This window comes from Marinobacter sp. (assembly GCF_033722735.1).
In the GTDB taxonomy this organism is placed as follows: domain Bacteria; phylum Pseudomonadota; class Gammaproteobacteria; order Pseudomonadales; family Oleiphilaceae; genus Marinobacter.
The window spans coordinates 115,343-169,867 of the sequence record NZ_JAWVYN010000005.1; the positions used below are offsets into that span (position 1 = coordinate 115,343).

42 protein-coding genes and 2 tRNA genes (1 of these 44 running past the window's edge) are annotated in these 54,525 nt (G+C 59.7%); 16 read left to right on the forward strand and 28 right to left on the reverse strand.

Annotated elements, in window-relative coordinates:
* A protein-coding gene (gene mnmC / locus R3175_RS05960; protein ID WP_318942958.1) for a bifunctional tRNA (5-methylaminomethyl-2-thiouridine)(34)-methyltransferase MnmD/FAD-dependent 5-carboxymethylaminomethyl-2-thiouridine(34) oxidoreductase MnmC crosses the window boundary here: on the forward strand, nucleotides 1–510 show its 3' end. 1,404 nt of this gene lie to the left of the window's left edge; 510 of the gene's 1,914 nt are visible here — the last part of the coding sequence; its start codon lies off the left edge, out of view; the stop codon is at nucleotides 508–510.
* Nucleotides 511–586: 76 nt separating this feature from the next.
* Complete coding sequence (locus R3175_RS05965) at nucleotides 587–1,219, forward strand: HPP family protein (protein ID WP_318942959.1); 633 nt, start codon at nucleotides 587–589, stop codon at nucleotides 1,217–1,219.
* 7 nt (nucleotides 1,220–1,226) lie between these two features.
* Here the strand turns inward: R3175_RS05965 and R3175_RS05970 are convergent, their stop codons facing one another.
* The 5 genes from R3175_RS05970 to R3175_RS05990 all read right to left on the reverse strand — a co-directional run bounded on the left by R3175_RS05970 (nucleotide 1,227) and on the right by R3175_RS05990 (nucleotide 11,716).
* Complete coding sequence (locus R3175_RS05970; RefSeq protein WP_318942960.1) at nucleotides 1,227–3,974, reverse strand: Calx-beta domain-containing protein; 2,748 nt, start codon at nucleotides 3,972–3,974, stop codon at nucleotides 1,227–1,229.
* Nucleotides 3,975–4,162: 188 nt separating this feature from the next.
* Nucleotides 4,163–6,202, reverse strand: coding sequence for an NAD-dependent DNA ligase LigA (gene ligA / locus R3175_RS05975; RefSeq protein WP_318942961.1), 2,040 nt, complete (start codon nucleotides 6,200–6,202; stop codon nucleotides 4,163–4,165).
* A 103-nt stretch (nucleotides 6,203–6,305) separates the two neighbouring features.
* A complete protein-coding gene (gene zipA, locus R3175_RS05980; protein ID WP_318942962.1) occupies nucleotides 6,306–7,391 on the reverse strand; it encodes a cell division protein ZipA in 1,086 nt (361 codons plus the stop codon).
* 112 nt (nucleotides 7,392–7,503) lie between these two features.
* A complete protein-coding gene (gene smc / locus R3175_RS05985; protein WP_318942963.1) occupies nucleotides 7,504–11,001 on the reverse strand; it encodes a chromosome segregation protein SMC in 3,498 nt (1,165 codons plus the stop codon).
* A 55-nt stretch (nucleotides 11,002–11,056) separates the two neighbouring features.
* Entirely contained in the window at nucleotides 11,057–11,716 is a 660-nt protein-coding gene (locus tag R3175_RS05990; RefSeq protein WP_318942964.1) for a GntR family transcriptional regulator, read from the reverse strand.
* 338 nt (nucleotides 11,717–12,054) lie between these two features.
* On the opposite strand from R3175_RS05990, the gene R3175_RS05995 reads away from it, so the two are divergent.
* Nucleotides 12,055–12,984: a GGDEF domain-containing protein gene (locus R3175_RS05995; RefSeq protein WP_318942965.1), complete on the forward strand. Its 930-nt coding sequence runs from the start codon at nucleotides 12,055–12,057 to the stop codon at nucleotides 12,982–12,984.
* A 5-nt stretch (nucleotides 12,985–12,989) separates the two neighbouring features.
* Here the strand turns inward: R3175_RS05995 and rluB are convergent, their stop codons facing one another.
* The 13 genes from rluB to sdhC all read right to left on the reverse strand — a co-directional run bounded on the left by rluB (nucleotide 12,990) and on the right by sdhC (nucleotide 28,337).
* Nucleotides 12,990–13,940, reverse strand: a complete 951-nt coding sequence (gene rluB, locus R3175_RS06000; protein WP_318942966.1) for a 23S rRNA pseudouridine(2605) synthase RluB — start codon at nucleotides 13,938–13,940, stop codon at nucleotides 12,990–12,992.
* Nucleotides 13,941–13,975: 35 nt separating this feature from the next.
* A complete protein-coding gene (gene scpB, locus R3175_RS06005; protein WP_318942967.1) occupies nucleotides 13,976–14,647 on the reverse strand; it encodes an SMC-Scp complex subunit ScpB in 672 nt (223 codons plus the stop codon).
* A gap of 51 nt (nucleotides 14,648–14,698) precedes the next feature.
* Nucleotides 14,699–15,538, reverse strand: coding sequence for a ScpA family protein (locus R3175_RS06010; RefSeq protein ID WP_318942968.1), 840 nt, complete (start codon nucleotides 15,536–15,538; stop codon nucleotides 14,699–14,701).
* Nucleotides 15,539–15,556: 18 nt separating this feature from the next.
* On the reverse strand, nucleotides 15,557–16,771 hold the full coding sequence (locus R3175_RS06015; RefSeq protein WP_318942969.1) for a tryptophan--tRNA ligase: 1,215 nt from the start codon (nucleotides 16,769–16,771) through the stop codon (nucleotides 15,557–15,559).
* A gap of 238 nt (nucleotides 16,772–17,009) precedes the next feature.
* Nucleotides 17,010–17,882, reverse strand: coding sequence for a succinate--CoA ligase subunit alpha (sucD, locus tag R3175_RS06020; protein ID WP_318942970.1), 873 nt, complete (start codon nucleotides 17,880–17,882; stop codon nucleotides 17,010–17,012).
* Nucleotides 17,882–19,048 (reverse strand): ADP-forming succinate--CoA ligase subunit beta, encoded by a 1,167-nt coding sequence (sucC, locus tag R3175_RS06025; protein WP_318942971.1) that lies wholly within the window; start codon nucleotides 19,046–19,048, stop codon nucleotides 17,882–17,884. The genes sucD and sucC overlap by 1 nt, the downstream gene beginning before the upstream one ends.
* 218 nt (nucleotides 19,049–19,266) lie before the next feature.
* On the reverse strand, nucleotides 19,267–20,706 hold the full coding sequence (gene lpdA / locus R3175_RS06030; RefSeq protein WP_318942972.1) for a dihydrolipoyl dehydrogenase: 1,440 nt from the start codon (nucleotides 20,704–20,706) through the stop codon (nucleotides 19,267–19,269).
* Nucleotides 20,707–20,742: 36 nt separating this feature from the next.
* Nucleotides 20,743–21,954, reverse strand: coding sequence for a 2-oxoglutarate dehydrogenase complex dihydrolipoyllysine-residue succinyltransferase (gene odhB, locus R3175_RS06035; protein ID WP_318942973.1), 1,212 nt, complete (start codon nucleotides 21,952–21,954; stop codon nucleotides 20,743–20,745).
* Nucleotides 21,955–21,980: 26 nt separating this feature from the next.
* Nucleotides 21,981–24,815, reverse strand: a complete 2,835-nt coding sequence (locus R3175_RS06040; protein WP_318942974.1) for a 2-oxoglutarate dehydrogenase E1 component — start codon at nucleotides 24,813–24,815, stop codon at nucleotides 21,981–21,983.
* A gap of 314 nt (nucleotides 24,816–25,129) precedes the next feature.
* Nucleotides 25,130–25,834, reverse strand: coding sequence for a succinate dehydrogenase iron-sulfur subunit (locus tag R3175_RS06045; protein WP_318942975.1), 705 nt, complete (start codon nucleotides 25,832–25,834; stop codon nucleotides 25,130–25,132).
* Between the two features lie 14 nt (nucleotides 25,835–25,848).
* Nucleotides 25,849–27,621, reverse strand: a complete 1,773-nt coding sequence (gene sdhA / locus R3175_RS06050; protein ID WP_318942976.1) for a succinate dehydrogenase flavoprotein subunit — start codon at nucleotides 27,619–27,621, stop codon at nucleotides 25,849–25,851.
* A 3-nt stretch (nucleotides 27,622–27,624) separates the two neighbouring features.
* On the reverse strand, nucleotides 27,625–27,969 hold the full coding sequence (gene sdhD, locus R3175_RS06055; RefSeq protein WP_318942977.1) for a succinate dehydrogenase, hydrophobic membrane anchor protein: 345 nt from the start codon (nucleotides 27,967–27,969) through the stop codon (nucleotides 27,625–27,627).
* Nucleotides 27,963–28,337: a succinate dehydrogenase, cytochrome b556 subunit gene (gene sdhC, locus R3175_RS06060; RefSeq protein WP_318942978.1), complete on the reverse strand. Its 375-nt coding sequence runs from the start codon at nucleotides 28,335–28,337 to the stop codon at nucleotides 27,963–27,965. The genes sdhD and sdhC overlap by 7 nt, the downstream gene beginning before the upstream one ends.
* A 467-nt stretch (nucleotides 28,338–28,804) precedes the next feature.
* Here sdhC and gltA point away from each other — a divergent pair, with 467 nt between their 5' ends.
* The 6 genes from gltA to R3175_RS06090 all read left to right on the forward strand — a co-directional run bounded on the left by gltA (nucleotide 28,805) and on the right by R3175_RS06090 (nucleotide 35,754).
* Nucleotides 28,805–30,079 (forward strand): citrate synthase, encoded by a 1,275-nt coding sequence (gene gltA, locus R3175_RS06065; protein ID WP_318942979.1) that lies wholly within the window; start codon nucleotides 28,805–28,807, stop codon nucleotides 30,077–30,079.
* 121 nt (nucleotides 30,080–30,200) lie between these two features.
* Nucleotides 30,201–31,082, forward strand: coding sequence for an NAD(P)-dependent oxidoreductase (locus R3175_RS06070; protein WP_318942980.1), 882 nt, complete (start codon nucleotides 30,201–30,203; stop codon nucleotides 31,080–31,082).
* A 307-nt stretch (nucleotides 31,083–31,389) separates the two neighbouring features.
* Nucleotides 31,390–33,351 (forward strand): FAD-dependent oxidoreductase, encoded by a 1,962-nt coding sequence (locus R3175_RS06075; protein ID WP_318942981.1) that lies wholly within the window; start codon nucleotides 31,390–31,392, stop codon nucleotides 33,349–33,351.
* An 8-nt stretch (nucleotides 33,352–33,359) separates the two neighbouring features.
* On the forward strand, nucleotides 33,360–34,730 hold the full coding sequence (locus R3175_RS06080; protein WP_318942982.1) for a cytochrome c3 family protein: 1,371 nt from the start codon (nucleotides 33,360–33,362) through the stop codon (nucleotides 34,728–34,730).
* On the forward strand, nucleotides 34,727–35,311 hold the full coding sequence (locus R3175_RS06085) for a DUF3365 domain-containing protein (protein WP_318942983.1): 585 nt from the start codon (nucleotides 34,727–34,729) through the stop codon (nucleotides 35,309–35,311). The genes R3175_RS06080 and R3175_RS06085 overlap by 4 nt, the downstream gene beginning before the upstream one ends.
* A 29-nt stretch (nucleotides 35,312–35,340) precedes the next feature.
* The gene (locus tag R3175_RS06090; protein ID WP_318942984.1) at nucleotides 35,341–35,754 is read left to right on the forward strand and encodes a globin family protein; all 414 of its coding nucleotides are present in this window, start codon (nucleotides 35,341–35,343) and stop codon (nucleotides 35,752–35,754) included.
* A gap of 79 nt (nucleotides 35,755–35,833) precedes the next feature.
* Here R3175_RS06090 and topA read toward each other — a convergent pair whose 3' ends face one another.
* From topA to fadB, 3 genes are all read right to left on the reverse strand, one after another.
* The gene (gene topA / locus R3175_RS06095) at nucleotides 35,834–38,467 is read right to left on the reverse strand and encodes a type I DNA topoisomerase (protein WP_318942985.1); all 2,634 of its coding nucleotides are present in this window, start codon (nucleotides 38,465–38,467) and stop codon (nucleotides 35,834–35,836) included.
* A 262-nt stretch (nucleotides 38,468–38,729) separates the two neighbouring features.
* Nucleotides 38,730–39,905 (reverse strand): acetyl-CoA C-acyltransferase FadA, encoded by a 1,176-nt coding sequence (gene fadA, locus R3175_RS06100; RefSeq protein WP_318942986.1) that lies wholly within the window; start codon nucleotides 39,903–39,905, stop codon nucleotides 38,730–38,732.
* Between the two features lie 33 nt (nucleotides 39,906–39,938).
* The gene (gene fadB, locus R3175_RS06105; protein WP_318942987.1) at nucleotides 39,939–42,086 is read right to left on the reverse strand and encodes a fatty acid oxidation complex subunit alpha FadB; all 2,148 of its coding nucleotides are present in this window, start codon (nucleotides 42,084–42,086) and stop codon (nucleotides 39,939–39,941) included.
* Between the two features lie 498 nt (nucleotides 42,087–42,584).
* Here fadB and R3175_RS06110 point away from each other — a divergent pair, with 498 nt between their 5' ends.
* Nucleotides 42,585–43,400, forward strand: a complete 816-nt coding sequence (locus R3175_RS06110; protein ID WP_318942988.1) for a hypothetical protein — start codon at nucleotides 42,585–42,587, stop codon at nucleotides 43,398–43,400.
* Between the two features lie 147 nt (nucleotides 43,401–43,547).
* Nucleotides 43,548–43,979, forward strand: a complete 432-nt coding sequence (locus R3175_RS06115) for a universal stress protein (protein WP_318942989.1) — start codon at nucleotides 43,548–43,550, stop codon at nucleotides 43,977–43,979.
* Between the two features lie 56 nt (nucleotides 43,980–44,035).
* On the opposite strand, the gene R3175_RS06120 is transcribed toward R3175_RS06115, so the two are convergent.
* The 6 genes from R3175_RS06120 to R3175_RS06145 all read right to left on the reverse strand — a co-directional run bounded on the left by R3175_RS06120 (nucleotide 44,036) and on the right by R3175_RS06145 (nucleotide 49,334).
* Complete coding sequence (locus tag R3175_RS06120) at nucleotides 44,036–44,695, reverse strand: DUF6901 family protein (RefSeq protein ID WP_318942990.1); 660 nt, start codon at nucleotides 44,693–44,695, stop codon at nucleotides 44,036–44,038.
* Complete coding sequence (locus R3175_RS06125) at nucleotides 44,692–46,602, reverse strand: ATP-binding cassette domain-containing protein (protein ID WP_318942991.1); 1,911 nt, start codon at nucleotides 46,600–46,602, stop codon at nucleotides 44,692–44,694. The genes R3175_RS06120 and R3175_RS06125 overlap by 4 nt, the downstream gene beginning before the upstream one ends.
* A 7-nt stretch (nucleotides 46,603–46,609) precedes the next feature.
* Nucleotides 46,610–47,407: an MOSC domain-containing protein gene (locus R3175_RS06130; RefSeq protein ID WP_318942992.1), complete on the reverse strand. Its 798-nt coding sequence runs from the start codon at nucleotides 47,405–47,407 to the stop codon at nucleotides 46,610–46,612.
* Between the two features lie 256 nt (nucleotides 47,408–47,663).
* A tRNA-Gly gene (locus R3175_RS06135) sits at nucleotides 47,664–47,739 on the reverse strand.
* A 124-nt stretch (nucleotides 47,740–47,863) separates the two neighbouring features.
* Nucleotides 47,864–48,613 (reverse strand): TetR/AcrR family transcriptional regulator, encoded by a 750-nt coding sequence (locus R3175_RS06140; RefSeq protein WP_318942993.1) that lies wholly within the window; start codon nucleotides 48,611–48,613, stop codon nucleotides 47,864–47,866.
* 115 nt (nucleotides 48,614–48,728) lie between these two features.
* The gene (locus R3175_RS06145) at nucleotides 48,729–49,334 is read right to left on the reverse strand and encodes a DUF924 family protein (RefSeq protein ID WP_318942994.1); all 606 of its coding nucleotides are present in this window, start codon (nucleotides 49,332–49,334) and stop codon (nucleotides 48,729–48,731) included.
* A gap of 132 nt (nucleotides 49,335–49,466) precedes the next feature.
* Here R3175_RS06145 and R3175_RS06150 point away from each other — a divergent pair, with 132 nt between their 5' ends.
* The 4 genes from R3175_RS06150 to R3175_RS06165 all read left to right on the forward strand — a co-directional run bounded on the left by R3175_RS06150 (nucleotide 49,467) and on the right by R3175_RS06165 (nucleotide 51,555).
* The gene (locus R3175_RS06150; protein ID WP_318942995.1) at nucleotides 49,467–49,844 is read left to right on the forward strand and encodes a CbiX/SirB N-terminal domain-containing protein; all 378 of its coding nucleotides are present in this window, start codon (nucleotides 49,467–49,469) and stop codon (nucleotides 49,842–49,844) included.
* Nucleotides 49,837–50,742, forward strand: coding sequence for a TIGR01777 family oxidoreductase (locus R3175_RS06155; RefSeq protein ID WP_318942996.1), 906 nt, complete (start codon nucleotides 49,837–49,839; stop codon nucleotides 50,740–50,742). Before R3175_RS06150 ends, R3175_RS06155 begins: the two co-directional genes overlap by 8 nt.
* A 94-nt stretch (nucleotides 50,743–50,836) precedes the next feature.
* A complete protein-coding gene (locus R3175_RS06160; protein WP_318942997.1) occupies nucleotides 50,837–51,394 on the forward strand; it encodes a hypothetical protein in 558 nt (185 codons plus the stop codon).
* An 85-nt stretch (nucleotides 51,395–51,479) separates the two neighbouring features.
* Nucleotides 51,480–51,555: transfer RNA gene (locus tag R3175_RS06165), tRNA-Glu, on the forward strand.
* Between the two features lie 25 nt (nucleotides 51,556–51,580).
* On the opposite strand, the gene ccoM is transcribed toward R3175_RS06165, so the two are convergent.
* Entirely contained in the window at nucleotides 51,581–51,724 is a 144-nt protein-coding gene (gene ccoM, locus R3175_RS06170; RefSeq protein WP_318942998.1) for a cytochrome c oxidase subunit CcoM, read from the reverse strand.
* A 270-nt stretch (nucleotides 51,725–51,994) separates the two neighbouring features.
* On the opposite strand from ccoM, the gene R3175_RS06175 reads away from it, so the two are divergent.
* A complete protein-coding gene (locus R3175_RS06175) occupies nucleotides 51,995–54,412 on the forward strand; it encodes an EAL domain-containing protein (protein WP_318942999.1) in 2,418 nt (805 codons plus the stop codon).
* The last annotated feature ends 113 nt before the right edge of the window (nucleotides 54,413–54,525 follow it).

The window sequence follows — 54,525 nt, forward strand, 5'->3', positions numbered from 1 at the left end:
CGTTTCAAGCCCATTCGCGGTCAGGTCACCCTGTTGTCCAACGAGCAGGTCCAGGCCCCGAACTGTGTGGTTTGCGGTACGCGATATCTGAACCCGGCCCATGACCGGACGGCGCTGACCGGCGCCACCTTCGATCTTCACCAGCAATCCCCGGAAGTGACCTCGGAGAGTGAGCTGGAGAACCTGCAGGCGCTCGCAGACATGATCCCCGGCATCATTTCCGACACGGTGATCGAGCATTGCGCCCAGACCCAACCGAGTGCCCGGGGCCGCGTTGGCTTCCGTTGTACCACGCGGGATTATCAACCGGCGGTCGGACCCGTACCGCGCGCCGAGGGTCAAATGATGCCGGGTCTGTTCGTATTGACCGGCTTGGGAAGCAAGGGACTGAGCTATGCCCCCTTGCTTGCGGAGTACCTGACAGATCATATCCTGGGACAACCGGAGGCCCTTCCCCAGTCACTGCAAAAACGTATTAGACCAGCCAGGCTGATGGATTCTGCCGGTTAGGGTAAAGTTACACTCTATGATGCCGATATTTAACATAGACCCCCATAGAAGGGGGTGACGTTGAGAGGGAGCTGGCATGGCAATCTATGTGAGTGAGCCGGGACGGCCGCAGGGCACTCGGTTACCAGAGGTTTTCCGCGATCGGCCGGTGGATACCGTGACCGAAATGGTGGAGTACCATCCAATCAATCCTCAGCGGAATGACGCCACAGACCCTGAGGTGCTTAATGCCCAGTGGCCGGCACACCAACGTGCAGCTGCTGAGTACGGAGAGAATACCGGCGCTGAAGAGGAGAGCCAGCGCCCTTACCTTCCGGTATCCCGGCTGGCCACCTCCACCCTGCACACGCTGCCGACATCGGCCACCCTGGGCGAGGCCCTCGCAATAATGGATCAACACGCCTTCCGGCACCTGATTGTGGTCGCCGAGAACGAAGTGGCAGGCCTGGTGGACAAGACCTGGATCCTGGAATGGCTCCGTCAGAACGATGCCGACGCGGCTATCTACCGCTTCAGTCATGTGGAGCTCCCCGCGTTCCTGACAGCATCGCCGGAAACGGACGCGCACCAGTTGGCCCGACTGATGCTGGCCCACCGGCTCGATTCAGCCGTGGTGATCGATCACCGGAGCCTGGTGGTCGGCATCGTCACCAGCACGGATTACCTGCGCCTGTATGCCAGCCCCAGTCGGCAGGAGGGGAACGTCTGACCGGTAATCAGTTCAGCCGGCGACCGCTGCCGCTGTACAACACCAGCTGCCATTGCCGGCTACCGCTCTCTCCAACCTCCACCAGCGCAGCCAGCTCCTGATTCCGGTACTGCCCCAGACGAACCACCCTGGCATTGTCCAGATCGGCCTGTGCCCGCCAAATCACGGCGTCACCGGCCTCCACGCCGGTATCCGCATCCACCCGGGCCAGAATGGCCTGGGGCTGGTTGGAGCCGTTGCTCGCCTGGGCACCGAACAGGCCATTACTGCTACCGGCCACCACCAGATCATCATCGAACAGTGACAATACATTGACTTGCTCATCCGAGATATCGTCTACGTCGTTCAACATGACCACCCGGTTGAGCTGTCCCGACATGGCGTAACGGAGGAGAAATCCCGCCTCGCTGGCTGTCGCCTCCTGAGTGAGTTCCAGGGCACCCGGTACCGAGCTGTCCTCCACCGCCTGAGCGGAGTACTGGCTGAAGGCATGCCCGGCCAGCCACAGGCCGTTGTCGACGTACTGCGCCGCCGTCACCGTATCGTCGGCCTCGGTTCCCCGCTGGCGGATCGTCAGGCTCGCCGTGGGGGACGAGGCATCATAGAAGTAAAAGTCCCGGCCACCTAATTGGGGCTCCCCTGCCACAGCGCCTCGGCTGGTGCCCACGGCGACCGCGCCACTGGTGGCCAGGTCTCCGCCAATGACCGTTTCATCCAGCCCAGAGCCCGCTTGTCGGGTCCATGCCACTTTGGCCGTGGCGGAGCCGCCGTCCTGGTCCGTATCGATTCTCTGGACAAAGCTGTCCATTCCCCCGGCGCTGCCATCCGGGGACCAGGCACCGGAAGTCTGCCCGCTTATGAAGACACTGTAAGAGCTATCCAGCCCTACCCAGCGCGGCGAATCATTGCCAGCGCTGCCACTCTGATGCGCCCAGACCTGGACGTAGCCCGCCGGTTCCGCAGCGCTGTCGAACTGGTAGAGGGCGGTCACCAGGTCGGTTCCGCCGGCATTGGTGGCACCGGTAATGGCTCCGGCCGTGCTGTAACTGACCACCAGCCGGCGCTCGAAGCTGTCGTTAGACAGCTTCTTCTCAATGTAGTCGACGACCGGCACCCCAGATCCGGCGACAGGCGCGTCCGGCAGTTCCACAGGGGCCAGCGAATCGGCCCCCAGCCGATCCAGGATCCGGAGCTGAGGCAGATTTGTGCCTCCGTCATAGCCGACAATGAAGTGCCGGCCATCGTGTCCCAGAGCCATGTCCGTGGGTACGAAGGCGCCGTCATTGCCAACCAGCAGATCCCCGGTCAACTCATTCAGCCCAACCTGCAACGTTGATCCAGCGGCGCCGGCGAACCCTTCGCGTCCGGCCTGGTAGACTTCGTCCACGGACAACCTCACCTCCTTGTCACGGTCCAACGCATTGGCAAAGGTATCCAACACCCGAATCCGGAACCGGCCGGTGTCCGAGGTTGCCGGAATCTCCACAGATTTCCCGGTGCCCCATTCCCCCGACTCGTTCTGCACTTCGATTTCGAAATCGGTGCCGGGGACCGCCGAGGAATTGGCGGTACTGAGTCTGACGCGGTAGCCCCCCTTGCGCTCCCCGGTCAGGCGAACCAGGTACTCAGGGATGGGGTCAACGTCCGGATCCACGGCCATGGCGTTGATCGCGTCCTGCGCCAGGCCCAATGCTGTCTCAAGCATGGCCCGCGGCTCGTCATCGGCAATCTCGATACTCAGTTCCCCTTCGGAGGTGCCGTCGGAAATGCTCGCCAGCCCTTCCCGTACCTCCGTCAGCGCCAGGGTGAAGGATTCCGGGCTCTCGGCAATGGTGTCATTCACCACTTCCAGCCGGATATAACACTCGGTTATCCCGGGCTCAAACGTCAGCACGCCCCCTGAGAAGTAGCCGTCTTCATCCAGCTGGTACTGAAGGTAGTCCGGTACTGGTAGCGCTGACTCGCTGGCACTGCCCAAGGCCACCACATCGGGACCCACCGCCGCGTTGTCGCGGTTGTCGGCACTGTTGTCGCACTGCTGGTGGGGCGCGACCACCCCACTGTCACAGTCTTCCGGATTGTATTGGCTGGTGAGCTGGAAGGCGACGCTGACGGTGGTGACTGATGGCTGGTCCAGGGTGACGGTCACGACCATAGGATGGGTCTTGTCTGTACGGTCACCAGTACCCACCACGTTGCCGTCGTCGTCATAGAGGTTACGGGTGTAGGAGTGGATGCCGGTTTCCGCCATTTCCGGAGGCTCGCAGGCGGACTCCCCGCCGTCTTCCACTTCGGTGCCCGCTCCGGTGCCTTCGGTGACGTCGGAAGCAGAGAGGGACACCTCGTTCTCAACCACCTCGATATCAAACGGCTGCAGCCCCACCCGATCGCCGTCGGTGGTCAACAGGACGATGTCCAGGTTTTTACCCAGATCGTCTTCGCCCCGCTGGCCCCCGGTAATGCCGGGCACCCCACGCAGGATGATGCCCTGGCGGGCCTTGTTGGCGGTGTCCTCAAGTCCCAGCCAGGACGGTGCGTTGCTGAGGGAAAAATCGAGGATGTCCTCGCCGCCATAGGCGCCGAAGTTGTAGGAATACTCCACCCCCAGGTAGGCCTTGGAGGCGGGAATTCCCAGGATGGTGGGATCGTCTGCGTCTTTCTTGGTCTTGCACCCGGCAAGGCCCAACACCAGCACGGCGACCAGCCCCAGCGTGACCGGGCGTGAAAAGCAGGCAGGAATCGATACGACAGTCATGCAGAAATCCGTTATCAGGGCATTGTTATTATGGGACGGCAGGTTACATACCGTTACAGAACCCTCCCATGGTAATCAATTTGCCCTGGCGGCTATCTGCGCGAGTTCTCAGAAACGTACGGTTGAATCGCCCCTGATCCATGGTGCCCGCGCCTGCGCAGCCGGCTACGCGGGCTCACCGTCACAGGCTACTCCGGCACCACCACGCCATGGGACGTCAATAGGTCCGCAAACCCTTCCTCGTCCAGTACCCGGACCCCCAGAGACTGGGCCTTGGTGAGCTTGGACCCGGCGGACTCACCCGCAACCACGCAGGTGGTTTTGCCGGACACACTGCCGGAGACCTTGGCCCCCAGGTCTTCCAGGATCTGCTTGGCCTGATCGCGGGTCATGGCGGTCAGGGTCCCGGTGAGCACCCAGGTTTCACCGTTGAGGGGACGCCCCCCTGCCTCGACCGCCTCCTGCTGCCACTGCACTCCGTTCCGACGCAGCGCGTCGATGGTTTCCTGGTTGTGGGGCTGATCGAAGAAGCTGCGGACATGCCCGGCCACAATGGGCCCTACGTCCGGCACCTCCTGCAAGGACGTCTCGTCGGCCTGCATCAGGGCCTCCAGCGAGCCATAGTGCCGGGCCAGCCCCTTGGCCGTGGCTTCACCCACCTCGCGGATGCCCAGCGCGTAGATGAAGCGCCAGAGCTCGGGATGCTTGGCCGCCTCGATGGCGTTGACCAGGTTACTGGCGGACTTCTCCCCCATCCTCTCCAGCCCGAGGAGGTCAGCCTTTTTCAGCGCATAGAGATCGGCCACGGTCTGGACCAGTTCCCGATCCACCAGGAGATCGATCAGTTTCTCCCCCAGCCCCTCGATATCCAGCGCCTTGCGGGACGCATAGTGGCGGATGGCCTCCTTGCGCTGGGCCGGGCAGAACAGTCCCCCGGAGCAGCGGGCCACGGCCTCGCCTTCAATCTGCACGATATCCGAGTCACACACCGGGCACGCTTCGGGCAGCTGGATTGTCCGGGCGTTGTCCGGGCGTTTGTCCGGAACCACCTTGACCACCTGGGGGATCACATCGCCGGCACGGCGGACGAACACCGTATCGCCGATCCGCACATCCAGCCGCTGAATCTCATCCATGTTGTGAAGGGTGGCGTTGCTGACCGTCACCCCGCCCACAAACACCGGCTTGAGCCGCGCAACCGGGGTGACGGCACCGGTGCGGCCCACCTGGAAGTCCACCCCTTCCAACACGGTGAGCGCTTCTTCTGCCGGAAACTTATGGGCGATCGCCCAGCGCGGGGCCCGGGAAACGAATCCCAGCTTTGCCTGCAGGTCCAGCCGGTCGACCTTGAACACAATGCCGTCAATCTCGTACGGCAGCTCCGGCCGTTTGTCGAGCAACGAATGGTACGCCTCCAGACACTGCTCAACCCCCGCTGCCATACGCATTTCCGGGTTGATTCGGAAGCCCCAGTCGCGCACCCGCTGCAAACACTCCCATTGGGTGTCTGGCAATACGCCTTCATCGGGGACGGCGACGCTGTAGGCGCACATCTCCAGTGGCCGCCGGGCGGTCACTGCCGGGCTTTTCTGGCGCAGGCTACCAGCCGCCGCATTGCGCGGGTTAACGAAGGTTTTCTCGCCCTGATTCGCCAGGCTCCGATTAAGCGACTCAAAGCCCGCCCTGGGCATGTAGACCTCGCCCCTGACCTCCACCAGTTCGGGCACATCCTGGCCACGGAGTTTCAAGGGGACCGACGGAATTGTCCGGATATTGCCGGTAATGTCCTCGCCCACATAGCCATCCCCACGGGTCGCCGCCCGCACCAGGAGGCCCTGCTCGTAGTGCAGGCTTACGGCCAGGCCATCGAGCTTGGGTTCGCACACGTAGGTGATCGCTTCGGTGGTTTCAAGACGGTCACGAATGCGACGGTCGAAATCCCGAAGCTCTTCCTCGTCAAAGGCGTTGTCCAGGGACAGCATGGGGATACGATGGGTAACCGGCTCGAAGGTGGTCTCGCCAAGGGCCCCTACCCGCTGGGTCGGCGAATCGGGCGAGATCAACTCCGGATGTTCCGCTTCCAGCGTTTGCAACTCCCGGAACAGGCGATCGTACTCCACATCGGGGATCTGTGGATCGTCCAGGACGTAGTAACGATAGTTGTGGTCGTCAATCTGCTGCCGCAATTGCTGCAGCCTCTCCGAAACGGGAAGTTCACCGTGACTCATTGCGCAGGTTTCCTGATACCGAATGCAAAACGCCCGGGTATGACCGGGCGCTCGTTGAACTGGTTTTCCGGGCAATTATCTAGCCTTGCTCCGGGCAATGCCCCTAGGGCCGCCGTGAGTGACGCTTGCGCTCAAACTCACGAATGCGCTGACGGCAGTGCTCGATGGTCTGCCCGGTCATCACGCTGCGGCGTTCGTCCTTGAGTTCCCCGCCCAGGTTTCTCACCACACATTGGGCTGTCTCCAGCATGAAATCAAACGCCTGGAGGGCATTGGTCGGCCCCGGGAGACTCATGAAGAAGCTGATCCCCGGCGTGGATAGGGTCGCCATATCGATGGGCTTGAAGGTACCAGGCTCCACCGCATTGGCAACACTGAACTGGACCGGGCTGTGGGTATCGGACTGTTCGTGGCGATGATAGATATCCATATCCCCATGCTCCAACCCGCAGGCCTCAAACAGCTTCTTCAGGGCGGTGCCCTGGAATTCCCGGTCTGGCTTGGCCAGCACATTGATCACAATGACTTCCTGAGCTTCGGGGCGGTTCGCGCCGGCCAGGGGCTGATCATTTTCCGGTTCCGCATGGCTCCGGCTGGCGGTGTCCTGCTCCACCTCGGTGGTCTGGTCCGGCGCCAGTTCCGTCACCTGATCCGCTTCCTGGCTGACCTGCGTGCGGCTCTGGGTGTCTTCCGGCCTGACGGTACGGGCCTCACCAATGATCCCGTTCTCCGGTTCGTCTTCATCATCCAGCGCGCTCCAGCCGGCAGCGTCGGCAGCCATCGCATCTTCGCTGACGGTATCGGCCTCCGGCTCCTGCGCAGTCCAGGACTCCTCGGGCCACCCTTGTTCCCCATCACCAGACTGCGACTCGGACGCACTCACCGAATCTTTGGCGTCCACCACCGGTCGGGTGGGTTTGGGGTCTGGATTCGCGAACCGGGACTTGCCCGCCTTGCGGACGTAGCCCCGATCCTCCAAGGTTTGGCGGGACACGGTACGGGCGCCGCCATTGGGCAGTTCGGGGTTGTACTCGTCATCCAGCGGCGACTCCTGCAGGTCATCCGCCCCCATGCCGGAAGAGATCGCCATCGATTCCTTTTTGGCACGCCTCATCCGGCGCACCCCATCAATAACAATGCCGAGAATAACCAGGGTACCTATGGTGATTAACCATTCCCTAAGTGACATAGTGCTGCTGTCCTGTTTGCTAATCGCTTATCGTCGTTACTCTATGAAAAGCCCGCCATGAATACAACGCGCCAGCGGGCCACATGGCGGGATTGTCATTAATTTGTCGCGATCAGGCCTCTGCCAGGGCTGCCGCTTCCTCGACATCGACCGACACCAACCGGGAACAGCCCGGTTCGTGCATGGTGACCCCCATGAGCTGATCGGCCATCTCCATTGCGATCTTGTTGTGGCTGATGTAAATGAACTGTACCTGCTTGGACATCTCTTTGACCATGTTGGCGTAACGGCCAACGTTGGCATCGTCGAGCGGTGCGTCCACCTCGTCCAGCATACAGAACGGTGCCGGGTTGAGCTGGAAGATCGAGAACACCAGCGCAATGGCAGTCAGCGCCTTCTCACCGCCCGACAGCAGATGAATCGTGCTGTTCTTCTTCCCCGGTGGACGGGCCATGATGGCCACGCCGGTTTCCAGCAGGTCTTCACCGGTCAGTTCCAGATAGGCATTGCCGCCACCAAACACCTTCGGGAACAGCGCCTGCAGGCCGTTATTGACCTGGTCGAAGGTTTCCTTGAAGCGTTGACGGGTTTCCCGGTCAATCTTGCGGATCGCGTTATCGAGGGTTTCCAACGCTTCCATCAGGTCTTCGTGCTGGGAATCCAGGTAGGTCTTGCGTTCGCTCTGGACCTGGTACTCTTCAATGGCCGCCAGGTTGATGGCCCCCAGCCGCTGGATGCGTCCGGCCAATTTTTCCAGCTCCTCGGCCCAGAGTTGTTCAGTCGCCTCCTCCGGCATGCTCTCAAGCACATCCTTGAGCTGGGCATCGAGGTCCTTGAGTTGCTCCAGATGGTTGCCGGCCCGGATTTCCAGGGCCTGGGACTCCATCTTGAGCTTCTCCAACTGGCCCCGCACGTCCTGGATCCGGTGCTCCGCGCCTCCCCGGCCCTGCTCTTTCTCACGGACTTCCCGATCGATTTCCTCCAGGGCATCACGGGCGGTGGCCAGCTTCTCTTCCTCGGCCAGGCGCCGTTCCAGCAGGCCTTCCAGCTCCATCTTCAGGTCTTCAATGGGCTCCTCCGCGGTCTCGCGGGATTCCCGCAGGACATCAATGCGTTCGTCCAGCCGCTCCTTCTGCAGTTGCATCCGCTCGATGGTCTGCTTCAGGCCATCCCGCTGACTGTGCAGTGACTGCAACTGCAGCTGCAGCTGGTGGGCATGGTCTCGGTCGTGCCGAGCCTGCTGGCGCAGCCGATCGAGGTTCTCGCGGAGGCTGTCTCGCCGTTCCAGCAGACGCTCCTTTTCCTCTTCGCTGTCTTCGGTAGCGGCCAACGCCTGCTGCCACTCCTCGCGCTCATCCTCCAGGCGCTCCTGTTGCTCCAGTAACTGCGCCCCCACTTCCTCGCTGTCGTCCCGGATACGCTGCAAACGGGCTTCGATCTGCTCGGCGCGAGCCCTCACCCCGCTTATCCGCGAGTTGACGTCGCTGACCTGGCGCTCGATGTCGTTAAGCTGGCGCTGGGCCTCTTCGCGCTCGGTTTCGGCGCTGTCGAGCTGTAGCTGATAACCCTGCAGGCGCTCATTGGCGGCTGCCAGGGCAGTCTCCGCCTCATCAAGCTCGACGTCCAGCCGCTCCAGCTTCTGCTGCCGCTCGATGACCCCCATCTGGCCTGAGTCGGACTCCGGCATCCGAATCCAGTCACGCGCAACCCAGACACCGTCGCGGGTGACGATCGAGGTTCCCGGCGCCAGTGAGCCCCGCTTCTCCAGGGCCTCGGACAGGGATTCGGCGGTATCGATGGAGCCCAGCAAGCCGGTCAGGCCGCCCGCATTGTTGACCCGTTCGAGCAAAGCGCCGCGACCGTCGCCACTATCGCCATCGCGCTGCGCCACCAGAGTTGCGCCCTTGGGCGCGGCCTGCAGGACGTCCCCCAGCTCGCCCAGGTCCGGAACGCTGACGCCGTGGGCAAAGCGGCCCAACACCTGTTCCACGGCAAATTCCCAGCCACTCTCGATACGCAGCTGCTGGGCCATCCTGGGCAGGGAGGCGAGCTGGTGAGCACTCAACCAGTCCTGCAACTCGGTGTCCTGCCCCCCCAGCTGTTCCTCGAGCATCACCCGCTGGGACTCAACCGTCGCCCGGAGTGTTTGCGTCCGTTGGCGATGCTCGGAGGCCTCGGCCTCAGCCGATTTCAGCCCCTGGCGGGCGTCCTGGAGGCGGTCCTGGAGGTCTTCGATGCGCATCGCGGCGTCTTCCCGCTGCATCGCCAGCTCAGCTTCCTGCTCGGTCAGCTCATCCAGTTCCTGGCGATCGATCTGACCTTCCAGGAGTTCCCGTTCGTCGTTAAGCCGCTCGCGACGCTGCCGAAGCTGCTGGATGGCGTCTTCCAGGGACCGAATCCGAGACTGCGCCAGCTCCGCCTGGCGACGGGCATCGGAGGATCGGGCGCTGAACGCTTCCCAGGTCTGCTGCCAGTCGCTCATGGCGTCCTCCGCCAGTTGCAGCTTCTCCCCGGATTCCTCCGAGTTCATGGCCAGGGCCTCCTGCTCGGGCTCGAGCATGTCGACCTCTTCCTGGATCGCAGCGAGCTTGGCCTCGTCCTGCTCCAGTTCCCGCGTCAACTCGCGCTGGTTGGCCAGGGCCTGGTCGAGTTCGGTTGCGCTCTGGCGGCTGCGTTCGCGCTGATGCTCCAGGCTTTGTTCAATCCGGGCGATGTCCGCTCCGGCCTCGTAATAGCGGGCCTGGGCCTTGTTGAAGTGTTCGGTCCGCTCGTGGTGGGCTTCGCGCAGAGATTCCAGCGACGATTCCAGGCTCACCCGTTCGGTGAGCAGACGCTCCAGCTCCAGTTCGGTCTGGCTGATCTTTTCACGCCAGGTGTGAAGGTCCTGGTCCAGCGCCTGCCAGCGCAGGACGGTGAGCTCGGCCTTCTTCTGCCGTTCTTCCTGTTTGTAGGCCTTGTACTTCTCCGCCGCCTGGGACTGGCGCTTGAGGTGCTGGAGCTGGCGATCGAGCTCTTCACGCAGGTCGGTGAGCCGCTCCAGGTTCTCCTGGGTGCGACGGATGCGACTCTCGGTCTCTTTGCGGCGTTCCTTGTACTTGGAAATACCCGCCGCTTCCTCGATGTACACCCGCAGTTCCTCGGGTTTGGCCTCGATCAGCCGGGAGATCATGCCCTGTTCGATAATGGCGTAACTGCGGGGCCCGAGGCCGGTTCCGAGGAACAGGTCGGTGATATCCCGGCGGCGACACTTGGAACCGTTGAGAAAGTATTCGGATTGCCCTTCCCGGGAGACGCGGCGGCGTACCGAGATCTCGGCAAAGCGGGCAAACTCGCCGGGGGCGGAACCGTCTCCGTTGTCGAACACCAGTTCAATGGAGGCCTGGCCCACCGGCTTGCGGGCGCTGGAGCCGTTGAAGATAACGTCGGTCATCGATTCGCCGCGCAGGTACTTGGCCGAGCTTTCCCCCATAACCCAGCGCACCGCATCGATAATGTTGGACTTGCCGCATCCATTGGGCCCGACCACCGCGGTCATGTTGGTAGGGAACGGCACGGTGGTGGGGTCCACGAAGGATTTGAACCCGGCCAGTTTGATCGATTTGAGGCGCATAGGCGTTGTCTTCAGTCGCTCAACGGGTCAGTCATGGGGAAGTCAGCCAGGGGCATCAGGCCGACTCTGCCTGTTCCAGGGTCTTCAGCACCTGCTGTCGCTGGTGCTCACCAAAACGTCGGATGGCGTCAACCAGTCCTCCGGTCTGGCCCTGGTCGACTGCGTTCTTCACATCCCGGAAAAACCGTTCAGTTTCCAGGACCTCCCCCTGAAAGTTCTTCAGGGCCACGTAATAGGTCCGGCTGATCGCCGGCCGGAAGTTCTCCAGGGTCTCTTCGAGAAACGGGTTCTCCACCAGGCCGTAGGCATGCCGCATCACGGCAAAACCGGCATCGATAACCCGTTCGGTGGCCTCGTCGCCGGTCTTCTGGCTGGCGCTGGCCAGTGTCTGCAACTCCTGAACCTGGCCCATGATGTCGGTGAGATCGCTGGCTGACCATCGCTCCATCAGTTTGCGGCCCAACATGCACAGCAACTCTATGTAGATGTCGTACAGACTGTTGACCAGGCCCGGGGTCAGTTGCGAGACCATCGCCCCCCGGCGGGGGAAGATCTCCACCAGGTGGCGGCGCTCGAGTATGAGCAAGGCTTCCCGTACAGAGCCCCGGCTAACGTCCAGCTCACCGGCCACCTTCATTTCCTGTACCCGTTCACCCGGCGCCAGTCGTCCCGTGACAATCCGTTGACCAAGATGCCGAGCAATTTGCTCCGCCAAACTTTCAGGGGCCTGAAACCGCATAACGAGTGTCACTTCTCTCCAGGTTGAAACTTCCAGCTCTGAAACAGCCCGGAAGTGTACCATAGCCGGCAAAGGGCCCGGGTCCCCCCATGCAATATTTCTCGGCGCACCGACTCACCATGGACTACCACTGCGGGTCATGCCACGGGCATGTCTGACAGCTCCGAGCCGGATCTGCGTCATTTTTTTGACCCAAGCGTCGAAAATTCCGAGACCTGCCTTAGCTAAATTCTATATTTGCTTGTTTATTATATCTTTTCTAATCCTGGCACCATTACTGCTAAGACGTTCACATGCAGCAATAAGGACCGGTTATGTCGAGCAAGCACCCGAACGTCGAGCCACTTCACAAACCAAGCGACCAGTTGGCGTTGATCAAGCAGGCCACGCAGGACTGGCAGCATAATGACAATCCTCTCGTTCGTCTCTGCCGGCGGCTTTCCACCTCACTGTCCCTGGAGCACCTGATTGCCGTGGTCGCCGAGGAACTGAGCGCACTGGTGCCCTACGACCAGTTTACATACCGGCATCGCATTGGCCGCCAGGATTTCGTCTACGCCAGTGGTCTCGGCGGTCGGCATCGCTGCGAGTACAACCTCAACTTGCAGGGAGAATCGCTGGGCACGCTGGTGCTTAACCGCCGGGCCCGATTTGCGGATGAGGAACTCAGCGCGATCGAACACCTGCTCGGCGTTGCCATTTGCCCGATCAGAAATGCCTGCCAGTATGCCAGGGTTGAGCAGGCAGCGCTGACCGATGCGCTGACCTCAGTGCCGAACAAACGCGCACTGGATGAGGCGCTCTGGAAGGCGTGCTGCATCAGCGACCGGCACCACGAACACTACTCCCTGATCCTCTGCGACCTGGATCGTTTCAAGAACATCAACGACAGCTACGGCCACGTGATCGGCGACCATATCCTGAAAGCCGCTGCCCGTGAGATTGAGCAGGCGGTGCGCCATTCGGACAGCCTGTTCCGCTTCGGCGGAGAGGAATTTGCGATCCTGCTCCCCCATTCCGAAGAGGAGGATGCGCAAGTGGTGGCGGAGAGGATTCGTACTCGGGTAGCCGACATCCAGGTTCGATGCGGAGATCGGCAGGTCAAGGTCACCTGCAGCCTGGGCCTGGCCACCCGACAGAGCGGCGAACATCCGGAGCAATGGCTGGCCCGGGCCGACGAAGCGCTGTATCGCGCCAAGAACCAGGGCAGGAACCAGACCCGAACTTCAGATCGGATCCGATAGGCCGGTCACCGCCGAGACTTCTTGCGAGTCGACTGAGGCTGGCGCCCGGGCTTACTGTCACTGACCTGCCATTTGGAGCCGCCGCCCCGCTTCACCGACTTGGCAGGCTGCTTCCTCCGTTTCCTTTCGTGGCGCACCCGCTCCCCGGGTGTCTTGACGGGAATCGGCACCGGTTCCAACCCGACGGACTGACTCAAATCGTCCGCCGCCTTTTGTCCCAGCTCTTCCCAGCGTCCCACCGAGAGCCGGCTGGGCAAGAAGATTGGCCCATACCGCACCCGCTTCAAACGACTCACCTGCACGCCCTGGGATTCCCACAGGCGCCGCACTTCCCGGTTGCGCCCCTCCATCAGGGTTACGTGGAACCAGCGATTGAGACCGCTGCCACCGGCCGGCGACACGTCGGAGAACCGGGCCATGCCGTCTTCGAGCAGCACCCCTTCCAGCAGGCGTTCGATCATGGCGTCATCCACCTCACCAAAGATGCGCACGGCGTATTCCCGATCCACTTCGTTGGACGGATGCATCAACCGGTTGGCGAGCTCACCATCGGTGGTGAACAGCATTAAGCCGGTGGTGTTGATGTCCAGACGCCCGACCGCTATCCAGCGCTGGTCCTTGAGCCGTGGCAGGCGGTCGAACACGGTGGGGCGCCCCTCAGGGTCATCGCGGGTGGTCACTTCCCCTTCGGGCTTGTTGTAGACCAGCACCCGGCGCACGACCTGACTGGCTGCCTCGAGATCGATCTTTCGGCCATCCAGTTCGATACGGTCCTGGGCGGTGGCTTTCTGCCCCATTGTGGCGGTTTCGCCGTTGACGCTGACCCGTCCTGCCTCAATCAGGTCCTCGATGGCCCGCCTGGAGCCGAGGCCGGCCCTGGCCAGGAGCTTTTGCAGGCGCTCCGGCGCGGTGAATTCCGGCAGGGACTGGCGTCTGCGGGAGCGTTCTGATCCCATGGTGTGATCCTTTTGATATTCGGTGTGGAATCCGGTTAATGCAGGGTCTTGTCGGGGTCCGGGGCGTCGCCGTTCGGTTCGGTGCCGGCCCCGGCCGCCTCGTCGTCACCGGAAGACTCCTTGAATTCAATCTCCCCCTGCATGCTCTGCTCGATCTCACGACCTATGTCTTCCAGATCGCGTACCTCGGACAGCGGAGGCAACTGGTCCAGACTCTTCATGTTGAAATAGTCGAGGAACTGCCGGGTGGTGGCGTACATGGCCGGACGTCCGGGCACATCTCGATGGCCCACAACCCGCACCCATTCCCGTTCCAGCAGGGTACGTACAATATTACTGCTGACCGTCACCCCGCGAATCTCTTCGATTTCGCCCCGGGTGATGGGCTGACGGTAGGCAATGAGGGCCAGGGTTTCCAGCAGCGCACGGGAATAGCGTTGCGGCTTTTCCTCGAACAGCCGCCCCACCCAGGGCGCGTACTCCTCACGCACCTGCAGGCGATAGCCGCTGGCCACCTTCTTGAGCTCGAAGCCGCGGCCTTCGCAGGAGGCGTCCAGCTGGGCCAGCACATGCTCCATCACTTGGCGGGCCGGGCGTTCATGGTCCTGGAACAGGTCAAGCAGCTGATCCAGTGACAGGGGCTTGCCCGACGCCAGCAGCGCCGCTTCGACAATCGCCTGCAATCGTTGAATCTGTTCTTCGTTCATAAGTTGATCAGTCCAAAATCCAGTGGGCGCTCCGGGCTCCCACTATCCCGATCAGTCGGACGCGCGGGCGCGTACATGAATGGGCCCGAGAACCTCGCCCTGGACCACCTCGATCAGCTGCTCTTTGACAAGCTCGAGGGTCGCCAGGAAGGTCACCACCACCCCCAGCCGGCCTTCTTCCGGGGTGAACAGGCTCTCGAAGTTCACGAAACGATCGCCGCTGAGGGCGGACAGTATTGAGGACATCCGCTCACGGGTGGACAACTTCTCCTTCTCCACCTGGTGGCTGGTAAACAGGTCCGCCCGCTTCAGTACGCCCTGCAGCGCCAGCAGCAGTTCCCGCAGGTCCACGTCCGGGTGGGGCTGGGAGCTGGGCAGTTTGGGCAGGCCGGCGGTTCCCACAAAGTTGTCCCGCTCCAGGCGGGGCAATTCGTCGATATCCTCGGCCGCCTTCTTGAAGCGCTCGTACTGCTGCAGTCGCCGGATCAGCTCGGCGCGGGGATCCACCTCGTCGTCCTCTTCCGATTCCTGGCGCGGCAGCAACATCCGCGACTTGATCTCCGCCAGCGTGGCCGCCATGACCAGGTACTCCGCCGCCAACTCGAAGCGCATGGCCTCGATGGCTCCGATGTAGTCCATGTACTGGCGGGTAATTTCACTGACATCGATGTCGAGAATGTCCATGTTTTGCCGGCGGATCAGGTACAGCAGCAGATCCAGCGGCCCCTCGAACGCCTCGAGAAACACCGCCAGCGCGTCCGGCGGAATGTACAGGTCTTTCGGTACGTCCACCAGTGGCTTGCCAGACACCAGTGCCAGTGGTGAGGCCTCGGGCGCGGCCGCGCCCTCACTCGCTTCAGGGCCCTGAGTTGCGCTGGTGTCTTCGGTCATTTCGACGCCTCGATCCGGTTAACGGTAGCTCAGCCCCATGGCCGCGCGCACTTCTTCCAGGGTATCGCGCGCTGCATCCCGGGCCTGTTCGCAACCTTCTTCGATGATCGAGCGCACCAGGTCGGGATTGCTTTCGTATTCCCGGGCCCGCTCATGCAGCGGCCGCTGCTCTTCGATCACCGCGTCAATCAATGGCTTCTTGCAGTCCAGGCAACCGATACCGGCGCTTCGACAGCCGGTCTGTACCCATTCCTGAGTGTCCTTGTCGGAATACACCTTGTGCAGCCCCCAGACCGGGCATTTTTCCGGTTCCCCCGGATCGGTGCGGCGAACCCGGGCCGGGTCGGTCTGCATGGTGCGAATCTTCTGACTCACCACATCCGGCTCTTCCCGCAGGCCGATGGTGTTGTTGTAGGACTTGGACATCTTCTGCCCATCCAGCCCCGGCATCTTGGATTCCGGCGCCAGCAGCGGCTGCGGCTCCGGCAGGATGACCTTGCCACCGCCTTCAATGTAACCGTACAACCGTTCCCGGTCCCCCAGGGAAATGTTCTGCTGCTCTTTCAGCAGTGCCCGGGCGGTATCCAGCGCTTCCAGGTCACCTTCCTCCTGGTAGCGCTTCTTCAGGGTCCGATAGAGCTTGGCGTTCTTCTTGCCCATCTTGACGATGGCACTTTCCGCCTGCTCTTCGAAACCGGGCTCGCGCCCATATACGTGGTTGAACCGGCGCGCCACCTCCCGGGTGATCTCCACGTGGGACACCTGGTCGGCGCCCACCGGCACCCGGCCGGCACGGTAAATCAGGATATCGGCGCTCTGCAGCAGCGGGTAACCCAGGAAACCGTAGGTGGCCAGATCCTTCTCCCGCAACTTCTCCTGCTGATCCTTGTAGGTGGGCACCCGCTCCAGCCAGCCCAGGGGCGTGATCATGGACAGCAGCAGGTGCAGTTCCGCGTGTTCGGGCACCTTGGACTGGATGAACATGGTTGACGACCCGGGATTCACCCCGGCCGCCAGCCAGTCGATCACCATGTCCCACACGCTCTCCTCGATACCGGCGGTTTCGTCGTAGTTGGTGGTCAAGGCGTGCCAGTCGGCCACAAAGAAGAAACACTCGTATTCATGCTGGAGCTTAACCCAGTTTTTCAGCACACCGTGGTAGTGACCAAGGTGCAGCTTGCCAGTTGGACGCATTCCTGACAGCACTCGTTGCTGGGAATCTACAGAACTCAAAGCATGAACTCCTCTTGTGCAGTATGGTGTGGAGCCGTCCGGGGTGAATCAGGGAATCCTGCGGCTCTCTTGCAGCCCATGTTTAAAGAGGCTGACCGGGCATTATAAACGGATGTCGCTTTCAGGGTAAGGCGCATCGCTGCCAGCGGTGCATTTACCCCGGTCCAGAAAACAGAAAACCCCCGAAATCCGGGAAGACCGGATTCGGGGGTTGCTCTGGGGTAACGGGGGAAACCCCTTACCAGCCAGTCAGTTCCTTCAGCGCGTTGCCGATATCGGCCAGGCTGCGGACGGTTTTGACACCGGCGTCTTCCAGGGCGGCAAACTTCTCGTCCGCGGTGCCCTTACCACCAGCGATGATGGCGCCAGCGTGGCCCATCCGCTTGCCCGGAGGCGCAGTCACACCCGCGATGTAGGAAACCACCGGCTTGGTGACGTTTTCCTTGATAAAGGCGGCAGCCTCTTCCTCGGCGGTACCACCGATCTCACCGATCATTACGATGGCCTCGGTCTGCGGGTCTTCCTGCAGCAGCTTGAGGATATCGATGAAGTTGGAGCCCGGAATCGGGTCGCCACCGATACCGATACAGGTAGACTGGCCGAAGCCGAAGTCCGTGGTCTGCTTGACCGCTTCGTAAGTCAGGGTACCGGAACGGGATACGATACCGACTTTACCCGGCTTGTGGATATGGCCCGGCATGATGCCGATCTTGCACTCACCCGGAGTGATCACACCCGGACAGTTCGGCCCGATCATGCGTACACCCTTGCGATCGACATACTCCTTGGCATACAGCATGTCGATGGTGGGGATGCCTTCGGTGATGCAGACAATCAGCTCGATACCGGCGTCGGCCGCCTCCACAATGGCGTCCTTACAGAACGGCGCCGGCACATAGATCACAGTCGCCTGGGCGCCAGTGGCTTCAACCGCTTCGCGCACGGTGTTGAATACCGGCAGACCCAAGTGCTCGGTACCACCCTTGCCCGGGCTTACGCCGCCGACCATCTGGGTGCCATATTCAATTGCCTGCTCGGAGTGGAAGGTACCCTGGGCACCGGTGAAACCCTGGCAGATGACTTTGGTGTCTTTATTGATCAGGACGCTCATTACTTACCTCCCGCAGCTTTAACGACTTGCTCTGCAGCATCCGTCAGGCTTGTTGCAGCGATGATGTTCAGGCCGCTCTCTGCGAGCACTTTGGAGCCCAGTTCCGCGTTGTTACCTTCGAGGCGAACCACGACCGGCACCTTGACGCCTACTTCCTTGACGGCACCGATGATGCCCTCGGCAATCATGTCGCAACGGACAATACCGCCGAAGATGTTGACCAGCACCGCCTGAACGGCGTCGTCAGACAGGATGATCTTGAACGCCTCGGTGACACGTTCTTTGGTCGCACCGCCACCGACGTCCAGGAAGTTGGCCGGCTGGCCGCCGTGCAGCTTGACGATGTCCATGGTACCCATGGCCAGGCCAGCGCCGTTAACCATGCAGCCAATGTTGCCTTCCAGGGCCACGTAGTTCAGCTCCCACTTGGCCGCATCAGCCTCACGCTGGTCTTCCTGGGTGGGATCGTGCATTTCGTGGATCTTCTTCTGACGGTACAGGGCGTTGCCGTCAACATTGATCTTGGCATCGAGGCAATGCAGATCACCCTCGTCGGTGATGACCAGCGGGTTCACTTCCAGCAGCGCCAGATCGTAGTCTTCGAACAGCTTGGCCAGGCCCAGGAAGATCTTGGTGAACTGACCGACCAGCTTGCCTTCCAGGCCCAGCTTGAACGCCAGCTCGCGGCCCTGGTACGGCTGCGCGCCCACCAGCGGATCCACTTCGGCCTTCAGGATCTTCTCCGGGGTCTCTTCGGCAACCTTCTCGATTTCCACACCGCCTTCGGTGGAGGCCATGAACACGATACGACGGGTACCGCGATCGACAACCGCCCCCAGGTACAGCTCCTGGTCGATGTCAGTGAGGGACTCAACAAGAATCTTGCTTACCGGCTGGCCATTCTCGTCAGTCTGATAGGTGACCAGGTTCTTGCCCAGCCAGTTCTCAGCAAACTCACGGATTTCGTCTTTGGATTTGACCAGCTTGACGCCACCGGCCTTACCACGACCACCGGCGTGAACCTGGGCCTTGACTACCCAGCCATCGCCACCGATCTCGTCGGCAGCGGCCGCCGCTTCTTTAGGGGTATCACAGGCTACGCCCTTGGATACTGGCAGGCCGTATTCAGCAAACAGCTGCTTGGCCTGATATTCGTGCAAATTCATAGTTTTTGTCCCGCTTCTTGATGGAGGATAACCACATACGGAATGTGAACCCGCCGAAACGATCAACCGTCAAACCACCGGTCTGACCCGTGAACGCTCCGTGAGCGAATTCGGTTTGGCGTATCGGGGATCGCCTCAATACGCCCTGAGCGCAATAGAAAGCCGCCACGTTATGGCAGCGGGGCGCCTTCTTTGGCGCCCCGACTCTCTGATTTGCGTTACTTCTTCTTGCGACGGTTGGCGATATGGATCGCGCCGTCGTTTACGCCAAGTGCTGCCTCATGGACAGACTCGGACAGAGACGGATGCGCAAAGCAGGTGAGCGCCAGATCTTCGGCGGTTGAGCCGAATTCCATGGCAATCACGCCTTGAGCAACAATCTCGGAAGCCTGGGGGCCAGACACGTGGAAACCCAGGATACGGTCGGTCTTCTCATCCGCGATGATCTTCACCAGGCCGCTGGCCGCATTGGCCGCCATGGCGCGACCATTGGCCGCGAACGGGAAGGTACCCACCTTGTAGGCTTCGCCTTCGGACTTGAGCTGTTCTTCCGACTTGCCAACCCAGGCCACTTCCGGTGCCGTGTAGATGACACTGGGAATGCAGTCGTAGTTGACCTGAGGCTTGTGGCCGGCGATACGCTCGGCAACCATAACGCCCTCTTCCGACGCCTTGTGCGCCAGCATTGGCCCACGCACCACATCACCAATGGCCCAGACGCCCGGCGCATCGGTGCGGCAGGTATCGTCCACAAAGATGAAGCCACGCTCGTCCAGGTTGACTCCGGAATCGGCGGACAGCAGATTGTCGGTGTTCGGACGACGTCCTACGGCAACGATCAGCTTGTCCACCTTGAGCTCCTGCTCGCCCTTGGCATCCTCGTAGTTGACGTAAACCAGGTTGCGTTTAACGCTGGAACCGGTCACACGCGCCTTGAGGATGATGTTCAGGCCCTGCTTCTTGAACTGCTTGAGCGCATCCTTGGCCACCTGCTGGTCAACCGCCGGCAGGAAGGTGTCCTGGGCTTCCAGGATGGTGACCTCGGAGCCCAGGCGGGCCCAGACACTGCCCAGTTCCAGGCCGATAACACCGGCACCGATCACCCCCACCCGCTTGGGTACCTCGTCAAACTCCAGGGCACCCTCGGAATCGACAATGAATCCTTCCTTCAACGGCGCCGGCGGGATCTCGATCGGGTTGGAGCCGGTGGCGATGATGACATTCTCCGCCTCATAGACGGTGGCCTTGCCATCGTTGTCGGTGACTTCCACCTGCCGGTTCGCCAGCACCCGGCCACGCCCGTGAATTGGGGTGACGCCATTGGCCTTGAACAGCTGGGCAATGCCGCCGGTCAGCTGCTTTACGATGCCCGCCTTGCGATCCATCATCTTGCCAACGTTGATCTTGACGTCCTTGGCCTCAATGCCCTGCTCGTCGTAATGATCCCGGGTCTCTTCGAACTTGTGGGAAATCTCCAGCAAGGCCTTGGACGGGATGCAGCCCACATTCAGGCAGGTGCCGCCCAGGACCTGCTTGCCCTGGTCGGACGTCCAGTTTTCCACGCAAGCGGTCTTCAGCCCCAGCTGCGCTGCCTTGATGGCGGCAACGTAACCACCCGGACCGGCACCAATGACGATAACGTCGTACTTATCAGACATGTTCTATCCTGTTTTCTGATTCGTTGAATGACAGACTCAGACGTCCAGCAGAATGCGAGCCGGGTCTTCCACCATTTCCTTGATGGCTACCAGGAACTGGACAGCCTCTTTCCCGTCGATCATGCGGTGGTCGTATGACAACGCCAGATACATCATTGGCAGAACAACCACTTCGCCGTTAACGGCCATGGGACGCTCCTGAATCTTGTGCATGCCCAGGATGCCGGTCTGCGGCGGATTCAGGATTGGGGTGGACAGCAGGGAGCCGAATACACCGCCGTTGGAGATGGTGAAGGTGCCGCCGGTCATGTCTTCGATGGCCAGCTTACCGTCCCGGGCCTTGGTACCATATTCGACGATTTTCTTCTCGACATCCGCCAGGCCCATGGAATCGGTATCCCGCAGGACCGGGACCACCAGGCCACGGTCGCTGGAAACCGCGACACCGATGTCCTGATAGCCGTGGTAGACGATGTCGTTGCCATCAATGGAGGCGTTCACCATTGGGAAGCGCTTGAGGGCCTCGGTCGCCGCCTTGACGAACAGGGACATGAAGCCCAGCTTGATGCCGTGACGCTTCTCGAAGCTGTCTTTGTACTGCTTGCGCAGGTCCATCAGCGGCTTCATGTTGACCTCGTTGAAAGTGGTCAGCATGGCCGCGTTCTGCTGGGCACTCACCAGACGCTTGGCGATGCTGGCACGCAGACGGGTCATGGGTACACGTTTCTCTGGACGCTCCCCAGCGCTCAGGGCCACTTCCGGCGCCGCAGCCGGGGCGGCGGCAGGCTTGGCCGCCTTCTGGCTCTCTACAAAGCTCTGCACGTCTTCCTTGGTGACCAGACCGCTCTTCCCGGTGCCCTTCACGGCGCCAGGATCGACCCCATTCTCCTCGGCCAGCTTGCGGGCCGCAGGGCTGAGAACCACATCGCTGGACGCCGCTTCGTTGGCTTCGGCAGCCGGAGCCTGCGCTTCCTTGGACTCGGCCTTGTCCGCAGCAGGCGCGGCAGCCGCCCCTTCCTTGAACTTGGCGATGACCTCACCGCTTTCGACGGTGTCACCTTCACCCTTGATGACTTCTTCAATGACGCCATCGGCAGGTGCCACCACCTCGAGAACCACCTTGTCGGTTTCGATATCGACAATCAGTTCGTCACGAGAACAGGCTTCGCCAGGCTGCTTGTGCCAGGTCGCTACGGTGCCCTCAGCGACCGACTCTGGAAATACGGGGGCTTTAATCTCAATTGACATCTTTATTCCTTAAGTTCGGTAGCTCGTCAGATTTCAAACGCATCGTTTACCAGCTGCTTCTGCTCTTCAATGTGGACCGAGGTATGACCACAGGCTGGAGCCGCAGAGGCTTCACGACCGGCGTACTGGAGGTACAGCTTCGGGTTCAGGCGATGCAGGGCACTGCGCATGTGGTGCTGGCTGCAGTACCAGGCTCCCTGGTTCATGGGCTCTTCCTGACACCAGACGACGTGCTTCAGTTTGGTGTAGGACGCCAGCAGTTCATCCAGATCGTCCGCAGGGAACGGGTACAACTGCTCAAGCCGAACAATTGCAACGTCCTCGCGCTCATCTGCTTTCTTCTTCTCAAGCAAATCGAAGTACACCTTGCCACTGCACATGATCAGGCGGGTGACTTTCTTCGGATCGGAAGGCTCCTTCTCAGGCAGTACCGTCTGGAAAGTGCCTTCGGTCAGGTCGTCCAGCCCGGAAGTTGCCTCCTTGTGCCGGAGCAGACTCTTCGGCGTAATGGCAACCAGCGGCTTGCGCAGCGGGCGCTTGACCTGACGCCTCAGCATGTGGAAGACCTGCGCCGGCGTGGTCGGCACACACACCTGGATGTTGTGCTCGGCACACAGTTGCAGGAAGCGTTCCAGACGCGCCGAACTGTGCTCCGGTCCCTGCCCTTCGTAGCCGTGGGGCAGCAGCAGGGTCAGACCACACAACCGTCCCCACTTGTGCTCGCCACTGGTGAGGAACTGGTCGATCACCACCTGGGCACCGTTGGCGAAATCACCAAACTGGGCTTCCCAAACGATCAGGGCATCGGGCGTGGTGGTGGCGTAACCGTATTCGAAGGCCATGACCGCTTCTTCGGACAGCAGCGAGTCATAGATTTCGAACTTCGGCTGCTTGTCCGAAAGCTCCGTCAACCCGATGTAGGTTGAGCCGTCCTTCTGATTGTGCAGCACCGCATGACGGTGGGAGAAAGTGCCCCGGCCGACGTCCTGACCGGTGAGGCGGATCGGGTGACCTTCGTTGAGCAGGGTGGCGTAGGCCATGATCTCGCCATATCCCCAGTTGATCGGAAGGGCTCCGGCGGTCATCTTGTTGCGGTCGTCAATGATCTTGGAAACCTGGCGCTGCACGGCGAACCCTTCCGGCAGCTGTCCCAGTTTCTTGCCCAGCCGCTGGATGGTTTTCAGGCCAACGCTGGTCTTGCACTTGGCGGTCCATTCGTGCCCAAGGTACGGCGCCCAGTTGACGTAGAGCTCGGTGTTTGGCTCCTTGACCAGCGACTTCACGACATGGTCGCCCTTGTCGAGCGCGTCACGATAGTCCAGCTCCATCTGCTTGGCGTCGTCCTGGGAAAGCACCCCGGCCTCCTGCAGCCGGTTGGCGTACAACTCCCGAGTGGTCTTGAGCTTGCGGATCTTGCTGTACATGATCGGCTGGGTCGCGGAGGGCTCGTCAGCCTCGTTGTGGCCGCGACGCCGATAGCAGACCAGGTCAATCACCACGTCCTTCTTGAACTCGTTGCGGTAGTCCATCGCCATCTGGGCGGCAAACAGTACCGCCTCGGGATCGTCCGCGTTGACGTGCAGGATCGGCGCCTGAACCATCTTCGCCACATCGGTACAATACTCGGTGGAGCGGGCGTCTTCCTGCCTGCTGGTGGTAAAGCCCACCTGGTTGTTGATGACGATATGAACGGTACCGCCTACGCCGTAGCCACGGGTCAGTGACATCTGGAAGGTTTCCATCACCACACCCTGGCCTGCGAAAGCCGCATCACCGTGCATAATGATCGGAACCACCTGGCTACCGTCGGTGTCATTGCGGCGGGTCTGGCGGGCACGTACCGACCCTTCCACCACTGGTGATACGATCTCCAGGTGGGACGGGTTGAACGCCAACGCCAGATGCACTTCCCCACCCTCGGTCATGACGTTGGAGGAGAAGCCCTGGTGATACTTGACGTCGCCGGAGCCGGAGTCCGCCAGCTTCTTGCCCTCGAACTCGTCAAAGAGCTCCTTCGGGTTCTTGCCCAGGGTATTGACTAGTACGTTCAGTCGACCGCGGTGCGCCATGCCCAGGACAATTTCCTTGGCGCCGTAGCCGCCAGCACGCTGAATCAGCTCGTCCAGGCAGGGAATCAGGCTTTCCCCCCCTTCCAGACCGAACCGCTTCACGCCGGGGTAGCGGGACCCCAGGTACTTCTCCAGGCCCTCGGCTGCGGTCAGACGCTCCAAAAGGTGACGCCGGGTGGCAGTCTCGAACTGGGGCTTCGAGCGGACAGGCTCCATGCGCCGCTGGAACCAGCGCTTGATCCGGGTGTCCACCACGTGCATGTACTCGGCACCGATGTTGCCGCAGTACGTCTCCTGCAGACCATCGACAATATCGCCGAGCTTCATTGACTCGTCGCCAAAATTCAGGGAACCGGTCTGGAACTCGAGGTCCCGATCGGCCTCGGACAATTCGTGGAACGAGAGACTCAGATCCTCAACCGGCGGACGAACCATGACCCCCAGCGGATCGAGCGTCGCCTGCTGATGCCCGCGGAAACGGTAGGCATTGATCAGCTGAAGTACTCGAATCTGCTTCTTGTCTGCATCGGAGGTGACGCTGGCGGGAACGCCGGTGGACAGGGCACGCTGGTTGCGGGAAATATGCTCAAACTGTTCGCGAATGGAAGAGTGAACGATATCGGGACGTTGCTGGCCGTCGACACTCGGTAGCTTGTCAAAATAGCTACGCCACTCTTCTGGAACGGCATTGGGGTCGGTCAGGTAGGTTTCAAAAAGCTGTTCAACATAGGCGAGATTCCCTCCCTGCAGGTGGGAAGTCTGCCATAACTGCTCCATTATGCTTTCGTGCATTTCGAATAGCTCACCTTGGGCTGGTGCGGGGGAGCTACCTATGGTCGGCCAGGGGTATTGCACAGTCAATACGGGTATTTACGGGATCGACTGTAGCCACCACAGGTAGCACGGATGTTTTCCGTTCCCTCGTGGTATTTATACTAAGCAAAGCCGTGACCCAGCCTTTTAAGCCTAAGTCACGGCTTCCGTAGTCTGCACTCCTTTAGGACCTTTGGCCATAAGCCATTGGTTGAAGATCCCGCCCCTTTGCAGAACCTTCAGGAGTATCATGCAATGTCAGAACAGTATAACGGCTAATGAACAATGCGCACTTAAGTGGCGCGTTGCAACAGCATATTCCGAATATGGCCGATTGCCCTTGTGGGGTTCAGGCCTTTCGGACAGACGCTGACGCAGTTCATGATGCCGCGGCACCGGAACACACTGAACGGATCGTCCAGGTTGGCCAGCCGCTCGGCTTGAGCGGTATCCCGGCTGTCCGCCAGGAAACGGTAAGCCTGCAGCAGGCCTGCCGGGCCGATGAACTTGTCTGGATTCCACCAGAACGACGGACAGGACGTGGAACAGCATGCACACAGAATACACTCGTACAGGCCGTCCAGCTTCTCGCGGTCTTCCGGTGATTGCAGGCGCTCAATCGCCGGTTCCGGAGTGTTATTGACCAGGTACGGCTGAACCTTTTCGTACTGTTGATAGAACAGACTCATGTCAACGACCAGGTCACGGATAACCGGCAGACCGGGCAACGGACGCAGAACCAGCTTGCCTTTCTTGACCACCTGAGACACAGGGGTGATACAGGCCAGACCGTTCTTGCCATTCATGTTCATGCCGTCAGAACCGCACACACCTTCACGGCAGGAGCGACGGTAGGCAACCGTGGGATCCTTCTCTTTCAGCAGAGCCAGAATATCCAGAACCATCAGGTCCTTACCCTCGGGCAGCTCCAGCTCCACGTCCTGCATATAAGGCGCGTTGTCGGTTTCCGGATTGTAACGATAGATACTTACCAACATGACTGAACCTCCCCTTAGTACGTCCGAACTTTCGGTTCGAATGTATCAACCGTCTTCGGCGCGAAGTTGACTTCACGCTTGCCTACACGCTGTTCCAGCGGGAAGTAAAGCGAGTGCTTCAGCCAGTTTTCATCGTCACGCTCGGTGAAGTCGTTGCGGGCATGGGCGCCCCGACTTTCCTTACGCTCAATGGCGGAGACAGCCGTTGCAAAGGCAACCTCGTACAGGTTGTCCAGTTCCAGCGCCTCAATACGCGCGGTATTGAACGCCTTGCTCTGATCAGCCAGCTTGGTCTTGCGAACCCGCTCGCCAATTTCCTTGAGCATGGCCAGCCCCTTCTCCATGCTTTCGCCGTCGCGGAATACACCGAAGTACAGCTGCATGCAGTTCTGCAGGTCCTTGCGAACCTCAGCCACATCTTCGCCCTCGGCGGCGTTGTCCAGCCGGTCGAGGCGAGCCATGGCACGCTTGATTTCTTCTTCGGTGGCGTCGTCGATTTCGAAGCCGTCACGGAGCATCTGCTCGATGTGCAGGCCAGCGGCACGACCGAACACCACCAGGTCGAGCAACGAGTTGCCGCCCAGTCGGTTGGCACCGTGAACCGATACACAGGCCGCCTCACCGCAGGCGAACAGCCCCTCAACCACCGTGTCTTCGCCCTGCTCGTTCTGGCTCAGCACCTGGCCGCCAACGTTGGTCGGCAGACCACCCATCATGTAATGACAGGTCGGCACAACCGGTACCGGTGCCTTGACCGGATCGACGTGGGCAAAGGTCTTGGAGAGCTCACAGATGCCCGGCAGACGCAGGTTCAGGGTCTCTTCGCCGAGGTGGTCGAGCTTGAGCAGGACGTGATCCTTGTCGGGACCACAGCCACGGCCTTCCAGAATTTCCAGAACCATGGAGCGGGCCACCACGTCACGACCGGCCAGGTCCTTGGCGTTGGGAGCGTAACGCTCCATGAAGCGCTCACCCTCGGAGTTGATCAGGTAGCCACCCTCACCCCGGCAACCCTCGGTGACCAGCACGCCGGCACCGTGGATGCCGGTCGGGTGGAACTGCCACATTTCCATGTCCTGTACCGGGAAGCCGGCACGCAGCGCCATGCCAATGCCGTCACCGGTATTGATCAGGGCGTTGGTGGTGGAGGAGTAAATCCGACCAGCACCGCCGGTCGCCAGAACGGTGGCCTTGGACTTGATGTAAGCCACCTCACCGGATTCGATGTCGATGGCGACGACGCCCACCACCTGGTTCTTGGCGTTCTTCACCAGATCAACGGCGTACCACTCGTTCAGGAAGGTGGTACCGCCTTTGAGGTTGGCCTGATACAGCGTGTGCAGCAGGGCGTGACCGGTACGGTCGGCCGCAGCACAGGTACGGGCAGCCTGGCCGCCCTTGCCGTAATCCTTGGACTGACCGCCGAACGGACGCTGATATATGCGGCCTTGCTCGGTACGGGAGAACGGCAGCCCCATGTGCTCCAGCTCGAAGACCGCCTGCGGGCCAACGGAACACATGTACTCGATGGCGTCCTGGTCACCGATGTAATCGGAACCCTTGACGGTGTCGTACATGTGCCAGCGCCAGTCGTCGTTGGGATCGGCACTGGCGATCGCACAGGTGATACCGCCCTGGGCGGACACGGTGTGGGACCGGGTCGGGAATACTTTCGTGATACACGCGGTATTGACGCCGGATTCGGTCAGCTGCAGCGCGGCGCGCATGCCGGCACCACCACCACCGATTACAATGGCATCGTAGGAAATGGTTTTGATGTTAGCCATCTATTAAAGCCCCCAAAGAATCTGAACACCCCAAACGACGTAGACAAACATGACCAGACCACAAGCTGCCTGAACCAGAAAGCGCGGCAGGGTGGCCTTGATGTAGTCGGTCGTGACAGTCCACAGCCCTACCCAGGCGTGGGCGCCGAGTGAAAGAAGAGCCAACAGGGTGAAGATGCGGAACCAGGTCTGCGCAAACAGGGCAGACCAGGTTTCGAAATTGACGTCGGTGGTCAGCACAAAGCCGAACAAGAAGATGGTGTAAAGTGCCAGAACATAAGCGGTGACGCGCTGGATCAGCCAGTCATAAACACCGCTGCGACCGAGATTCGTTACGCTGCTTACCATACCCAGACTCCTGCCAGAACGATGAGAATGACGGAAACCACCACCGTGGCTTTCGCGGCGAGACGGCCGCTTTCAAGCTCTTCACCGATACCCATATCCATCAACAGGTGCTTGATACCGGCTACCAGGTGGTACAACAAGGCGGACAGGATGCCCCAGGTGATCAGCTTCGCCAGGAAGCTGTCCAGCAAGCCATTAATTCGGCTGAAGCCCTCTTCCCCGGACAGGGAAACGTCCAGACCGTACAACAGGAACGCAACACCAATAAAAATGATGATGCCGCTGATACGGTGCAATATTGACGTGATGGCTGGCAGCGGAAAATGAAACGTGCCGAGATCGAGATTAACTGGTCGTTTGCTATTCACAGCGCTCTCACACTCTCTCTTTGTTCCGCGATTCCGTTAGACCGGTGCGGATGGTTGGTATGTAAGGATGTCGTGTTATTTGACGTGTTGATACGAAGCCATAACACGAATGGCTCAGGAGGGAGAAACCACCGCACGCAGACGTCATTGCAGGCGTAGTGGATTGGTATATCCCCGATTCCGGGCTAGGGATTATAAGGAGTGACCCCGGGAATTACAAACGGGCAACACGGCGGAACCCCGACAAATCAGGGGATAAGGCGGGAGCAAGGAATCATTGAACGGGAGCTCCCGGTCGACCGTCCAGTGTCCCGGGGTGCCCCAAAAGCACATCCCGGGGGCGAAATTTACAGCTTTTCTGCTCGCGCGCATTGACAAAAAAAGCCAACAGCCTATATTTTGCCGCCTGCTTTGCCATAATACGCGCCTTCCCGCGCACCTCAAATGCTGATAAATAGGAGAGCACCATGACCGACAAGAAAGCAACGCTTTCGGTGGGTGACAAGTCCATTGAGCTACCGGTTTATTCAGGCACTGTAGGCCCGGATGTTATCGACGTACGCGGCCTGGTACAGGAAGGCGTCTTCACTTACGACCCAGGATTCGTGTCAACGGCGGCTTGTGAATCCCAGATCACCTACATCGATGGTGCAAACGGCGTTCTCCTGCACCGCGGTTACCCGATTGAACAGCTGGCAGAAAGCTCCGATTATCTGGAAGTCTGCTACCTGCTGCTGAACGGGGAGCTGCCCAGCCCTAAAGAGAACAAGCGTTTCCACGACACCGTGAAGAACCACACCATGCTGCATGACCAGATGCGCAACTTCTTCCACGGTTTCCGTCGCGACGCTCACCCGATGGCCATCATGTGCGGCGTAGTCGGCGCCCTCTCTGCCTTCTACCATGATCAAATGGATGTGAACGACGCCCACCAGCGCGAAATCACTGCACACCGCCTGGTTGCCAAGATGCCAACCATTGCTGCCTGGTGTTACAAGTACGCCAATGGCCAGCCTTTCATGTACCCGCGTAACGACCTGTCCTACGCCGAAAACTTCCTGTACATGATGTTCGGCACCCCGTGCGAGGATTACAAGCCGAACCCGGTCCTGGCCAAGGCCATGGACAAGATCTTCATCCTCCACGCCGACCACGAACAGAACGCCTCCACCTCCACCGTACGCCTGGCCGGCTCGACCGGTGCCAACCCGTACGCCTGTATCGCCTCCGGCATTGCCGCCCTGTGGGGCCCGGCACACGGCGGCGCCAACGAGGCGGTGCTGGACATGCTGGCAGAAATTGGCGACGAATCCAATATCGAAGAATTCATTGCCAAGGCCAAGGACAAGAACGACCCGTTCCGTCTGATGGGCTTCGGCCACCGGGTCTACAAGAATTTCGACCCACGGGCCAAGGTCATGCGCGAAACCGCCCACGAGGTCCTCTCGGAGCTGGGCCTGGAGAACGATCCGCTGCTGAAGATCGCCCAGCGCCTGGAAAAGATTGCCCTGGAAGACGAGTACTTCGTTCAGCGCAAGCTGTACCCGAACGTCGACTTCTACTCCGGCATCATCCTCAAGGCGATGGGTATCCCGACTTCCATGTTCACGGTTATCTTCGCCATGTCCCGCACCATCGGCTGGTTCTCCCACTGGAACGAGATGGTCAGCGGCAGCTATCGCATCGGTCGTCCCCGCCAGCTGTACACGGGTTACGACAGCCGGGATTACCCGAAGAAATAACTCTTCGCAATCCTCAAAAGGCCGCTTTTCAGCGGCCTTTTTTATTCTCGGCGGCTCTGCAACCATACCCCTCTACTGACAATCATTTGCCGGAAACAGGTGGCAGTTAAGGAGACAGAGTATGGCAACGAAGGTGGCGTTTATCGGATTGGGGGTAATGGGTTACCCCATGGCGGGCCATCTGGCGACAGCTGGCTACGACGTCAGCGTATGGAACCGCACCGAAGCCAAGACCGAACAATGGGCAAGGACCTACACCGGCAGGGCCTGTAAGAGCATTGCCGACGCCGTGGGTGAGGCCGAGCTCGTGCTCACCTGTGTCGGCGCTGACCCGGACCTGATCAATATTTATGAAAGCGCCATCGGCATCATCGAAAATGCCCCAGAGGGTGCCATTCTGGTAGACCACACCACCGCGTCCGCCATGGTTGCCGAACGGCTTTGCGAATCCGCCGCCCGACGCAATCAGTCGTTTCTCGACGCACCGGTCTCCGGTGGGCAGCAAGGCGCGGAAAACGGACAACTAACCATCATGTGTGGCGGCAATGCCGACGCCTTCGGCAAGGCGCAGCCGGTGCTGCGCTGCTACGCCAAGGCACTTAACCTGATGGGACCGGCCGGTGCCGGACAGAAAACCAAAATGGTCAACCAGATAGCCATTGCCGGCCTGATACAGGGCCTGTCTGAAGCACTGCACTTCGCCGAGCAGGCAAAGCTGGATGCCGCCAAAGTCGTCGAGGTAATCTCCAAGGGCGCCGCCCAGTCCTGGCAGATGGAAAACCGCTCCGCCACCATGCTCTCAGGCGAATTTGAACACGGATTTGCAGTGGATTGGATGCGCAAGGATCTTTCCATTTGCCTGGAAGAAGCCCGAAAGAATGGTGCCTCCCTCCCCGTCACCGCACTGGTCGATCAATTCTACAACGATGTACAGGCCATGGGCGGAAACCGCTGGGATACTTCCTCGCTGATCCAGCGCCTTCGAAAATTGACCCACTCCTGACTCCCCTTTCCTGCTTTAAAGCGGCGCATGGAGTGCGCCGCGTGCCCCATCTAAAAGCCAGCCGCCCGCTTTCGAACGCCCAACTATCCCTCTTTCTTTTTGTTTTTTATATCTTTTTTTAATAGTGGCCCAGCTCCTGCGTCTGTCTTGGCAAAGGTCAACGACGACCAAACAGATTTGTTTCGAGCGCCCCCTACCTTGGAGTGGCGTGAGACTGGCAAGTGATAATCGTTTTTTTATTCGGGCAACAGGGTCCACCCCGCCAGGGGATGGACCCTTTTTCTTTTACTCAGGGTATTCGACGGATATGGGCCAAGAGACCCCTTTACCGAGCACGCTTTTAGCGTTGGCGACCGAGACTTCGGCAGATCCAATTGTCATCGTAGGCAATGGCCCCGTTGGGGTACACCTGCTCAATGAGTTGCAAAGGCGGCGTCCTTCTCAACCTGTGGTGCTGCTGGGCCGTGAGGAAACGCAGCCTTACAACCGGGTCGCCTTATCCAGCTTGCTGCAAGGCGAGGTGTCGGTGGAATCCCTGATCACACCGTTGTCCGTGGCCGGATCGGTGACCTATCGCCCGGGAACGGACATCACCGCCATCGATACCAGCCGCAAGGAAGTGATTGACCATCTGGGCTATCGCTATCGCTACAGCAAGCTCGTCCTCGCCCTGGGCTCAAGCCCACATGTTCCGAGCATTCCCGGCCGAGAGCTCTCCGGTGTGTACACTTTCCGCAACCTGCGGGATGTGGAACACCTGCGCTCGAGACACGCTCGCAGTCGACATTGCGTCGTTATCGGTGGCGGGCTGCTAGGCCTGGAAGCAGCCCGAGGCATGCAACGTTATGGCACCCGCGTCACGCTGATCCACCACGCCCCCTACCTGATGAACCGCCAACTGGATCATCGATTGGCGAACAACCTTGAATCCCGGCTTCTGGACAGGCAGCTGACGATTCGTACCCATAACTCCGTCAGCCGGATCGAAGGCAACGAACGGGTGGAATCCGTTCGATTACGCAATGGCGAAACCATTCCCTGCGACACCCTGGTGTTTGCCACCGGCATACGGCCCAACGCTGACTTGGCCCGAAATGCCGGGTTATCCATAGGGCGCGGCATTCGCGTCGACGACCAGTTGCAGACTTCGGCCACCGATATATACGCCATTGGTGAATGCGCCGAACACCGGGGCGAGATTTATGGCCTGGTAGGCCCGGGCCTGGAACAGGCTGCCGCCCTCGCCCTTCACCTCACCGGTGAGGCCGCCCATTACACCGGTTCTCTGCTGGCAAGCACGCTGAAGGTTAACCAGGTCCCCGTTCACAGTGCTGGCACTGTCAGTGAATACAGCCCTGGCATGATCGATTGCACGGTGCGCCACGCCAACGACCATAGCGAACGGGCGATAAAACTTTACCGCGGACGGCTGATGGGCGCCTGCGGTGTCGGTCCCTGGCCCGGTTTTTCTCGAATCCAGGACGCGGTGGCTCACCAGGTCCGAATCTGGCCCTGGCAACGGTGGCACTTCTTCCGTCACGGAGAGCTCTTTGCGGACAGCAAGCAGGATTTGCCGGATCAGGCACTCCTCTGTAATTGCAGGCAGATTTCAGTCGGTCAGATTCGGGCATGCTTCCAGCCAGGCATGTCGGTAGAACAACTCGGTAAGGCCTCGGGCGCGGGCCAGGTGTGCGGCAGTTGCCGCCCCCTGATTGCCCAACTGAGCGCCACACCGCTACCAACTGAGCCGGTTTCAAAGGTTCCGGTGTTTGCTGGCCTAACCGCTCTGGTTTACCTGGCACTGTTCGGTCTACTACCGGCCTTTCCCGTGCCCCTCGGCGTGGCCGATAGCCCCATTCTCCAGCTCTGGACCGATAGCCAGGCGCGTCAGTGGACCGGCTATAGCCTTTTGGGGCTGGTCACACTCAGCATGGTTGTCAGCCTGTTCAAACGAGGTCCAATACGCTGGGGCCGGGGTTTCCCCATCGCGAGAAATATCCATCTGGTGTTGGCCCTTGCCATGGCATTCCTGCTTTGGGTCCACACGGGATTGCAAAATAGCAGCAACCTGAACTTTGCCCTGCTATCGACCGCCATTGCGTTGGTGGCCCTCGGTGGTGCGACGTCGCTGCTAGCGGGCCTGGAACCGCGTTACCCCAACCTTCGCCTGAAAGCGTGGAAACGACGACTCAGCGGATGGCACCTGTACCTCGCCTGGCCGCTACCGGTGTTGCTGGCCTTCCACATCTTATCGGTGTACTACTTCTAGGATGCAGTATGCGTAAACGGCTTCCCTGGATTCTCTGGCTGCTGTTCAGCCTCCTGCTGGCTGGCGTCCTGGGCTTCGAACTGTTTGCCCAGCCCCAGAAACCCCACTTTTTACCGGGGCAGACCTCGGTCGGCCACTTTCAGATCGAGCTTACCTGCAACGCCTGCCATAGCGAGTCCTTCGCCGACCGGGAAACCATCCAACAATCCTGTGTAGGCTGTCATGGCGAAGAACTGAAGGCCGCACGTGATAGCCACCCGAAAAGCAAGTTCACCGATCCCCGGAACGCCAGCCGACTTTCGGAGATCGACGCCCGCTACTGCGTGGCCTGTCACACCGAGCACAACCCGGAAATCACCTTGCCCATGGGACTTACCCAGCCGGCGGATTTCTGTCTTACCTGCCACGAAGACATTGCCGAAGACCGCCCCAGCCATACCGGCATGGCCTTCGATACCTGCGCATCCTCGGGCTGTCACAACTATCACGACAACCAGGCACTGTATGAAGACTTCCTGCTCGATCATGCCGCTGAACCGGACATGATGATGGGAAGCGGATTGCCGCAAAGCTCGCTGCCGCAACTCATGGCCATGTCCGGTCAAGCCTGGAATACCTTCAATCCAACGCGCGTGGCCGAGGTGGCGGAACGGGATTGGCAACTAGCCCATCAGGAATGGCTCGCTGGCGCTCATGGCCAGGCCAACGTTGGCTGCCAGAACTGCCACCAGCCAGATCCCGAGGCCCCCTGGGAACAGCAACCGAATACCGAGGTTTGCGGCGACTGCCATCAACGAGAACAGGATGGCTTCCGTACGGGCAAGCACGGGATGCGTCTGGCCCAGGGCCTTCCGGCCATGACCCCGGAACTGGCCCGGCAGCCCATGAAGACGGAAGCGTCTCACCAATCCCTCACCTGTAACAGTTGCCATGCTCCCCACGCCCAGGACACCCGGGTGGCAGCCGTTGAGGCGTGCATCGGATGTCACGATGACGAGCACACCCTGGCCTTTGAGAACTCCCCTCACCACGCCACCTGGACGGAGTTCCTCAACGGTGATCGCCCGCGGGAATTGGCCGTTAGCTGCGCCACCTGCCACATGCCCAGAGTGGAGGTCGACCACTTTGGCCAGCAGGTCGTAGTGGTTGAACACAACCAGAACGCCACCTTGCGACCCAACGAAAAGATGATTCGAACCAGCTGCATGAACTGCCACGGACTGGCCTTCTCCATTGATGCACTGGCATCCCCCGAATTGATTCGATCCAACTTCCATGACGAGCCGGCCGCCCATATCACCAGCATCGACATGGCCCTGGAACGGATTAACACCGGCAGTAACCCAGACCCCCAAAATCCAAACGGAGAGAGACCATGAAAACCAGACTGATAACCAGTGTCGTGGCCGCGGCAGCATTCCTAACCGGCTGCGGCGGATCGGGTGAACCGGAACAGGTGGGCATCGAGCCGAAAGTTTTCGCCGACTCCCTGTTCGCGGTCATGAAATCCGACCGAACCAACTACACCAAGCTGATCATCCAACGGCTTGGCCCCAATGGGGTCGGCGCGATCCAGCCTCTGGAGCATTGGGAAGACACCGAAAACTCCGCCCCATTACCAGCACAGATGTTCCGCTACGGCGCTGAGGGCGTCACCGAGATGACCGACAGCTTTACCTACTCACTGCAGTCCCTGTGGCCGGTGAACAAACAGAACGCCCCCAAGACGGACGTGGAGATCGAAGGGCTCAAGTACATCGCTGACAATCCTGGCCAGAATTTTTACGGAGAGGAAACGCTTGGCGACACAACTTACTTCACCGCCGTGTATCCGGATATTGCGGTATCCCCAGCATGCACCAGCTGCCACAACGCCCACCGGGATTCACCCAGGGACGACTTCAAGATTGGCGAGGTCATGGGCGGCGTCGTGATTCGTCTGCCATTGCCACAAAGCTAACAACCCAACGTTTCAGAGGGAGAGCCATCATGAATGAGCACCAGATTACCCTGGTCCAGGAGTCCTTTGCCAAAGTCGCGCCGATTGCGGATCAGGCGGCAGCCATGTTTTACCAGAAGCTGTTTGAACTGGACCCCGAGCTCAAGCCATTGTTCAAGGGAGACCTGGATGAACAAGGCAAGAAGCTAATGAAGATGATCGGAATCGCGGTAAACGGACTGGACCGCCTGGAAGAGATCGTGCCCGCTGTACAGAACCTCGGGGAACGCCACGTCGGTTATGGGGTCAAGGATCGGGACTACGATACCGTTGCCAATGCCCTATTATGGACCCTGGAGCAAGGATTGGGGCCTGATTTCACGCCAGAATGCAAGGAAGCCTGGACCATCACCTACACCTTGCTGGCCACCACCATGAAGGATGCGGCGAACGCCACCGTCTGATCAAACCCACCACAACGACAAAGGGCGGATGTGTAGCATCCGCCCTTTGTCTTTAAACGACTTGATGGTGCGCCGATACCTACTTGTTGGGCACCCATTTGCCATTGCGGTAGTAGGCGCTCCAGCCACTGGCCTTACCGTCCTTCTCGCTCATCACGTACTGTTCCTTGGTCTTCCGACTGTATCGAACAACGGTCGGATTCCCCTCCGGATCCTTGGTGGGCGCCTTCATCAGGAACGCGTACTTGGGATCGATCTCATCCTTGTGTGGCAGCAGCTCGCTGACCAACGGCGCCCGCGTCTCCCGGTTCTTGGGGAACTTGCTGGCAGCCAGGAACAACCCGGAGGCACCATCCCGCAACACGTAGGTGTCGTCCACCTTCTGACACTGCAGCTCAGGCATCGGCACCGGATCCATCTTGGGGGGGGCCGGCTCGCCGCTTTTCAGCAATTTGCGGGTATTCTTGCACTCCGTATTGGTGCAACCAAAGTACTTGCCGAAGCGCCCGGTCTTGAGCTGCATTTCAGAGCCGCACTTGTCGCATTCCAGGGTCGGGCCGTCATACCCCTTGATACGGAACGTCCCCTTTTCCACCTCAAACCCGGAACAATCCGGATTGTTCCCGCAAACATGGAGTTTGCGCGTCTCATCCACCAGGTAGCTGTCCATCGCTGTGCCACACTTGGGACAACGGCGTTTCTTGCGCAGCAGCCGGGTTTCGCCCTCGCCTTCGACATCGTCTTCGGCGCTGACCACTTCGTCGCCGGACACCAGGTTGATGGTGGTCTTGCAGCGCTCCTTGGGCGGCAGTGAATAGCCGGAGCAGCCCAGGAAGACGCCGGTGCTGGCGACACGAATCTGCATCGGCCGTTCACAGGTCGGACAGGGAATGTCAGTCTCGGTCGGCGTATTGCCCCGCATCCCCTCTTCGTCATTCCGGCTGGCCTTCTCCAGTTGCTGCCGGAAATTGTTGTAAAACTCGTTGAGCACCTTCTTCCAGTCAATGTCGCCTTCAGCGATTTCGTCCAGCTCTTCTTCAAGGCGGGCGGTGAAGTCGTAATCCATTAGGTTGGCGAAGGATTCGGACAACCGTTCGGTGACAATGTCGCCCATTTTCTCGGAATAGAAACGCCGGTTCTGCAACCGGACATAGCCCCGGTCCTGGATGGTGGAGATGATTGACGCGTAGGTGGAAGGCCGCCCGATGCCCTTCTTCTCCAGCTCCTTGACCAGGCTGGCCTCGGTGTAGCGGGGCGCAGGCTTGGTGAAGTGCTGGCTGGGATCGAGCTTGACCAACGACAGGTCGTCGCCCACCTGGATATCCGGCAGTGCGATGTCTTCCTCCTTCTTGGAGGACTGCGGCGCCACCTTCAGGAAACCGTCAAACTTGATGATGCGCCCACGGGTACGGAGCTCGTAATCGCCGTTGGCGACCACCACCGACGTGCTGAGGAACTCCGCGTCGGACATCTGACAGGCAACGAACTGCCGCCAGATCAGCTCGTAGAGCTTCTCAGCGTCTTTTTCAAGGCCGCTGATGTCTGCAGCGCGCCGACTGACTTCGGTGGGCCGGATGGCCTCGTGGGCCTCCTGAGCGCCCTCCTTGCTGCCATACACCCGAGGCTTCTCGGGCAGGTACTGACCACCGAATTGCTGCTCGATGTAATCGCGGCACCCATTCACCGCGTCTTGACTCAGGTTGGTGGAGTCGGTCCGCATATAGGTGATGTAACCGGCTTCATAGAGTCGCTGGGCGAGCATCATGGTCTTCTTGACACTGAAGCCCATACGGTTACTGGCCGCCTGCTGCAGGGTCGAGGTAATAAAGGGCGCGGACGGACGGGAACGGGTGGGCTTGTCCTCCCGCTTGGCCACCTTGAAGCCGCCTTGCTCCAGCCGCTGGACGTGCTCGTTGCTCTGTTTTTCGCTCTCGGGCCGGTACGGCTTGTCCGCGTAGCGGGTCACTTCGAACCGGACCGGCTTCTCGGCATTCCTGGCGCCCAGGTCGGCGTGCAACTGCCAGAATTCCTCGGGAACGAAGGCCCGGATCTCCCGTTCCCGCTCCACAATCAGGCGCACGGCTACCGATTGCACCCGCCCGGCGGACAGACCCCGCGCCAGTTTCGCCCAGAGCAGAGGCGACACCATGTAGCCAACCACCCGGTCCAGAAACCGGCGCGCCTGCTGGGCATTGACCCGATTGGTATCGAGGGAGCCGGGATCCTCAAACGCCGCCTTGATGGCCCGCTTGGTGATTTCGTTGAACACCACCCGGCGGTACTTATCCGGCTCACCGCCAATGGTTTCCTGCAGGTGCCAGGCGATGGCCTCCCCTTCCCGGTCCAAATCCGTTGCCAGGAAGATATGATCGGCGGATTTGGCCAGCCGCTTGAGCTCATTGACGACCTTTTCCTTGCCCGGAAGGACCTGATAGTGGGCCTCCCAGTTTTTGTCCGGATCGACCCCCATACGCGCGACCAGTTGCTCCCGGGCCTTGCGTTTCTTGTATTCCGCCTTCTCCTCAGGGTTCATCTTCCGGGTCAGGGCTGCCTGCTTGGCCCGTTCTTTCGGATCGGTCTGGGAGCCGCTGCCACTGACCGGCAGGTCACGAATATGCCCAACACTGGACTTGACGATGTAGTCAGAGCCCAGGTACTTGTTGATGGTCTTCGCTTTTGCTGGCGACTCGACAATAACGAGACTTTTACCCATATCGGAGATCTGTTTCCTTGACGAAAATCGTACAAAATTCCAGCGACTCATAAAGTTGCTGAAAAATCAGTCGGCTAGTAAACCGGAAATAGCCGCCTCTGTATATAGGAGCACTGTTTTACAGGGTCACGAAAACCAAGACAACCCATTCTTTGCCTTCAGGACCGGTTTTCTACCCCGGTTTAGTTTCATTTTTCGGTTCTGGCAAGAAAAAAGCCCGGCGAATGCCGGGCCCTTTCTGGTTTCGAAACTGATCAACGGATCAGAGACGCTCCCATACGGTCGCAATGCCCTGGCCAAGACCGATACACATGGTGGACACACCATACTTACCGTCGTTGGCCTCCAGTACGTTAACAAGCGTCGTGGAGATACGGGCACCGGAACAACCCAGCGGATGGCCGAGGGCAATCGCGCCGCCGTTCAGGTTAACCTTCTCGTCCATCACCGCCGTCAGCTTCAGGTCCTTGATGACCGGCAGGGACTGACCGGCAAACGCTTCGTTCAGCTCCCAGAAGTCGATATCTTCGACTTTCAGGCCGGCACGCTTCAGCGCCTTCTTGGTCGCCGGCACCGGGCCGTAACCCATGATGGCGGGGTCACAGCCAGCAACCGCCATGCTGACAATCCGGGCACGCGGCTTGAGGCCGAGGGCCTCTGCACGCTCTGCAGACATCAACACCATGGCTGCAGCACCGTCGGTCAGCTGTGACGACGTACCAGCCGTCACGGTTCCGTTCTTCGGATCGAACGCCGGACGCAGCTGGGACAGAGACTCAACGGTGGTCTCCGGACGAATGGTCTCGTCATTCTCGATCAGCTTCTTGAAGCCATTCTCATCGTGACCCTCGATGGGCACGATTTCGTTCTTGAAGCGACCTTCCAGCGTGGCTTCGTGGGCCAGACGGTGGGAACGGGCGCCAAACTCGTCCTGCTGCTCACGGGTAATCCCGTGCATCTTGGCGAGCATTTCTGCGGTCAGGCCCATCATGTTGGAGGCCTTGGCAGAGTATTTGGAGGCTGCCGGGTTGTGGTCGAAGCCTTCGGTCATGGGCACGTGCCCCATGTGCTCAACGCCACCAACCACGAATACATCACCGTTGCCGGTCATGATGGCCTGGGCGGCAGTGTGAATCGCAGTCATGGCGGAGCCACACAGGCGGTTCACAGTCTGGGCCGCAGACTCGTGAGGAATCTTGGTCATCAGCGAAATCTGACGCGCCACGTTGAAGCCCTGCTCTTTGGTCTGGTTTACACAGCCCCAGATCACGTCTTCAACTTCTTTCGGGTCGAGCTTGGGATTACGCTCGAACAGTGCGTCGATCAGTGCAGCCGACAGGTTTTCCGCACGTACGTTGCGGAAACAACCGTTCTTGGCACGACCCATCGGAGTCCGCACGCAATCGACGACGACAACGTCTCTCGGATTCAGGCTCATAGATCTTTCTCCGTTCGGAAATCTCGTTCAGGGTTAGCCAAAGAACTTCTTGCCAGTCTTGGCCATTTCACGCAGCTTCTCGGTCGGGTGGTACAGCGGACCCAGATCTGCGTACTTGTCTGCCAGCTCGACGAACTTGTCTACGCCCATGTCGTCGATGTAGCGCAGGGCGCCACCACGGAACGGCGGGAAGCCGATACCGAAAATCAGACCCATGTCAGCGTCGGCCGGATCCTCAACGATGCCGTCTTCCAGGCAGCGAACGGTTTCCAGGCACAGCGGGATCATCATGCGGGCAATGATCTCTTCGTCGTCGAAGTCCTTCTTGCCCTGAACCACCGGCTCAATGAGCTTGTAGGTTTCTTCGTCAACAACCTTCTTCTTCTTGCCTTTGCGATCCAGCTCGTACTTATAGAAGCCGATGTCGTTCTTTTGACCGTAGCGATTGTTCTCGAACATCACGTCAATGGCGCTCTTGTTCTCGTCCTTCATACGGTCCGGGAAGCCTTCCGCCATCACTTCGTTGGCGTGTTTGGCAGTGTCCATGCCGACCACGTCGAGCAGGTACGCCGGGCCCATCGGCCAGCCGAACTTCTCCATCACCTTGTCGATCTTCTGGAAATCGGCGCCGTCACGTACCAGACCGGCAAAACCGCCGAAGTACGGGAACAGAACGCGGTTAACCAGGAAGCCCGGGCAGTCGTTGACAACGATCGGGGTCTTGCCCATGGCCTTCGCGTAGGCAACGGTGGTCGCAATGGCACGATCACTGGTCTTCTCGCCACGGATTACCTCAACCAGCGGCATCATGTGTACCGGGTTGAAGAAGTGCATGCCACAGAAGTTTTCCGGGCGCTTCAGGTTCTTGGCCAGAAGATTGATGGAAATGGTGGAGGTATTGGAGGTCAGGATGGCATCCTCACGAACCGCATCCTCGGTTTCACGCAATACCGCGTCTTTCACCTTCGGGTTCTCGACCACCGCCTCGACCACCAGGTCAACGTTCTTGAAGTCGCCGTAGTTCAGGGTCGGGGTGATGCTGTTGAGGACATCGGCCATCTTGTCGGCCTTCATCTTGCCCTTGCTAACACGCTTGGCCAGCAGGCTCTTGGCTTCCTTCAGCCCCAGGTTGATACCGTCCAGGTTGATGTCCTTCATGATGATCGGAGTGCCTTTCAGGGCAGACTGGTAGGCTACGCCACCACCCATGATGCCCGCACCCAGCACGGCCGCGAGTTTGACGTCGCTGGCTTCCTTCTCCCAGGCCTTGGCCTTTTTCTTGAGCTCCTGGTCGTTCAGGAACAGACCAACCAGGCAGGCCGCCACATTGGTCTTGGCCATCTTGGCGAAGCCCTTGGCTTCCACTTCGATTGCCTTGTCGCGAGTCAGGTTGGCGTGCTTCTGCATCACCTTGATCGCTTCAACCGGCGCCGGATAGTTCTTGCCGGCCTTGCCAGCAACAAAGGCCTTGGAGATCTCGAACGCCATCATGCTTTCCATGGAGTTCAGCTGGATCTTGCCCTTTTTCTCTTCGCGACGCGCCTGGTTGTCCAGCTTGCCTTCGTTGCACTCGTTGATGATGGCAACAGCAGCTTCGACCAGTTTGTCGGATTCAACGACTGCGTCGACGGCGCCAACTTTCAGGGCGGCGTCGGCCCGGTTCTCGGTTCCACCGCAGATCCACTCGACGGCATAGTCAACACCAACCAGGCGAGACAGCCGCACGGTGCCGCCGAAACCGGGGAAGATACCCAGCTTCACTTCCGGCAGACCGACTTTGGCCTTGCTGTCCATGACCCGGTAGTCGGTGGCCAGGCACATTTCAAAACCGCCACCCAATGCGATGCCGTTAATGGCAGTCACGGTCGGGAACGGCAGGTCTTCAATGTCGTTGAAGACTTCGTTGGCCGTAAGGTTGTTGGCAATCAGGTCCTCTTCCGGACCTGCGAACAGGTCGGTGAACTCTGTGATATCGGCGCCGACAATGAACGAGTCCTTGGAGCTGGTGACAACCAGACCCTTAAGACCTTTCTGTTCCTTGAGTTTGTCGGTCGCGGCGCGGAGCTCTTCGATGGTAAGACGGTTGAACTTGTTGACTGACTCGCCCTGCAAGTCAAAGTTCAACTGAGCGATCCCGCCTTCGATCTCTTTAACCGTGATGGCTTTACCTTCGTAAATCATCAACTGATCTCCAGTCTGTGTTTGGAACTGCGTCCAGTGAAGCGAATCGACACGCGTCACTCCACTGAGTGTGCAGCGAGATTTCGGTCACTGCCCGATCAATCGATTCAAAAATTCATACAGTCGTTTGAATCGTGGGTAGCACACGATGAAAAAAAACCGTCCGTTTGTCAATTTGTTTCTGGCCTCAAGGCACAAATAAATGACCTGAAAGCAGGCCTGAGCGTTCAGTCAGTGAGACAGATTTCGTATTTATTCAGGCCATTATTGCGACTACTTGAGAGGGTGCCCAAGCACTCGTCCGTATCCGCAATACTTTGTTACATTTAAACTGACCCGCGCCAAGAAAACTGCTTGATTGGCTGGCAAAGTTACTTTACCTTCAATTTCAGACTTTCGTCCAATGGCCGGTGGTGTGGGCCTTCCTCCTGCATGAACGCCCCGGCTCTCGCGGACCACAATAATAAAACACCATAATAAATACGGAGACAGCATCCGATGAAAGACGCTCGTATTGGGGCGCGATCCCTTATTGCGGCCTTTTTCCTCCTGGTCATTGCGTCACTGGGCGCCAAGGCCGACGAAGCCTCAAACTTCCTCAGCAACCTGCACAACTTCCGAGTCAGCAACTTCATTGCCCTCGATGCCTATTACCGATTCTCCGCGGACGGCAATACCGGGTCCCTGAACGAGATCGTTGCGGCCATTAACAACGCCAACGCCTCGATGAACACGGTCTCTTCAAGCACTGCGGAAGTCCTGAGCGCGGCGGATATCGAGGGTCTCAACGAAGACTTCGACAAGTTCAAGGATCTGATGCGCCTGAACATCAACGATGTCCGCAACAGCGGCTATCCAGACCTGAGACTGGTCGGCGAAATGGCGGAACAGGCGGCGGCGCTCAATAACCGGGCAACCGAGCTGTACTCCCTCTCCCTGGAAAGCAATCAGATCACCATCAATGACCGGATCGAGGCGGCCCGGTCGGCTGCGGTGACCATGGCCCAGATGATGGCCAAGTACTCCGTACGCTCTCATATGTCCGTGTCGCAGACCTTTCAGGGCAGTGCGACGGACGAACCGCTCGACGTCAAGGCCAAGAAATTCGAATCGCTGTTAACTCAGGTCTCCAGCGGACCGAAAACCGGTCAGCTCAAGACCACGCTGGAAGAAATCAATTCCAAGTGGCTGTTCATCCGCAACTCCTACATTAACTACAACGAGAACAACGTCTCGTTTGTTATTGACCGCTACTCCAAAGGTATTCTCGAAGCCCTGGACAGCACCATCACGCTCCTTCAGGAGAGCGCCTGACGCCCGCCGGGGTCGGCCCCGCGCCGGGTCGACCCAACAACGCCCTCCCCTTTGTTGACGCTGATCAGTGCCAGATGCCCGGTTCTGTCCTAAAGTAGTTCAAAAGACAAACCCGTTGTCAGACATTCCCGTTGAAAGGAGTTCGAAATGTCGACCTACAAGAGAGTGTTGGCTGCCATTGACCTCACCGAGGAGGCGCCGCAAGTCCTTAACCGGGCAATTGAAGTCTGCAAGGCCCACAATGCCGAACTACTGCTCTGCCACGTGGTTGAGCCGGTCGGCTACGCCTATGGCGGCGATATTCCGATGGACCTGACCGAGTTGCAGGATCAGCTCGATGCTGCCGCCAAAGACCAGCTGGCCAGCTATGGCAAGAGTCACGGAGTGAGTGAGGAGAACCAGATCGTCACGGTCGGACGGCCAGAGACGGAGATACATCGCCTGTCCGAAGAGCGTCAGGCCGATCTCATTATAGTGGGTAGCCACGGCCGACGGGGTATTCAGTTGTTGCTGGGGTCAACCGCCAATGGTGTGCTGCACGGCGCCAAGTGTGACGTACTGGCGGTCCGCATCAGTTGACCCTCGCGGATTACGCCCCCCCCCCCCAAGGGGGCCCGCCCCGGCCCCATCCTTGCCTATCCGGTGATTCGGGATTCCAGTTTTCGCAACTGGCTCTCGAGGGAGACGCTGACGCTGGAAGCCATGGAGAAAAAGTTCAGCAGCGCCTTGAGGTTGCTGTCGCCCTGGCAGACCGCATGAATCCTCTGCCAGAGCGCCTGATTGACCAACTGCAGTCGCTGGTTGCGCTCAACCAGCCCCTTCAGCTCCCAATCCGGCTCAAGGTCATGGCGTTTGGCAAAATACTGCTGCAGCAGATAGTGGGAGACGCTGCGCATAATGAACTCATCGCTGGAAGCGAAAGGCAGGTGATGCACCGCCATCGACTTGAGCTCAGACAGCACCGGACACCCACTGGTGGCCATCTTCAGGCCCAGCAACGACCGGAGCGCTTCCTCCAGTGTGGTCTGCTTGATGTAGCCACGGCGATCATCCTCAACCGAGACCTCTACCTGCTGGTAGGCGTCTTCCGCCTGAAACGCTTCCACCACCGGCAACATCGCCACGGCAGCCGGACAATGGGGGGACTCGCTGGTCTTCAGCGGGCAATTGGAACACTGGCAGTGCTCCAGTCGCGTCCAGGCCGGCAGGGTACCGGTCGCCTCCACCGGCTGATCCGTCACCTTGAAATCGATTTTACGCCCGTCCTGGAGCTTGAAATGATAACCAACTTTCATGGGTTGCCCTGTTCTTCGAGTTCCATCCAGCGTTCGATGGTGGTTTCCAGGCGAGACTCTGCCTCTGCCAGGCGCTCCAACTGTTCGCTGACTTCCTGTTGCGGCCGGCTGTAAAAGCCTGGATCGGATATCAGCGCCTGCAACGCCTCCACCTCACGCTCCAATGACTCTATCTTGCCGGGTAATTGCTCCAACTCAAGTTTTAACTTGTAACTGAGCTTTGCCGGTTTTGCTTTAGTAACCGTTTGTTCTTTTGCAGGTTTTGTTTCAGCTTCCTTGCCCTGCTTAACGGGCTTGGGCGACTCCAGTTCCGATGGAAAGCGCCCCCCCTGGCGCCGCCAATCACTGTAACCGCCAACGTATTCCCGAACTTCACCGCTGCCATCCAGCACGATGGTGTCCGCCACCACATTGTCCAGGAACTCCCGGTCATGACTGATAATAAGCACGGTTCCATTAAAGCTCACCAGCTGGGACTCCAGCAGCTCCAACGTTTCAACGTCGAGATCGTTGGTGGGCTCGTCGAGCACCAGAATGTTCGCCGGCTTGCTGAACAGCTTTGCCAGCATTAACCGGGCCCGCTCACCGCCTGAAAAAACGCTGACCGGGGAACGAGCCCGCTCGGCGCTGAACAGGAACTCCTGCAGATAGCCCAGCACGTGCTTCTGCTGGCCATTGATCTCGATGTATTCCCGGCCTTCGGCCAGGTTGTCGAGGGCGGTCTGGGAAAGGTCCAGCTCCCCCCGAAGCTGATCGAAATACGCCACTTCCCGGTTGGTCCCCAGGCGGATACGACCTTCCGTCGGCTCCAGGTCGCCGAGCAACAGCCTGACCAGCGTGGTCTTGCCGGTCCCGTTTTCGCCGATCAGGCCGATCTTGTCGCCCCGCAGCACCGTCAGGTCCATGCCCCGGATGACCGACTTGCCAGATGGATAACGGAACCCGGCCTCCTTGGCCTCTACCACCAGACGGCCGGACCTGGCGGCATCCTCCACCGCAAAACTGGCGGTACCGCCGCGCTCACGGCGATGACGGCGCTCTTCCCGCATCGCCTTGAGTGCTCTCACCCGCCCCATGTTTCGGGTGCGGCGAGCCTTGATTCCCTGCCGAATCCAGGCCTCTTCCTGTTTCAGCTTCTTGTCGAACAGAGCATTTTGACGCTCCTCTTCCTCGAGGGCCTTCTCTTTGAGGTCGAGGTACCGGTCATAGCTGGCGGCAAAACTGATCAGTTGGCCCCGGTCCAGCTCAACGATCCGGGTGGCCATGCGGCGGATGAAGGCCCGGTCATGGCTGACGAACAGAATCGCGCCGCGAAACTGGGACAGGGTATCTTCCAGCCAGGCGATGGCAGGCACATCCAGATGGTTGGTCGGTTCGTCCAGCAACAGGATATCCGGATCGGCGACCAGCGCCCTGGCCAACAACACCCGACGCTGCCAACCACCGGAGAGCTCATTGAGCTGCTGATCGGGATCCACCCGATACTGCTTCAGGATGGCACTGACTTTCTGCTCCAGCCGCCAGCCATCGAGGGCCTCCAGGCGCTCCTGGACCCGGGTCAACCGCTCCAGACTGGCTTCGTCCGCCTGCTGGGACAGGGCATGGAACTGCGCGAGCAACTCGCCGGTTTCTGTAAAGGCGCTGGCGATCACCTCGTAGGCCGTTCGGGTGTCGTTGGAAGGCAAGTTCTGGGGCAGCACCGCCAGGCTCGCCCCGCTCTCCAGCTTCACCACCCCGCCATCCGGTGTGACGTCCCCGCTGACGATCCTCAGCAGCGTCGACTTGCCCTCGCCATTTCGGCCCAACAGGCACACCCGCTCGCCGGCCTCCACCGTCAGCGACGCATGGTCCAGAAGCGGGTGAACCCCATAAGCCAGCGATATCTCGTCCAGTGCCAATAGTGGCATGCAGATCTTACTCCTGTTCCAGAATCTCTACCGAATCGCCCAGGCGCACGGTGCCGGACTGACCGTCGTGCAGCGCATTCATCCCAAACATGACGCCGTCAACCGTGCGACGGAATTGCCCAAGGGCTCGCAATGGCTGGGCATCAGGCGCCTTTACCCCGCGATCCGGATCCACTGTCGTCATGACGCAGCGTGAGCATGGCTTCACCAGGGAGAAGGCCCGGCCACCGATGCTCAGGGAACGCCAATTGTCTTCAGCCCAGGGCTCACGCCCAGACACAACGATGTTCGGACGAAAGCGACGCTCATCCACCGCACACTCCAGCCGTGAATTCAAATCCTCCAGCGAAGCCTGGTTCACGATCAAAAACGGAAAGCCATCGGCGAACCCCACCCTCCTGTATTCGGTAACCCAATCGGCATCGACTCTGCGAAACGTGGACTCGGGCATGTATACGAACTCAAAGGATTCTCCAAAAAAAGCGCTGATGGCCTCTGAAGGCCCCGGCTGGGCAATCCGCCCCCCGACCCAGTCCCGCCATACACGTACCGGCTTCTCGCTTTGCCCAGGCGCAAGCTCGAACCGCCCCTGCCCGGGCACTTCAATCCATACCCGGCCCGAAGCCAGCTCTGTACCGATTCTGGCCAGTTGGGGATGGGTACGCTGGGTAACAAACTGACCGTCCTGACCCACGATCATCCAGCGGCGGTCGAACGCCGGCCCGAAGTCATCCAGCGCCATTTCCTGAACCGCAATACCACGCAACGATTTCACCGGGTAGATATACAGCGACTCGACGCGCATTGGGGACCCCCTTTTCGTGCACAGATGATTCTGCCTTGACGGAGCTGCGGGCCAGGCCGTCCACCCCGCTGCGGATGGCACCGGTCCCTACGCACTTTCGCAGCGGGGCCTTGTCCGGCACCATACAGACAAGCCCTGTCATGAGGTGTTCGAGTATAACCGAGATGCCGGGTCCTGAGACGAGGCCAGCCTAACAATTACGGGCAGGAGGCCAAAACGAAAAAACCCAGCCGCTTGGACTGGGTTTTCTGGAATCTGGAGCGGGAAACGAGATTCGAACTCGCGACCCCAACCTTGGCAAGGTTGTGCTCTACCAACTGAGCTATTCCCGCGTTTTTTCGGTTGCCGCTTGCTGACTACGAGCCTCTGTGTTGGGGGCTCCTTGCGACAACGGATGCGGATTATACGGAGCCCTTTTTGCCCTTGCAACACCCAATTTTCAAAAATTTGAATTTTTTATTCGACACCGTGCTCATTCACCGGCAGCTCCAGCACCAGCCCCAGCATTCGCTCAACCGTTTCACTCAGGTACTGGGCCTGGTATTCACCCTCGTACAGCAGGCCGTCATAGCCCAGGCCCAGCACCACACTGACCAACAGCGCCGCATCCCGCCTGGGCGACTGGGAATCCAGGCGCTGCAGCAAATACTCCAGGCCAGACACCCAGGCGGTGCGATGCTGGCGAGCCAGCTGGGCGAGATCGGGATCGCGCAGCGCCTCCATCAAAAACACCTGTTCCGCCAGCACTTCGTCCTTGCGATGGGTGATCTGTTCCCCGAGATAGGCGGTGACAATGGCAGCCAGACGCCGCGCCAGTTGCGGACGCCCCTCTCCTCCTCGCTTGAGGGTTTCCGGTGGCGTGCCATCGAGCACCATGTTGACCATGCCGTAGAACTGGTCCAGGTTTTCCTGGGCCTTCTCCGCGAACAGCGTGAAGGCATCGCTGATCAGCTCGTTAATGTCTTTGAAGTAGTAAGTGGTCGATGCCAGTGGCACCCCCGCTTCTTTGGCCACCGAACGGTGTTTGATACCGCGGATTCCCTCTTTCGCGGCGATCCGCAGGGTTGCTTCAAGAATCTGCACGCGTCGCTGCTCGCTTTTTGCGCGATACGCCTTTCGTCCGCTATATTGAACGGTCTGCTGGCCGGTATCGGCCTCAGTCAGCGTCTCGCTGCCCTGCATGTCCAAGTCGTTTACTGGCACCATTGGAATAATCCCGGTCTTTCTTCTTTATCCTTAACTTTAGGACAGTATGACGGCTTAAGCCCGGAAAAACATTGACAGGGTAGCCAAATCCGCTGGGCGTGTCCGTTTCCCCCGGTTACTGTCCGTAACGTCGCCCACCTCCTTTGAGGTAGTTTTGTTCCTCGGTCGTGCACACACGACGCAAGACCCTGTTGCGATGAGGAAAGCGACCAAACCTGGCAATGGTATCACGATGATCCCTGGCAGACGCCAGGAAGCTGGCCATTAAATCGCCAAGCGGTCCTTCGGTAGAGGCCGCCAGCTGCTCATACAGGCCCACACCACGCTCCTGGTCTTCCAAACGTTCGGAATGTTGCAAGGGCATGATAAAAAACGCCCGATACAGGGGTGGCAAAGCCAGGTCCGCCCCGACAGCCACCCCTTCCAGACACAGCTTCCGGCAGAGTGGATCGTTGGCGAAGGCCAGATCGGTCCCCCGATAGATGTTGCGGGTGAACTGATCCAGCAGGATGATTTCCGCCAGACGCCCACTGGGCTGATCACGCCAGTCGCGAAGGCCGTTCTCCGACGCCACCAGCACCAGCGAGGAAAAGCGTCGGCGGACCTCCCGGTCGAAGGATCGGGAGGACTGGAACCAGCGGTTCCGGTGGTACCCGTCCGAAAGCCCCAGTTCATCGAGCGGACCAAACCAGTAATCCAGGACATCCTGAGCAGCGAACATAACCTCTGAATCCTTACCGTAACCGCGAGAATACGCCGTCTCCCCGATAAAACCCGGCCAACGGCGCCGACAACCCGGGGAGCTGTTAGACTATAGATTAACCGGGAGCATCCACAGGAGCCAGGAGCTGTAATGACCGATCAGACCCGAATCATCCTGCTCGCCCATGGCAGCAGCGACCCGCAATGGTGCCGGACCTTCGAATCGCTCGCCGAGCCCACCCTGGAGGCGGTCCCGCAGTCCGTGGTGGCGTACATGGAGCTGAGCGCCCCCTCGCTGGAACAGGTGGTCAGCGAATCGGTCCATCAGGGCTTTCAGCGCTTTGTGGTGCTCCCGTTGTTCCTGGCGGCCGGTCGACACCTGCGCAAGGACGTCCCGGCCATGATCGCCACACTGGAAGAGCAGTACGACACCACCATTTCCCTGGCCCCGCCCATTGGGGAGAATCCCCATCTGGGCCAGGCCATTCGTTCCGTGGTCGAGGACACGCTGGAGGCTTCCCATGGCTAGAACCGCCCTACTCACCGGAGGGACAGGGTTTATTGGCCAGAAGTTATGTCACACCCTGAGCCACAAAGGCTATCACTTGACGGTCTTCAGCCGTCAGGCACCCGAAGACGTCAAGACGCTCTGCGGACACGTGGAGACCGTCTCCTCACTCGCCGAGCTATCCGGCCAGCCCGGCTTCGACATCGTGATCAACCTGGCCGGCGAGGGTATTGCCGACAAACGCTGGAGCCCCAGCCGCAAGAGGCAGCTGCGCAACAGCCGGATCGCCCTGACCGAGGATCTGGTCGACATCATTGGAACCTGGCCCAATCCCCCCAAGGCAATGGTTTCCGGATCGGCGGTTGGTTTCTATGGCGACCAGGGCGAGCGACCGGTCACCGAACACACTCCGCCCAACGATGAGTTTACCCACCAGTTGTGCCGGGACTGGGAAGCCGCCGCGCAACGGTTGACGGAGGCCGGTGTGCGGGTTTGTATCTCCCGTACCGGCCTGGTGGTGGGTCCGGCTGGCGGTTTCCTGCAACGCATGCTGCCGCCTTTCCGGCTGGGGCTGGGGGGCAAACTGGGTAGTGGCAAGCAGTTTATGCCCTGGGTGCACCGTGACGATGTGGTGAACGCCTTGATCTGGATGGCCGAAACCGAGACTGCGTCCGGCGCCTATAATGTGGTAAGCCCGAATCCCGCGCGAAATGCGGAGTTTACCGCCTGCCTGGCCAGGGTGCTTAAACGCCCCGCGTTCCTGCCGGCACCCTCGTTCGCCCTGCGTGCGGCACTCGGCGAGATGGCCCGCCTGCTGTTAACTGGCCAGAATGCGGTGCCCCAGCGCTTGCTGGATGAAGCCTTCGAGTTCAGTTTCCCGGAATTGGAACCGGCGCTGAGGGATGCGGTACGCGCCTGAACAATACTCTGTGCGCATCCGCGACGCTGCGCACAAACCCTTCGGCCTCTGCGTGGTACCGTGGGGCAAACCCATGCTGCGATGACCTCTCACCATGCGTCGATACCTGCTCCCCATCCTGATTGCGACAAGCTCGCTGCACAGCCCTGCCAGCTTGGCATCGGAAACCCCGCAGAGCTTCGAGTCCTGTTCGATGATCACCAGCGAATACCTGACTGTGCTGCAGTTGATGTCCAGAGGGTTCGATGAAGAAACGCTGATGGCCGATTTGCCCGACATCAGCGGGCCTGCGCAGGCACGATTGCATTCACTGTATGCCATGGCCAGAACCGACGGCCTCGGCGAAACCTATTCCCGTATCAACGCCGAATACGCGCGTTGCGCCAAGGGCGTCTACCAAAGCCGCGGCATGCCTGCCGCGGGCACACGGGAGGCTCATTTCCATGCCTGCGCCGGTGAGAACAAGGTTCGCTATGACATTACCCTGGCCGCGGTCATCGGTGCCGATCCAAGCGAGGTGCGGGGGCAGCTCGCCCCGCAACATCGCCCGGTGGCAAACGCCCTCTTCGACCTTTACCAGGCTCAGGGCCTCACCGCGGTCTTCGATGAGCTTGCGAGCGAACTGAAAGCCTGCCTGAATTGGCAACCTTAAATTTTTTTAAAAACCGTTTGACAGCGCCGACGGGCTTACCTAATATACGCGCCACCTCGACGAGGCAAGTGTTTGAAAACGATGCGTCCCCTTCGTCTAGTGGCCTAGGACTCCGCCCTTTCACGGCGGCAACAGGGGTTCGAACCCCCTAGGGGACGCCATTTTTCAACCACCCAGCCCACGGCTTCATCCATGCCGTTTCGCGTTCTCCTCTGCCTCCTGCTTACGCCGGTTCTTGTCGTAAACCACAAAAGCCCCAACCGCGCCAAAGAAGCCGAACATCAACAGTACGGTTCCAATGCCAGCAATCACCACAGTATCCATATACATGAGTCAGTCCTCCGCTGCGATAACTAACCCCAAGATTACGCAACTTCGTGCCGCCACCCCTTGACCTGCATCAATGCTGATGCCGCCGCGAGTCAAAGGGGCCAATCCGCAAAAATCCTAATTTCCTAGAGAACTTGCAGAGCGCTACTGCTATAGTTTGTAGGAAGTTGGTTCTGGCGAGGCGTTATTCCTTTGCACCCTGACGACCTCCCCCCCAAAAATTCAACGTCTCTCACGCTTCCTAAGTTGAACGCTAGCTCAGTAAACGGCATGCAAAAACTGTCGAGTCGCTTGCAACAGTTCCGAACCGGTTCTCCGCTGTCGTTTCGGTTGCTGGCCTACATTCTCCTATTCAGCTCGTTATTCACGCTTTTAGCCTCCGGCATTCAGATCTACAGTGACTTCCGCAAGGATGTTTCGGTGATCGAGGAGCGCATGAAGGTGGTGGAAACCAGTTATTCCAGCAGCCTCTCCCGCAGCCTCTGGGCGTTGGATCAGAAACTGCTGGAAATACAGATGGAAGGGATTCTGAGCCTGCCGGACATTGTGCAGCTTCGCCTGCGCATTTCCCCCAGTTCCGAGATTGTCATGGGAGAAGTGCCCCGAGGCGCCCCCGTGCGGGAGCACAGCTTCACCCTCGTGCATGAAGGCGACGAAGTGTTCAAACTGGGGGACATGAAGATTACCGCCAGCCTGGAGCAGATCTACGATCAGCTGCAACGCAAGGTACTGGTCATCCTGGCGACCCAGTTTGTAAAAACCTTTTTTATTTCAATACTTATTGTCTGGATCTTCCAGTATTTTGTGACCCGACACCTGTCGGCCATGGCCGGGTATGCACGTAACTTCTCCCTCAGCAACCTGAACCAGCCGCTGGAGCTGGACCGGCCGGACACCGAGCTCAACCGCATCGATGAACTATCCCAGGTCACCGAAGCCATCAACCACATGCGCGAACGGCTGCAACAAGACCTGGAGAAACAGTCCCGGGATGCCGAGCAGATCCGCAAACTCTCCAAGGCCATCCAGCAGAGCCCGTCCTCGGTCATTATCTGCGACCGGCAATGGCGGATTGAATTCGTCAACCAGAAGTTCACCCAGCTCACCGGCTATGACGCCGAGAGCATGATCGGCAAGCATCCCGGTATGTTGACCGATGACCCCTTCCTGCAGCGGGAGAACCGCCAGCTGTGGCAGGCCATTCAATTGCAGGTCCAGCGGGTCGGCGTCTGGCAGGGCGAGTCCAATAGCATCCGCAAGAACGGCGAACGATTCTGGGAGCAGTTGATTGTCACGCCCATCAAGGACTCCGATGGCCAGGTCACCAACTACCTGATCCTGGGGGAAGACATCAGCATCCGGAAACGCTACGAGCAACAACTGCTGCGACAGGCCAACTACGACATCCTCACCGGCCTGCCCAACCGGATGCTGGCGCTGGACCGTCTGAAACTTGCCCTGGCCCAGGCCAAGCGCGAGAACACGTTGGTTGGCGTGATGTTCCTGGACCTGGACAACTTCAAGCACATCAATGACACCATGGGCCACGACGCGGGCGACAACCTGCTGATTGAGGCGGCCCGACGCATCTCCAGCGCACTTCGGGGCACCAGTACCGTGGCCCGCCTGGGCGGAGACGAGTTCCTGGTGGTACTGCCCGGCCTGCAGGACGCCGATTCCACCTCCCAGGTCGCGGAACGAATTCTGCAGACGTTTTCCTCGCCGTTCATCCTGGGGAACCAGGAGGTCTTCGTTACCACCAGCATCGGCATTGCCATCTACCCCACCGATTCCGACAACAGCGGCACCCTGCTACAACATGCCGATGCCGCCATGTACCAGGCCAAGAACAAGGGCAAGAGCGCGTACGAGCGCTTTGCTCCGGAAATGAAGGAAGTCTCCCATGAACGCCTGCAGATCGAATCCCGCATGCGTCGTGCGCTGGAACTGAATGAATTCGAACTCCACTACCAGCCCATTGTGCAAACCCACAGCGGTATGCTCACCGGCGCCGAGGCCCTGCTCCGCTGGCACAACCCCACCATGGGAACGGTTATGCCGGACAAGTTTATTCCCCTGGCCGAGGAAACCGGTCTGATTATCCCCATCGGAGAGTGGGTACTGGAGCAGGCCTGCGCCTGTGCGGTGCAGTGGGAAGAAACCACCGGCATGAAACTGGGTATTGCCGTTAACGTCTCGCCCCGACAGTTCCGCGATCCCGGTTTTGTGGATGCGGTGCTGCGGGCGCTACAAAGCACTGGCCTGGAGCCGCGCCGGCTCGAGCTCGAGATTACCGAACGGTTGCTGCTGGACAACACCATCGAGACCTCGGACATCCTGACCCGCCTGGACCAGGAAGGCGTACGGCTGTCCGTGGACGATTTCGGGACTGGCTATTCGGCACTCAGCTATCTGAAGAGCTACCCCTTTGACACCCTGAAGATCGACAAGGCGTTCATTCGCGATGTCATGAAGGAGCAGGACGACGCTGCCCTGGTCAAAGCGATCATCAACATGGCCCACAGTCTCGGCCTCCAGGTGATTGCCGAAGGCGTGGAAGACGAAACGCAAACCCATTTTCTCAAAGAACAGGGCTGCGACTATTCCCAGGGTTATTTCTACAGCCGCCCTGCCCCACAACTCGAGTTCGAGGATTGGCTTCGCAGCAATCATCGGGCCCAGATGTAATCCCGCTCAAACAGGAAGGTTTCCCCATGGATGACAGCATACTCGTGGTCAACTGCGGCAGCTCGTCGCTGAAACTCGCGATTTTTGACGGCAACCTGGAAAACCGTGCGACC

What these genes read in the sequence shown, in the direction of transcription:
- ccoM (WP_318942998.1), bottom strand. Translation starts at nt 51,724, where the DNA reads ATGTATATGGATACTGTGGTGATTGCTGGCATTGGAACCGTACTGTTG.
- topA (WP_318942985.1), bottom strand. Translation starts at nt 38,467, where the DNA reads ATGGGTAAAAGTCTCGTTATTGTCGAGTCGCCAGCAAAAGCGAAGACC.
- R3175_RS06145 (WP_318942994.1), bottom strand. Translation starts at nt 49,334, where the DNA reads ATGTTCGCTGCTCAGGATGTCCTGGATTACTGGTTTGGTCCGCTCGAT.
- gltA (WP_318942979.1), top strand. Translation starts at nt 28,805, where the DNA reads ATGACCGACAAGAAAGCAACGCTTTCGGTGGGTGACAAGTCCATTGAG.
- R3175_RS05970 (WP_318942960.1), bottom strand. Translation starts at nt 3,974, where the DNA reads ATGACTGTCGTATCGATTCCTGCCTGCTTTTCACGCCCGGTCACGCTG.
- R3175_RS05965 (WP_318942959.1), top strand. Translation starts at nt 587, where the DNA reads ATGGCAATCTATGTGAGTGAGCCGGGACGGCCGCAGGGCACTCGGTTA.
- R3175_RS06085 (WP_318942983.1), top strand. Translation starts at nt 34,727, where the DNA reads ATGAAAACCAGACTGATAACCAGTGTCGTGGCCGCGGCAGCATTCCTA.
- R3175_RS06040 (WP_318942974.1), bottom strand. Translation starts at nt 24,815, where the DNA reads ATGCACGAAAGCATAATGGAGCAGTTATGGCAGACTTCCCACCTGCAG.
- R3175_RS06150 (WP_318942995.1), top strand. Translation starts at nt 49,467, where the DNA reads ATGACCGATCAGACCCGAATCATCCTGCTCGCCCATGGCAGCAGCGAC.
- R3175_RS06175 (WP_318942999.1), top strand. Translation starts at nt 51,995, where the DNA reads ATGCAAAAACTGTCGAGTCGCTTGCAACAGTTCCGAACCGGTTCTCCG.
- R3175_RS06010 (WP_318942968.1), bottom strand. Translation starts at nt 15,538, where the DNA reads ATGACCGAAGACACCAGCGCAACTCAGGGCCCTGAAGCGAGTGAGGGC.
- R3175_RS06140 (WP_318942993.1), bottom strand. Translation starts at nt 48,613, where the DNA reads ATGGTGCCAGTAAACGACTTGGACATGCAGGGCAGCGAGACGCTGACT.
- R3175_RS06120 (WP_318942990.1), bottom strand. Translation starts at nt 44,695, where the DNA reads ATGAAAGTTGGTTATCATTTCAAGCTCCAGGACGGGCGTAAAATCGAT.
- sucD (WP_318942970.1), bottom strand. Translation starts at nt 17,882, where the DNA reads ATGAGCGTCCTGATCAATAAAGACACCAAAGTCATCTGCCAGGGTTTC.
- fadB (WP_318942987.1), bottom strand. Translation starts at nt 42,086, where the DNA reads ATGATTTACGAAGGTAAAGCCATCACGGTTAAAGAGATCGAAGGCGGG.
- sucC (WP_318942971.1), bottom strand. Translation starts at nt 19,048, where the DNA reads ATGAATTTGCACGAATATCAGGCCAAGCAGCTGTTTGCTGAATACGGC.
- sdhD (WP_318942977.1), bottom strand. Translation starts at nt 27,969, where the DNA reads ATGGTAAGCAGCGTAACGAATCTCGGTCGCAGCGGTGTTTATGACTGG.
- R3175_RS06115 (WP_318942989.1), top strand. Translation starts at nt 43,548, where the DNA reads ATGTCGACCTACAAGAGAGTGTTGGCTGCCATTGACCTCACCGAGGAG.
- fadA (WP_318942986.1), bottom strand. Translation starts at nt 39,905, where the DNA reads ATGAGCCTGAATCCGAGAGACGTTGTCGTCGTCGATTGCGTGCGGACT.
- R3175_RS06045 (WP_318942975.1), bottom strand. Translation starts at nt 25,834, where the DNA reads ATGTTGGTAAGTATCTATCGTTACAATCCGGAAACCGACAACGCGCCT.
- R3175_RS06160 (WP_318942997.1), top strand. Translation starts at nt 50,837, where the DNA reads ATGCGTCGATACCTGCTCCCCATCCTGATTGCGACAAGCTCGCTGCAC.
- scpB (WP_318942967.1), bottom strand. Translation starts at nt 14,647, where the DNA reads ATGAACGAAGAACAGATTCAACGATTGCAGGCGATTGTCGAAGCGGCG.
- R3175_RS06070 (WP_318942980.1), top strand. Translation starts at nt 30,201, where the DNA reads ATGGCAACGAAGGTGGCGTTTATCGGATTGGGGGTAATGGGTTACCCC.
- smc (WP_318942963.1), bottom strand. Translation starts at nt 11,001, where the DNA reads ATGCGCCTCAAATCGATCAAACTGGCCGGGTTCAAATCCTTCGTGGAC.
- lpdA (WP_318942972.1), bottom strand. Translation starts at nt 20,706, where the DNA reads ATGTCTGATAAGTACGACGTTATCGTCATTGGTGCCGGTCCGGGTGGT.
- R3175_RS06090 (WP_318942984.1), top strand. Translation starts at nt 35,341, where the DNA reads ATGAATGAGCACCAGATTACCCTGGTCCAGGAGTCCTTTGCCAAAGTC.
- ligA (WP_318942961.1), bottom strand. Translation starts at nt 6,202, where the DNA reads ATGAGTCACGGTGAACTTCCCGTTTCGGAGAGGCTGCAGCAATTGCGG.
- R3175_RS06110 (WP_318942988.1), top strand. Translation starts at nt 42,585, where the DNA reads ATGAAAGACGCTCGTATTGGGGCGCGATCCCTTATTGCGGCCTTTTTC.
- rluB (WP_318942966.1), bottom strand. Translation starts at nt 13,940, where the DNA reads ATGGGATCAGAACGCTCCCGCAGACGCCAGTCCCTGCCGGAATTCACC.
- R3175_RS06155 (WP_318942996.1), top strand. Translation starts at nt 49,837, where the DNA reads ATGGCTAGAACCGCCCTACTCACCGGAGGGACAGGGTTTATTGGCCAG.
- R3175_RS06075 (WP_318942981.1), top strand. Translation starts at nt 31,390, where the DNA reads ATGGGCCAAGAGACCCCTTTACCGAGCACGCTTTTAGCGTTGGCGACC.
- zipA (WP_318942962.1), bottom strand. Translation starts at nt 7,391, where the DNA reads ATGTCACTTAGGGAATGGTTAATCACCATAGGTACCCTGGTTATTCTC.
- R3175_RS06130 (WP_318942992.1), bottom strand. Translation starts at nt 47,407, where the DNA reads ATGCGCGTCGAGTCGCTGTATATCTACCCGGTGAAATCGTTGCGTGGT.
- odhB (WP_318942973.1), bottom strand. Translation starts at nt 21,954, where the DNA reads ATGTCAATTGAGATTAAAGCCCCCGTATTTCCAGAGTCGGTCGCTGAG.
- R3175_RS05995 (WP_318942965.1), top strand. Translation starts at nt 12,055, where the DNA reads ATGTCGAGCAAGCACCCGAACGTCGAGCCACTTCACAAACCAAGCGAC.
- R3175_RS06080 (WP_318942982.1), top strand. Translation starts at nt 33,360, where the DNA reads ATGCGTAAACGGCTTCCCTGGATTCTCTGGCTGCTGTTCAGCCTCCTG.
- R3175_RS06125 (WP_318942991.1), bottom strand. Translation starts at nt 46,602, where the DNA reads ATGCCACTATTGGCACTGGACGAGATATCGCTGGCTTATGGGGTTCAC.
- sdhA (WP_318942976.1), bottom strand. Translation starts at nt 27,621, where the DNA reads ATGGCTAACATCAAAACCATTTCCTACGATGCCATTGTAATCGGTGGT.